The organism is Streptomyces sp. CLV115 (assembly GCF_038448545.1).
Classification (GTDB): domain Bacteria; phylum Actinomycetota; class Actinomycetes; order Streptomycetales; family Streptomycetaceae; genus Streptomyces; species Streptomyces sanglieri.
Window position 1 is genome coordinate 1 of sequence record NZ_JBCEWQ010000017.1, and the last position, 57671, is coordinate 57671.

48 protein-coding genes are annotated in these 57671 nt (G+C 72.2%); 33 read left to right on the forward strand and 15 right to left on the reverse strand.

Translation table 11 applies throughout. The features are described 5' to 3' along the window. The first annotated feature begins 58 nt into the window (after positions 1-58). Genes AADR41_RS09270 through AADR41_RS09280 form a run of 3 tightly spaced genes read left to right on the forward strand, consistent with a single transcriptional unit; the run spans position 59 to position 4057 of the window. Complete coding sequence (locus AADR41_RS09270) at positions 59-2188, forward strand: hydantoinase/oxoprolinase family protein (RefSeq protein ID WP_342280831.1); 2130 nt, start codon at positions 59-61, stop codon at positions 2186-2188. After that, positions 2185-2769 carry a hypothetical protein gene (locus AADR41_RS09275; RefSeq protein WP_342280832.1) on the forward strand — a complete coding sequence of 195 codons (585 nt, stop codon included), beginning with the start codon at positions 2185-2187 and terminating at the stop codon, positions 2767-2769. Before AADR41_RS09270 ends, AADR41_RS09275 begins: the two co-directional genes overlap by 4 nt. 4 nt (positions 2770-2773) lie before the next feature. After that, the gene (locus tag AADR41_RS09280; protein WP_342280833.1) at positions 2774-4057 is read left to right on the forward strand and encodes a transporter; all 1284 of its coding nucleotides are present in this window, start codon (positions 2774-2776) and stop codon (positions 4055-4057) included. Positions 4058-4111: 54 nt separating this feature from the next. On the opposite strand, the gene AADR41_RS09285 is transcribed toward AADR41_RS09280, so the two are convergent. Continuing rightward, a complete protein-coding gene (locus AADR41_RS09285) occupies positions 4112-5275 on the reverse strand; it encodes an ABC transporter ATP-binding protein (protein WP_342280834.1) in 1164 nt (387 codons plus the stop codon). A gap of 106 nt (positions 5276-5381) precedes the next feature. Between AADR41_RS09285 and AADR41_RS09290 the strand changes: the two genes are divergently transcribed. Next, positions 5382-6677 (forward strand): alpha/beta fold hydrolase, encoded by a 1296-nt coding sequence (locus tag AADR41_RS09290; protein ID WP_342280835.1) that lies wholly within the window; start codon positions 5382-5384, stop codon positions 6675-6677. Positions 6678-6755: 78 nt separating this feature from the next. Here the strand turns inward: AADR41_RS09290 and AADR41_RS09295 are convergent, their stop codons facing one another. Next, positions 6756-7328, reverse strand: coding sequence for a rhodanese-like domain-containing protein (locus tag AADR41_RS09295; RefSeq protein WP_342280836.1), 573 nt, complete (start codon positions 7326-7328; stop codon positions 6756-6758). 99 nt (positions 7329-7427) lie between these two features. Between AADR41_RS09295 and AADR41_RS09300 the strand changes: the two genes are divergently transcribed. Next, complete coding sequence (locus AADR41_RS09300) at positions 7428-7706, forward strand: metal-sensitive transcriptional regulator (RefSeq protein WP_266727223.1); 279 nt, start codon at positions 7428-7430, stop codon at positions 7704-7706. Positions 7707-7730: 24 nt separating this feature from the next. Here AADR41_RS09300 and AADR41_RS09305 read toward each other — a convergent pair whose 3' ends face one another. Both AADR41_RS09305 and AADR41_RS09310 read right to left on the reverse strand, forming a co-directional pair. Further along, positions 7731-8492 carry a sulfite exporter TauE/SafE family protein gene (locus AADR41_RS09305; protein ID WP_342280837.1) on the reverse strand — a complete coding sequence of 254 codons (762 nt, stop codon included), beginning with the start codon at positions 8490-8492 and terminating at the stop codon, positions 7731-7733. Further along, positions 8489-9871, reverse strand: a complete 1383-nt coding sequence (locus AADR41_RS09310; protein WP_342280838.1) for an MBL fold metallo-hydrolase — start codon at positions 9869-9871, stop codon at positions 8489-8491. The genes AADR41_RS09305 and AADR41_RS09310 overlap by 4 nt, the downstream gene beginning before the upstream one ends. A gap of 163 nt (positions 9872-10034) precedes the next feature. Between AADR41_RS09310 and AADR41_RS09315 the strand changes: the two genes are divergently transcribed. The 13 genes from AADR41_RS09315 to AADR41_RS09375 all read left to right on the forward strand — a co-directional run bounded on the left by AADR41_RS09315 (position 10035) and on the right by AADR41_RS09375 (position 25040). Further along, positions 10035-10766 (forward strand): PIG-L deacetylase family protein, encoded by a 732-nt coding sequence (locus tag AADR41_RS09315; protein WP_342280839.1) that lies wholly within the window; start codon positions 10035-10037, stop codon positions 10764-10766. Positions 10767-10961: 195 nt separating this feature from the next. Continuing rightward, entirely contained in the window at positions 10962-13646 is a 2685-nt protein-coding gene (locus tag AADR41_RS09320; RefSeq protein WP_342280840.1) for a beta-N-acetylglucosaminidase domain-containing protein, read from the forward strand. A 173-nt stretch (positions 13647-13819) separates the two neighbouring features. Continuing rightward, a complete protein-coding gene (locus AADR41_RS09325) occupies positions 13820-14788 on the forward strand; it encodes an NADPH:quinone oxidoreductase family protein (RefSeq protein WP_342280841.1) in 969 nt (322 codons plus the stop codon). Beyond that, positions 14785-15972: an acyl-CoA dehydrogenase family protein gene (locus AADR41_RS09330; RefSeq protein WP_342280842.1), complete on the forward strand. Its 1188-nt coding sequence runs from the start codon at positions 14785-14787 to the stop codon at positions 15970-15972. The genes AADR41_RS09325 and AADR41_RS09330 overlap by 4 nt, the downstream gene beginning before the upstream one ends. Further along, the gene (locus AADR41_RS09335) at positions 15969-17108 is read left to right on the forward strand and encodes an acyl-CoA dehydrogenase family protein (RefSeq protein WP_342280843.1); all 1140 of its coding nucleotides are present in this window, start codon (positions 15969-15971) and stop codon (positions 17106-17108) included. The genes AADR41_RS09330 and AADR41_RS09335 overlap by 4 nt, the downstream gene beginning before the upstream one ends. A 157-nt stretch (positions 17109-17265) precedes the next feature. Continuing rightward, positions 17266-18870 (forward strand): ABC transporter substrate-binding protein, encoded by a 1605-nt coding sequence (locus AADR41_RS09340; RefSeq protein ID WP_342280844.1) that lies wholly within the window; start codon positions 17266-17268, stop codon positions 18868-18870. Positions 18871-18893: 23 nt separating this feature from the next. Next, positions 18894-19859, forward strand: coding sequence for an ABC transporter permease (locus tag AADR41_RS09345; protein ID WP_342280891.1), 966 nt, complete (start codon positions 18894-18896; stop codon positions 19857-19859). Then, complete coding sequence (locus AADR41_RS09350; RefSeq protein WP_342280845.1) at positions 19852-20709, forward strand: ABC transporter permease; 858 nt, start codon at positions 19852-19854, stop codon at positions 20707-20709. Before AADR41_RS09345 ends, AADR41_RS09350 begins: the two co-directional genes overlap by 8 nt. Positions 20710-20861: 152 nt before the next feature. Then, a complete protein-coding gene (locus AADR41_RS09355) occupies positions 20862-21779 on the forward strand; it encodes an ABC transporter ATP-binding protein (protein WP_342280892.1) in 918 nt (305 codons plus the stop codon). After that, positions 21772-22467: an ABC transporter ATP-binding protein gene (locus AADR41_RS09360; protein WP_342280846.1), complete on the forward strand. Its 696-nt coding sequence runs from the start codon at positions 21772-21774 to the stop codon at positions 22465-22467. Before AADR41_RS09355 ends, AADR41_RS09360 begins: the two co-directional genes overlap by 8 nt. 90 nt (positions 22468-22557) lie before the next feature. Then, on the forward strand, positions 22558-23673 hold the full coding sequence (locus tag AADR41_RS09365) for a ricin-type beta-trefoil lectin domain protein (RefSeq protein WP_342280847.1): 1116 nt from the start codon (positions 22558-22560) through the stop codon (positions 23671-23673). A gap of 134 nt (positions 23674-23807) precedes the next feature. Further along, positions 23808-24680 carry a phosphatidylinositol-specific phospholipase C/glycerophosphodiester phosphodiesterase family protein gene (locus AADR41_RS09370; protein WP_342280848.1) on the forward strand — a complete coding sequence of 291 codons (873 nt, stop codon included), beginning with the start codon at positions 23808-23810 and terminating at the stop codon, positions 24678-24680. Between the two features lie 165 nt (positions 24681-24845). Next, a complete protein-coding gene (locus AADR41_RS09375; protein WP_124720290.1) occupies positions 24846-25040 on the forward strand; it encodes a hypothetical protein in 195 nt (64 codons plus the stop codon). A 283-nt stretch (positions 25041-25323) separates the two neighbouring features. Here AADR41_RS09375 and AADR41_RS09380 read toward each other — a convergent pair whose 3' ends face one another. Both AADR41_RS09380 and AADR41_RS09385 read right to left on the reverse strand, forming a co-directional pair. Further along, positions 25324-25647, reverse strand: a complete 324-nt coding sequence (locus tag AADR41_RS09380; protein WP_342280849.1) for a DMT family transporter — start codon at positions 25645-25647, stop codon at positions 25324-25326. Beyond that, positions 25644-26294: an FMN-dependent NADH-azoreductase gene (locus AADR41_RS09385; RefSeq protein ID WP_342280850.1), complete on the reverse strand. Its 651-nt coding sequence runs from the start codon at positions 26292-26294 to the stop codon at positions 25644-25646. Before AADR41_RS09385 ends, AADR41_RS09380 begins: the two co-directional genes overlap by 4 nt. A 96-nt stretch (positions 26295-26390) precedes the next feature. On the opposite strand from AADR41_RS09385, the gene AADR41_RS09390 reads away from it, so the two are divergent. After that, the gene (locus tag AADR41_RS09390; protein ID WP_342280851.1) at positions 26391-26945 is read left to right on the forward strand and encodes a TetR/AcrR family transcriptional regulator; all 555 of its coding nucleotides are present in this window, start codon (positions 26391-26393) and stop codon (positions 26943-26945) included. Positions 26946-26990: 45 nt separating this feature from the next. On the opposite strand, the gene AADR41_RS09395 is transcribed toward AADR41_RS09390, so the two are convergent. Both AADR41_RS09395 and AADR41_RS09400 read right to left on the reverse strand, forming a co-directional pair. After that, positions 26991-27689 carry a response regulator gene (locus AADR41_RS09395; RefSeq protein WP_124720286.1) on the reverse strand — a complete coding sequence of 233 codons (699 nt, stop codon included), beginning with the start codon at positions 27687-27689 and terminating at the stop codon, positions 26991-26993. Then, positions 27686-29284, reverse strand: coding sequence for a sensor histidine kinase (locus AADR41_RS09400; RefSeq protein ID WP_342280852.1), 1599 nt, complete (start codon positions 29282-29284; stop codon positions 27686-27688). Before AADR41_RS09400 ends, AADR41_RS09395 begins: the two co-directional genes overlap by 4 nt. 219 nt (positions 29285-29503) lie before the next feature. On the opposite strand from AADR41_RS09400, the gene AADR41_RS09405 reads away from it, so the two are divergent. Genes AADR41_RS09405 through AADR41_RS09415 form a run of 3 tightly spaced genes read left to right on the forward strand, consistent with a single transcriptional unit; the run spans position 29504 to position 32259 of the window. After that, positions 29504-30319: an ABC transporter ATP-binding protein gene (locus AADR41_RS09405; protein ID WP_342280853.1), complete on the forward strand. Its 816-nt coding sequence runs from the start codon at positions 29504-29506 to the stop codon at positions 30317-30319. After that, the gene (locus AADR41_RS09410; RefSeq protein ID WP_342280854.1) at positions 30309-31172 is read left to right on the forward strand and encodes an ABC transporter permease; all 864 of its coding nucleotides are present in this window, start codon (positions 30309-30311) and stop codon (positions 31170-31172) included. The genes AADR41_RS09405 and AADR41_RS09410 overlap by 11 nt, the downstream gene beginning before the upstream one ends. 52 nt (positions 31173-31224) lie before the next feature. Next, positions 31225-32259 (forward strand): ABC transporter substrate-binding protein, encoded by a 1035-nt coding sequence (locus AADR41_RS09415; RefSeq protein WP_342280855.1) that lies wholly within the window; start codon positions 31225-31227, stop codon positions 32257-32259. A 62-nt stretch (positions 32260-32321) separates the two neighbouring features. Here AADR41_RS09415 and AADR41_RS09420 read toward each other — a convergent pair whose 3' ends face one another. Beyond that, positions 32322-33623, reverse strand: a complete 1302-nt coding sequence (locus AADR41_RS09420) for a hypothetical protein (RefSeq protein WP_342280856.1) — start codon at positions 33621-33623, stop codon at positions 32322-32324. Beyond that, on the reverse strand, positions 33620-35653 hold the full coding sequence (locus AADR41_RS09425) for a transglycosylase domain-containing protein (RefSeq protein ID WP_342280857.1): 2034 nt from the start codon (positions 35651-35653) through the stop codon (positions 33620-33622). Before AADR41_RS09425 ends, AADR41_RS09420 begins: the two co-directional genes overlap by 4 nt. A 460-nt stretch (positions 35654-36113) precedes the next feature. Here AADR41_RS09425 and AADR41_RS09430 point away from each other — a divergent pair, with 460 nt between their 5' ends. Genes AADR41_RS09430 through AADR41_RS09460 form a run of 7 tightly spaced genes read left to right on the forward strand, consistent with a single transcriptional unit; the run spans position 36114 to position 47644 of the window. After that, complete coding sequence (locus AADR41_RS09430; RefSeq protein ID WP_342280858.1) at positions 36114-37148, forward strand: pyridoxal-phosphate dependent enzyme; 1035 nt, start codon at positions 36114-36116, stop codon at positions 37146-37148. Positions 37149-37150: 2 nt separating this feature from the next. Further along, the gene (locus tag AADR41_RS09435; RefSeq protein ID WP_342280859.1) at positions 37151-38377 is read left to right on the forward strand and encodes an MFS transporter; all 1227 of its coding nucleotides are present in this window, start codon (positions 37151-37153) and stop codon (positions 38375-38377) included. Between the two features lie 56 nt (positions 38378-38433). Then, the gene (locus AADR41_RS09440; RefSeq protein ID WP_342280860.1) at positions 38434-39507 is read left to right on the forward strand and encodes an ornithine cyclodeaminase family protein; all 1074 of its coding nucleotides are present in this window, start codon (positions 38434-38436) and stop codon (positions 39505-39507) included. A 10-nt stretch (positions 39508-39517) separates the two neighbouring features. Then, complete coding sequence (locus tag AADR41_RS09445; RefSeq protein WP_342280861.1) at positions 39518-40333, forward strand: class I SAM-dependent methyltransferase; 816 nt, start codon at positions 39518-39520, stop codon at positions 40331-40333. Next, complete coding sequence (locus AADR41_RS09450) at positions 40330-43629, forward strand: amino acid adenylation domain-containing protein (protein WP_342280862.1); 3300 nt, start codon at positions 40330-40332, stop codon at positions 43627-43629. The genes AADR41_RS09445 and AADR41_RS09450 overlap by 4 nt, the downstream gene beginning before the upstream one ends. Beyond that, positions 43626-45380 (forward strand): non-ribosomal peptide synthetase, encoded by a 1755-nt coding sequence (locus tag AADR41_RS09455; protein WP_342280863.1) that lies wholly within the window; start codon positions 43626-43628, stop codon positions 45378-45380. The genes AADR41_RS09450 and AADR41_RS09455 overlap by 4 nt, the downstream gene beginning before the upstream one ends. Next, positions 45377-47644, forward strand: a complete 2268-nt coding sequence (locus tag AADR41_RS09460) for a M20/M25/M40 family metallo-hydrolase (RefSeq protein WP_342280864.1) — start codon at positions 45377-45379, stop codon at positions 47642-47644. Before AADR41_RS09455 ends, AADR41_RS09460 begins: the two co-directional genes overlap by 4 nt. A gap of 52 nt (positions 47645-47696) precedes the next feature. On the opposite strand, the gene glpK is transcribed toward AADR41_RS09460, so the two are convergent. The 3 genes from glpK to AADR41_RS09475 all read right to left on the reverse strand — a co-directional run bounded on the left by glpK (position 47697) and on the right by AADR41_RS09475 (position 50717). Then, a complete protein-coding gene (gene glpK / locus AADR41_RS09465) occupies positions 47697-49214 on the reverse strand; it encodes a glycerol kinase GlpK (protein WP_342280865.1) in 1518 nt (505 codons plus the stop codon). 46 nt (positions 49215-49260) lie between these two features. Then, on the reverse strand, positions 49261-50106 hold the full coding sequence (locus AADR41_RS09470; protein ID WP_342280893.1) for an MIP/aquaporin family protein: 846 nt from the start codon (positions 50104-50106) through the stop codon (positions 49261-49263). Positions 50107-50243: 137 nt separating this feature from the next. Next, a complete protein-coding gene (locus AADR41_RS09475) occupies positions 50244-50717 on the reverse strand; it encodes a MarR family winged helix-turn-helix transcriptional regulator (protein ID WP_342280866.1) in 474 nt (157 codons plus the stop codon). Between the two features lie 57 nt (positions 50718-50774). Between AADR41_RS09475 and AADR41_RS09480 the strand changes: the two genes are divergently transcribed. Beyond that, entirely contained in the window at positions 50775-51599 is an 825-nt protein-coding gene (locus tag AADR41_RS09480) for an alpha/beta fold hydrolase (RefSeq protein ID WP_342280867.1), read from the forward strand. 13 nt (positions 51600-51612) lie between these two features. On the opposite strand, the gene AADR41_RS09485 is transcribed toward AADR41_RS09480, so the two are convergent. Further along, a complete protein-coding gene (locus AADR41_RS09485) occupies positions 51613-52017 on the reverse strand; it encodes an ArsR/SmtB family transcription factor (protein ID WP_342280868.1) in 405 nt (134 codons plus the stop codon). A 101-nt stretch (positions 52018-52118) separates the two neighbouring features. Here AADR41_RS09485 and AADR41_RS09490 point away from each other — a divergent pair, with 101 nt between their 5' ends. The 3 genes from AADR41_RS09490 (at position 52119) to AADR41_RS09500 (ending at position 55492) form a co-directional block, all read left to right on the forward strand. Then, positions 52119-54095 (forward strand): heavy metal translocating P-type ATPase, encoded by a 1977-nt coding sequence (locus tag AADR41_RS09490; RefSeq protein WP_342280869.1) that lies wholly within the window; start codon positions 52119-52121, stop codon positions 54093-54095. A gap of 207 nt (positions 54096-54302) precedes the next feature. Next, positions 54303-54722 carry a hypothetical protein gene (locus AADR41_RS09495; protein ID WP_342280870.1) on the forward strand — a complete coding sequence of 140 codons (420 nt, stop codon included), beginning with the start codon at positions 54303-54305 and terminating at the stop codon, positions 54720-54722. 101 nt (positions 54723-54823) lie between these two features. Beyond that, positions 54824-55492, forward strand: a complete 669-nt coding sequence (locus tag AADR41_RS09500; RefSeq protein WP_342280871.1) for a DUF305 domain-containing protein — start codon at positions 54824-54826, stop codon at positions 55490-55492. 128 nt (positions 55493-55620) lie between these two features. On the opposite strand, the gene AADR41_RS09505 is transcribed toward AADR41_RS09500, so the two are convergent. Further along, positions 55621-57285, reverse strand: a complete 1665-nt coding sequence (locus AADR41_RS09505) for an ABC-F family ATP-binding cassette domain-containing protein (RefSeq protein WP_342280872.1) — start codon at positions 57283-57285, stop codon at positions 55621-55623. Positions 57286-57671 lie beyond the last annotated feature (386 nt).

The window sequence follows — 57671 nt, forward strand, 5'->3', positions numbered from 1 at the left end:
CCCCCCCCCCCCCCCCCCGCCCGCGCATCAACCCACCCGCACAAGGAGGTGCCCAGCCATGACCACCCACCGCATCCGCGTCGGTATCGACGTGGGCGGAACCTTCACCGACGCCGTGGCCGTCGACGCCACGACCCTCGAACTGCTGGGGCAGGTGAAGGTTCCCACCAGCCACCACCACGAGGACGGCGTCGCCCACGGCATCGTCGAGGCACTCGACCGGCTGCTGGAACAGACCGGCCGCGCCGCCGAGGACGTCGCCTTCCTGGCCCACGGCACGACACAGGCTACCAACGCCCTGCTGGAGGGCGATGTCGCCACCGTCGGGCTGATCGGCATCGGCACGGGCCCCGGCGCCGTGCTCACCCGTCGGCTCGCCTCGCTCGGCAGGCTCGAACTCGCCCCGGGCAAGCGGCTTCCGCTCGCCTACGCCCATGTGGCCGACCCCGAGGACGCGGACGAGGTGCGCACCGCCGTCGACACCGTCACCCGGGAAGGCGCCCAAGTCCTCGTCGCCACCGAACCGTTCGGCGTCGACCGGCCGGAGGGCGAACAGGCGGTCCTCGAAGCTGCCCGCCCGCGCGGACTGCCGATGACGGCCGCACACGGGATCACCTCGCTCTACGGACTCGCCAAGCGGACCCGAACCGCCGTGGTCAACGCCGCGATCCTGCCGCGCATGCTGGCCACCGCAGACCTCGTGGACGCCTCCATCACGAAGGCCGGGGTGAACGCGCCGCTGATGGTGATGCGGTGCGACGGCGGAGTGATGTCGCTCGACGAGATGCGCCGGCGTCCGCTGCTCACCGTGCTCTCCGGCCCCGCCGCAGGGGTCGCGGGCGCGCTGATGCAGGAACGGATCAGCGAGGGCCTGTTCCTGGAGACCGGCGGCACCTCCACCGACATCAGCGTCGTGCGCCGGGGCAAGGTCGCCGTCCGCCACGCCACCGTCCTCGGCAAGGCGTCCTACCTCTCCGCGCTCGACGTACGGACCGTCGGCGTCGGCGGCGGGTCCATGGTCCGGATCGACGGCGGCCGGGTCGTCGGCGTCGGGCCCCGCAGCGCGCACATCGCCGGACTGCCGTACGCCTGCTTCGCCACGTCCGACGAACTGCGCGACGCGCGGATCACCACCCTCCGGCCGATGGCCGGCGACCCCGACGACTACGCCGTGATCGACGCGGCCGGCGGGCGGTTCGCGATCACGATGACCTGCGCGGCCAACGCGCTGGGCCGGGTGCCCGAGGGCGACTTCGCCCGCTGCGACCAGGACGTGGCCCGCGCCGCCCTCGCCCCGCTGGCCGCAGCCCTGTCCACCGATGTCGCCACCGCGGCGGCCCGGCTCCTCGACGCCGGCACCGCACAGGTCAGGGCCGTCACCGACGCCATGATCCGTGACTACCGGCTGGAGAAGGACACCGCGGTCCTGGTCGGGGGCGGCGGGGGCGCCGCGTCCGTGACCCCGCACCTCGCCTCCGTCACCGGCCAGGAGGGCCGGATCGCCCGGCACAGCGAGGTCATCAGCCCCATCGGGGTCGCCCTCGCACTGGTCCGCGAGCAGATCGAACGGATCATCCCGGGCGCCGGCCAGGAACAGATCCTCGCCGTCCGCGCCGAGGCCGAGGCGGCCGTCGTCGCCCAGGGCGCCGCCGCCGACGGCGTGGAGGTGGAGGTGACGGTGGACCCGCAGACCAGCACCGTGCGGGCGGTGGCCACCGGCGCCACCGAACTGCGCACCCAGGACCGCGCCCACCGCGCCGACGGGAACGAACGGCTGCGTGCCGCCGCGGCCAGCCTCAAGGCCGACCCGGCGGACGTGAGCATCCTCGCCACCACCCCCGCCCACACGGTCTACGGCACCGAGGTCCGGCGCCGCTTCCGCGCCACCCGGCATCCCGTCCGGGTCGTCGACGCCGACGGTGTCGTCCGGCTGCACGCCCCCGACGCCCTGGTCGAGACGACCACCGTCGCCGCCGCCCCCGAGACAATCGCCCGGCTCGTCGGCGAGGCCACCTCGTACGGCGACGGCGGGGTCCGCGCCCCCGCCCTGCGGCTGCTCCTCGGCTCCCGCATCGCCGACCTCTCCGGCGTACTGGACCCGCAGCCCCTGCTCGCCCTGGCCCGCAGCGAACTCGGCACCCGCGCGGCGGACGAGCCCGTGGTCGCGGTCGTGGAGGCGAGGGCATGACCACCACCTTCGGCCTCGCCACCACCGACGACATCGAGTTCGGCGCACGGCTCCTGGCGGCCACCCCCACGCACGAAGGACGCGACCGCGCACTGCTGCGCCACTGGGCCACCGTGGCGACGGAGTTCGGCGCCCGGCTCGCCCCCGCCCCGTCCCGCGCCCGGATCGTCGAACGCGACGGCGGGCTGGAACACGGCCTCCTCGCCCGCTACACCTCACGCCCCGCGACCGTCGAGCTGTACACCGACACCCTCGCCCGCGCCGAGGCACTGGTCGACGAGAACGGCTGGCGCCACTGGTACCCGGCGGGCTCGGTGCGCGCCGCGGCCCTCGCGCACGAGGCCGTCCACGAACAGCTCCACCACGGCCCCGCGAAAGCGGCACTGAAACAGGCACTCGGCCATGTCGTACTGCGGATGGGACGACGGCGCCTGTACGGCCATGTCGCCGGGGCCGAGGAGATAGCCGCCCACGCCCACGCCCGCACCGCCTGCGGACTCGGCCGCAGCCCACTGCTGCTGACCGCCGCACTCGCCGCGCACCACACCACTGCCCCGCACGCGCACGGAAGAGAGAAGTAACGCCATGGGCGTCGTCATCCTCCTCGTCATGGCGGCCGGTGTCGCCGCGATGCTCACCCGGAAACTCCCCACGGCCTTCGCGCTCGTCGTCCTGGCCGTCGTCATCGCCCTCGTCGCGGGCGCCCCGCTCACCGGCAGGAACAGCGTCCTGGACACCGTCCTCCAGGAAGGCGCACCCGCCCTCGCCGCCACCATGATCGCCATCCTGCTCGGCTCCTGGCTCGGCAAGCTCCTGGACGAGACCGGCATCGCGGGCACCCTCGTCCGCAAGATCGTCGAATTCGGCGGCGACCGCCCGGTCGTGGTGGCCCTCGGCGTCCTCGCCGTCTCCACCCTCGTCGGTACGGTGACGGGGTCCGCGCCCGCGGCGATGCTCGCCGGAATCATCGGCATCCCCGCGATGATCGCCGTCGGCATCCCCAAGGTCACCGCGGCCGGCACCATCCTCATGGGCATCGCGGCGGGCATGCCGTTCGAACTCCCCGTCTGGCAGTTCTTCTCGACCGCCCTCGAACTGCCCGTCCCCACCGTGCGCGGCTTCATGATCAAACTGTTCCCGTTCGCACTGGCAGCCGCGGTCCTCTTCGTTCTCGTCGAGTCCCGCCGACGGGGCGTCGAGCACACCTGGTCCGCCAAGTCCCTCACCCCGAAACCGCGTTCCGGCCGGCGCGCCCGGCTCGGCGACGCCCCCTGGTACGCGCTGCTCACCCCGGTCGTACCGCTGGTGCTGGCCCTCGGGCTCGACGTGGCCATCATTCCCTCGCTGCTCGCCGGCGTGCTGTACTGCCTGGTCACCACCACCCGGCCGCGCGAGATGAACAAGCGGCTGCTGCGCACCCTGTACGGCGGCTTCGAGGTGGCCGCCGCACCGATCACCCTGTTCATCGCCATCGGCATCCTGCTCGCGGCCGTGAAACTGCCCGGGGCGATCGACGCGCTGGAACCCCTGGTCAAGGCGGTCAGCCCGCAGAACGCGGTCCTCTTCGTGCTCGTCTTCACCGTCCTGGTGCCGCTCTGCCTCTACCGGGGACCGCTCAACGTCTTCGGTCTCGGCGCGGGCATCGCCGGTGTCCTGATCGCCGCCGGGATCTACCCCGCCACCGCGGTGCTGGGCCTGGCCACCTCGTACAACCAGGTGTTCGGCGTCGCCGATCCCACGAGCACCCAGACCGTGTGGAGCGCGCAGTACGCGGGCGTCACCCCGCAGCAGGTGATGATCCGCACCCTGCCCTACGTGTGGGCCGTGGCCCTCGGCGGCTTCTGCGTGACCGCCGTCACCTGTCTCTGACACGTTCACCCGGGCTCTCGCCCGCGTGGGGGGCGGGAGCCCGCGTCCCGCCCCCTACGCGTCCGCGACCGAGTCGAAGGGCACCTCGTCCCGGGCCACGCCCCGTGCGTCCGCGTCGACGGAGCGGCGCAGGGCCTCGTGGAGCTTGGCCGGGGTCAGCACGCCGAGGAACCGGGAGCCGTCCAGTACCGCCACCCACCCCGCGTCGTGCTGGAGCATCTCGCTGAACGCCTGCTTCAGCGGGGCGCCGACCGGAACCCAGGCGTCCATCCTGCGGGCCAGTTCGCCGACCGTGCCGTGTCCGCCGGCGATCCGCAGCGCGTCCGCCGCCACCCAGCCGTGCAGGTCGCCCTCGCCGTTCAGCACCACCGCCCAGCGCGCACCCGCCCCGCCCAGCCGGGCCGCCGCCGTGCCGGCCGGTTCGTCCAGCCGGGCGACCGGCGGCTCCTGGAGGTCCTCCGGCTCGATCGTGGTGACCGAGAGCCGCTTCAGGCCCCGGTCGGCGCCGACGAACCGCGCCACGTACGGGGTCGCGGGTGCCCCGAGCACGGCGCCCGGAGTGTCGAACTGCTCGATGCGCCCTGCCCCGTACACCGCGATCCGGTCGCCCATCCGGACCGCCTCCTCGATGTCATGGGTGACCATCAGGACCGTCTTGCGGACCGTCGCCTGGAGGCTCAGGAACTCGTTCTGCAGCCGCTCGCGCACCACCGGGTCGACCGCACCGAACGGCTCGTCCATCAGCAGCACCGGCGGATCCGCGGCCAACGCCCTTGCCACCCCCACCCGTTGGCGCTGGCCGCCGGAGAGCTGCGCGGGGTAGCGGGAACCGTACGTCTTCGGGTCCAGGCCCACCAGATCCAGCAGCTCGGCCGCCCGCTCCCGGGCCCTCGCCCGCTTCCAGCCGACCAGCGCGGGAACGGTCGCGGTGTTGTCGAGGACCGTGCGGTGCGGGAAGAGACCGACCTGCTGGATGACGTAGCCGATCCGGCGGCGCAGCTTCACCGGATCGACCCCGGAGATGTCCTCGCCGTCGACGAGGATCCGGCCCGACGACGGTTCGATCAGCCGGTTGACCATCATCATGGTGGTCGTCTTGCCGCAGCCGGACGGCCCGACGAGGGTGACCAGCTCGCCCTCGGCGACCTCGAAGGACAGCTCGTCGACCGCGGTCGTACCGTCCGGATACACCTTGCCGACCTGCTCGAACCGGATCATGCCTGCACGGTAGGAGGTGCCCGGGCGGCCCGCACACGGGCCGCGACCGTCCGTGTCGGTGCCGTGTGCTGAACTGTCCGTGGCACATCTGATTCAGGAGCACCTTGTGAGCAGCTACCGGCACCCCGGCATCGTCTTCACCGACCGCTATTTCACGGTCCCGCTCGACCACAGCGATCCAAGCGGTGAGCAGATCGAAGTCTTCGGCAGGGAGGCCGTGGCGAGCGGCCGGACCGGCGAGGAGCTGCCGTGGCTGGTCTATCTGGAGGGCGGCCCCGGCTTCGGCGCCCGGCGGTTCGTCGGCACGGAGGCCTGGCTGGGACGGGCCGCGCAGGAGTTCCGGGTGCTGCTGCTCGACCAGCGCGGCACCGGCCTCTCCACCCCCGCCAACCGGCAGACCCTGCCGCTGCGCGGCGGCCCGCGCGAGCAGGCCGACTACCTCACCCGCTTCCGGTCCGACAGCATCGTGCGCGACTGCGAGCTGATCCGCCCGCAGCTGACCGGCGGCGAACCGTGGACGGTCCTCGGCCAGTCCTTCGGCGGCTTCTGCGCGGTCCGCTATCTGTCGGCCGCGCCCGAAGGGCTCAAGGCCGTCCTGATCACCGGCGGGCTGCCCGCGCTCGACGCGCACGCCGACGACGTGTACCGGGCCGCCTACCCCCGCATCGAGCGCAAGGTCGCCGCGCACTACGCCCGCTACCCGCAGGACGTCGAGCGCGCCCGCGAGATCACCGCCCATCTCCTCGAACACCCCACCGACAGCGCGGGACACCGTCTGACCGCCGAGGGGTTCCAGTCCCTCGGCATCATGCTGGGCGGCGGCAGCGGCAGCCACCAGCTGCACTACCTGCTGGAGAACGCCTTCGTCCGCACCCCGCACGGCACCGAGCTCTCCGACACCTTCCAGGAGGCGGTGCGCACGGCCTCCTCGTTCGCCGGACACCCGCTGTACGCGCTGCTCCACGAGGCGATCTACGGCCAGGACCAGCGGCCCACCGACTGGTCCGCCGAGCGGGTCCGGGCCGAATTCCCGCAGTTCGACGCGGCCACGGCGCTCAAGGGCGACTCGCCGGTGCTCTTCACCGGGGAGAGCATCCACCCCTGGCACTTCGAGGTGGACCCGGCGCTGCGCCCGCTGCGCGAGACCGCCGGGCTGCTGGCCGCCCGCACCGACTGGGCGCCGCTGTACGACACCGAGCGCCTGGCGGCCAATCAGGTGCCGGTCGCGGCGGCCGTGTACCACGACGACATGTACGTCGACACGGAACACGCGCTGCGCACGGCCGCGTCGATCCGGGGCCTGCGCACCTGGGTGACCAACGAGTACGAGCACGACGGGCTGCGCGCGGGCGGACCGCGGGTGCTGGACCGGCTGCTCGCCCTGGTCCGGGACGACGCCTGACCTTCTTCGTGAGCGGTCCGACCCTGTTCGTGAGCGGGTGGAGCCGGCCGGCTCCTCCCGCTCACGGCATCACAGGTGTCAGCCCCGCAGAGCGTGCAGCGTGTCGTCCGGACCGGCGGCCGCGCGCGGGGCCCGGTTGTACGGCAGCTTCGACAGGGCCGCCGCCATGCCGCACGTATTGCTCACGGCGGAGAACACCAGGCCGGAGCCGATCCCGGCGGATATCCAGCGCGCCGCGGGGAACCGCACCCCGGCGAGCAGTCCGGCCACCACGAGCGAACCGGCGGCGAGCCGCACCTGACGCTCCATCGGCCAGGTCGCACGGGCGCCGGCGGGGTGGTGGAGATCGCGGCCCTCGCCCGCCCAGGCCGAGGTGCCGCCGGAGAGCGTCGCGGCGTCGATGCCGGCGGCGGCGAGAATGTCGCAGGCCCGGGTGGAGCGGACCCCGGACGCGCACACCATCAGCAGCGGCCCGCGGGCCGCTGCGGACTTCAGCGCGGGAACGGCCTCGGAGAGGCGGTCCAGCGGGATGTTCAGCGCACCGGGAACGTGCCCGGAGGCGTATTCGCCGGGGGCCCGCACATCTATGACGGTGAACTCCGCGATACGGGCCGCGGCCTGGGCGGGGGAGAGGGAGAGGGGGCTGGTCACGGGCTGCGTTTCCTTTCGTTCACCGGGGTTCGGGAGGAACGCGGTCCGCCCTTCCCCGGTCGGGCTAGAATACCCCTTGGGGTATCAGGAGGAGGATGTGTGGAACTCGACATGGCGGCCGACGAACTGAAGTCGGTCCTCAACCGCCTTCGCCGTGCGCAGGGCCAGCTCGCCGGAGTGATCCGGATGATCGAGGAGGGCCGGGACTGCGAGGACGTGATCACGCAGATGGCGGCGGTGTCCCGGGCGCTGGACCGGGCCGGCTTCGCGATCATCGCGACAGGTCTCCAGCACTGCATGGCCGACGGCGGCAGCGAGCCGGAGGACCGGGACCGGATGCGGTCGCGGCTGGAGAAGCTCTTCCTCTCGCTGGCCTGAGCCGGCCGGGGGCGGCGCCGTGGCTCATGCCACGGCGTCGATGAGCATGAACACGGCCACGGCCAGCAGCGCCGCGCCGAAGATCCGTTGCAGGGTGGCCGTGGACACCTTCGCGGCGAGCCGCCGCCCGTCCCAGGCACCGAGCACCGCGGTCGCCGTGAACGGGGCGATCACCGACCAGTCCAGCGCGGTGGGCGTGGCGAGACGGGTGACCAGCGCGGCCAAGGAGTTCACCGTGATGACCAGCAGGCTGGTCCCGACCGCCGCGGTCATCGGGAGGGCGACCACGGTGACCAGCGCGGGGACCACCAGGAACCCGCCGCCCACACCGAGGAACCCGGTCACCGCACCGAGCCCGGCACCCGTCCGCGCGACCCGTCCGGCGGACGCGCCGCCCGCATCGGGTCCGGCCTGCGGCCCCCTACCGCTCCGGGGCCGCAGCATCCGCACCGCGGCGACCGCGGCGAGCACCGCGAACCCCGCGGTCAGCGCCCCGGCCGGGACGCGTACCGACAGCGCCCCGGCGACCGCGGCCGGAACGATCCCGGCCGCCGCGAAGAGCCCTCCGGTACGCCAGCGGACCCCGCCCTCCCTGGCATGGGCGACCAGCCCGGTGAGGGACGTCGCGATGACGATGAGCAGCCCGGCGGTGGTCGCCGCGGCCGGGGTGAAGCTGAGCGGATAGATCAGCGCGGGGACGGCGAGCACGCTCCCGCCGCCCCCGAGCCCGCCGAGCGCCAGGCCGACCACCGCACCGGCGACCAGCGCCACGATCAGTGCGGTCATGCCGCGGAGGGCGAGGTCACGGCGGCGACACTCAGGCCGGCCTCTGTCGCCGCACCGAATCCGTCGTCGACGGCCACCACCTCGCGTCCCGCCGCATCCAGCATCGACGCGGCGATCGCCGCCCGTGCCCCGCCCGCGCAGTGCACCCACACCACGCCGGGCGGCACCTCGCCCAGCCGCCGGGGCAGCTCGTGCAGCGGAATGTGCACCGCCCCCGCGATCGCACCACCGAGGTGCTCGGTGTTCCTGCGCACATCGAGCACCACCGGGTGCTCGCCCCGCTCCCGGGCGGCCGCCAGGCCCGCGAAGTCGGACCTGGGCAACGACCGCAGCGCCGTCGCCGGGCCCGGCCAGGCCGCGGGAGGGCCGGGGGCCGCGCCCACCGGACGTCCCATCCCGACCCGGGACAGCTCCCGCTGCGCGTGTGCGATGTCGGCGGCGGTACTGGCCAGCAGGGTCACCGGCCGGCCCCACGGGATCAGCCAGGCCAGATACGTCGCGAGCGGGCCGTCGCCCTCGAAGTTGAACGATCCGGCGACATGTCCCTCGGCGAACGCGACCCGGCTGCGCAGGTCCACCACCCACTCGCCCGCGGCCAGCCGCCGGGATATCTCCTCGGCGTCGGCCGGACGGGGCGGGGTCAGGTCGAGCGGGGCCGGCCCGGCGGCATTGGCCGGGCCCATGTGCGCGTAGTAGGCGGGGACGTCGTCCAGACCGGCGAGCAGCTCGGCGACGAAGGTGTCCACGTCCTTGACCAGGGCGTCGTTCCGGCGGCGCTCGTCGCCGATCGTCGTGGCCGAGCCCTCCGCCTGCGAGGACGAACAGAAGCTGCCGAAACCGTGCGTGGGCAGCACGGGCACCTCGTCCGCGAGCTCATGGGCGAGCCGGTGCGCGGAGGCGTGCTGGGCGCGGGCCAGCTCGGCCGTGAGCCGGGGTTCCATCAGGTCGGGCCGGCCCACGCTGCCGATCAGCAGTGAACCACCGGTGAAGGCGGCCACGTCGCGGCCGTCCTCCGCCAGCACGTACGAGGTGTGGTGCGGGGTGTGCCCGGGGGTGGCGAGGGCGCGCAGCGTGAGGCCCTCGTCGACCGGGGCGATGTCACCGTCCGCGACCGCGACCCGGTCGAAGGAGACCTGCGCCGCGGCGGGCACCAGATAGCGGGCCCCGGTGACGCGCGCCAGCTCCAGACCGCCCGTCACGTAGTCGTTGTGCAGATGCGTCTCCACCACCAGGGCGATCCGAACGCCGCGCCGGGCAGCGGCGGCAATGATCCGGTCGATGTCGCGCGGCGGATCCACGACCGCGGCGGCCTGCTGCCCGCCGGCCAGATAGCTGCGGTTTCCGAGGCCCGCGGTCTCGATGGTGTCGACGAAGAACACGACATGGCTCCTTCCGTGATGGTTTACCCCGGGGGGTATCTCTGCATCAGGCTGACACCAATACCCCAGAGGGTATTTCTGCATGGAGTGAGACGTGCGCGACGCCGGCGGGGGCGCATCCGGAACGGGGGCGGGCGTGATCGGCGGCGGCTAGCCTGCCGGCATGACGGAGCAGCTGGAAGCCATGCCCACCGACTGGCGGCGCGCCCTGGCCGTGGTCGCGCACCCCGATGACCTGGAGTACGGCTGCGCGGCGGCGATCGCGGGCTGGACCGACGGGGGCCGCGAGGTCGTCTACCTCCTCGCCACCCGTGGCGAGGCCGGCATCGACACACTGGAACCGGAGGAGTGCGCACCGCTGCGCGAGCGCGAGCAGCGGGCGGGCGCCGCCGTCGTCGGTGTCTCGGGAGTGGAGTTCCTGGATCACCGGGACGGCGTGATCGAGTACGGCCTCCCGTTGCGCCGGGACATCGCCGCCGCCATCCGCAGGCACCGCCCCGAGCTGGTCATCACGCTCAATCACCGGGACACCTGGGGCGGCGTCGTCTGGAACACCCCCGACCACCGCGCGGTCGGCCGTGCCACCCTGGACGCCGCCGCCGACGCGGGCAATCGTTGGATCTTTCCGGAACTCGCGGAGGCGGGGATCCAGCCGTGGAACGGGGTGCGATGGGTCGCGGTCGCCGGGTCGGACGCGCCCACCCACGCCGTCGATGCGACGGCCGGTCTTGAGCGCTCGGTGAAGTCGCTGCTGGCGCACCGCACGTACATCGAGGCGCTGACGGACGACGACCCCGAGGCCTACTGCCGCACCTTTCTGACCGGTCAGGCGCGCGCCGAGGGAGAGCGTTTCGGCGGCCGTCCTGCCGTCGCGTTCGAACTGTTCACCCGCTGACCCGGGTCCGGGATCCATCCGGAATCACGGTTGCCCGTGTTCGGCGTAGGGCATGCGCGGGTACGGCTTCTGGGGAAAAACCGCAGGTCCACGTGTCGATGTTGTCCAGACCATTGACATGTCAGCGCCACGATGTTGAATTCGGTCATGTTCCGTTGCGCGACTCTGATGACTTGAGTGATCAATGGAGGACCTGTGACGCCTCGCCCACCCCGTCTCACCGCGCTCGGCGCGGCGGCGGCCCTGCTCGTCGGCGGTCTGCTGACCGCCGTCCCGGCCGCCCAGGCCGCCGGCGACGCCCCCGCCGCGACCCCCGCCGAGGCCGCGGCCGGCCGCACGGCCCCCGCCGTCACGCCGACCCCGCAGTCCGTGAAGCCCCGCACCGACCGGATCACCATCAGCCCGACCGTCACCCTGGTGGCGGGCAACACCTCCGACGAGTCCGCCCTTCAGGTCGTGGAGAGCGCGCTGCGCCGGGCCGGCGCACAGCGGGTCGTACGCGCCGACAGACCCGCCCGGAGCGGTCTCACCGTCCATGTCGGTGACTCGGCCGCACTCGCCGCGCAGCGGATCGAGGGCCCGGACGCGCTGCCCGCCGACGGCTATGTGCTCGGCATCGGCGCCGGTCGCGTCGTCCTCGCGGGCAAGGACACCACGGGCACGTACTACGCCGCGCAGACGCTGCGTCAGATCCTCCCGGAATCCGGGCACCCGGGAGCCGGTGTCGCCGGGCTCGCGGTGCGCGACTGGCCCGGCACCGCACTGCGCGGCGTCATCGAGGGTTTCTACGGCACCCCGTGGTCGCACGAGGCCCGCCTCGACCAGCTCGACTACTACGGCGAGCACAAGATGAACATCTACGTGTACTCGCCCAAGGACGACGACTACCTCCGCGCGAAGTGGCGCGACACCTATCCGGCCGACCGGCTGGCCCAGATCGAGGAGCTCGCCGACCGGGCCGCGCAGCGGCACGTGGAGTTCACCTACGCGCTCTCGCCCGGCCTCTCCATCTGCTACAGCTCGGACGCCGACGCCAAGGCGCTGGTGGACAAGTTCCAGACCATCTGGGACATCGGCGTACGCACCTTCGCGGTGCCGCTCGACGACATCAGCTACACCGACTGGAACTGCGCCGAGGACAAGGCGAAGTGGGGGACCGGCGGCGGTGCGGCGGGCGCGGCGCAGGCGTATCTGCTCAACCGGGTCAACAAGGAGTTCATCGCCACCCACCCGGGTGCCCAGCCGCTCCAGATGGTCCCGACCGAGTACTACAACGTCTCCGCCTCGCCGTACAAGAAGGCGCTCTCCGAACAGCTCGACCCCGATGTCCTGGTCGAGTGGACGGGCGTCGGCGTCGTCGCTCCGACCATGACCGTCGCCCAGGCCGAGGCCGCCCGCACGGTCTTCAACCACCCGATCCTGACCTGGGACAACTACCCGGTCAACGACTACGCGACGAACCGGCTGCTGCTCGGCCCGTTCAGCGGCCGCGAGAAGGGCCTGCCCGGCAGGCTGGCCGGGATCACGGCGAACCCGATGATCCAGCCCTACGCCTCGAAGATCGCGCTGTACACCGTTGCCGACTACGCGTGGAACGACGCCGCGTACGACCCCCGCGCCTCGTGGGGCGAGGGGCTGAAGGAGTACGCGGGCGGCGACCCGCGCACGCAGAAGGCGCTGCGGGCGTTCGCCGACGTGAACTACAGCTCGGCGCTCAACAAGGACCAGGCCCCCGAACTGGCGGCGGAGTTCGCCCGCTACTGGAAGTCCGGCGACGCCTCCCGGCTCGCCCTGGTGCTCGGCGAGCTCGGCGCGGCTCCCGGCCGGCTGCGCGACGGCCTCCCGGACCGCGGCTTCATCGCCGACTCGGGCCCCTGGCTGGACGCCACCGGGTCCTGGGCCACCGCGGCCCGCACCGCTCTGCGCATGGTCGAGGCGGCCCGTGCCGGAAAGGGCGCGCAGGCCTGGGAACTGCGGCAGCAGCTGCCCGCGCAGGTCACCGAGGCGAAGTCCTTCACCTACACCGGGCTCGACGGGCGCAAGGTGCCGGTCCTGGTCGGCGACGGCGTCCTCGACCGGTTCATCGACGCGGCGAACGCCGAGCACGACCGGATCCTCGGTGTGAGCGGCCGGCCCACGGCCTCGACCGGCCTGGGTACCTACCAGAGCAATTCCGTCGCCCGGATGCTGGACGGCGACGACTCCACCTACTTCTGGAGCGACGGGGCGCCCGCCGCGGGTGACGCGATCACCGTGGACCTCGGCCGGGTCCGGGACATCGGCTCCGTCGCCCTCGCCATGGGCAAGCCCGGCAGTGCCGAGGACTACCTCCACCAGGGGGTGCTGGAGTACTCGGCCGACGGGCAGAGCTGGCAGCAGCTCACCGCCTTCTCCGGCGAGCCGGACGTCACCGCGACCGCTCCCGCCGGAACGAAGGCGCGTTACGTGCGGGCACGGGCGACCGCCGGCCAGGACAGCTGGCTCGTCGTACGGGAGTTCAGCGTCCCGACCGAGGAGGGCGCGGTGACCGGGGGGCCGCCGGCCGAGGCCGGATCCGCGCTGCGCGCGGCCTTTGACGGAGACCCGGGCACCGTCTACCGGGCGGCCCGTGCACCGGAGGCCGGGGAGACGCTGGAGGTGGGGCTCGTGACGGCGCGCGCCGTGCCCGCCGTCACCGTCCTCCAGCCGGCCGGATCCGCGGCCCGCGCCGACATCCAGCTGCGCGGCACCGACGGAACCTGGCGGACCGTCGGCACGCTCGACGGACCGTACAGCCGGGTGGACACGGCGGGCCGCACGGCCGACGCGGTGCGGCTCGCCTGGCGCGCCGGGTCGCAGGCACCGCGGATCGCCGACATCGTGGTGGCCGGCCAGGGCTGACCTCCGCCGCTTCCCCGCGCCCGGCCCGGACCGGGACTCCTCGGTCCGGGCCGGGCGCACCCATGTCCGGGTCCGGTGCGAACCGGCGCCGGCAGGTTGTTCCCAGAGTGGCAAGCGACCGCTTAGTATGCGCCGGAGCAGTGGTAATGCCGACAGTGTTGTGGAGGCCCCTCATGCAGGCATGGCGAGTGCACCGGAACGGCGAGCCGAGCGAGGTGATGCGGCTGGAGGAGACGGACCGGCCCACGCCCGGCGACGGGCAGGTGCTCATCGAGGTGCTCGCGGCGAACATCAACTTCCCCGACGCGCTGCTCTGCCGCGGCCAGTACCAGGTGCGGCCGCCGCTGCCGTTCACCCCCGGAGTGGAGATCTGCGGCCGGACGGCCGACGGACGGCGGGTGCTCGCCACGCCCGCCCTGCCGGACGGCGGGTTCGCCGAGTACGTCGTCGCGGACGAGGCGGCACTGCTGCCCGCCCCGGACGCCCTGGACGACGCCGAGGCCGCCGCCCTGCACATCGGCTACCAGACGGGATGGTTCGGCCTGCACCGCAGGGCGCACCTCCGGGCGGGCGAGACCCTCCTGGTCCACGCCGCGGCCGGCGGGGTCGGCAGCGCGGCCGTACAGCTCGGCAAGGCCGCCGGAGCCACCGTCATCGGTGTGGTCGGCGGCCCCGAGAAGGCGAAGACCGCCACCGGACTCGGCTGCGACCTGGTCATCGACCGGCACGCCGAGGACATCGTCGCCGCGGTCAAGGAAGCCACCGGCGGACGTGGCGCCGACGTGGTGTACGACCCGGTCGGCGGCGACGCCTACGCCAAGTCCGTGAAGTGCATCGCCTTCGAGGGCCGGGTGATCGTCGTCGGCTTCGCGAGCGGCGTCGTCCCCGCTCCGGCGCTGAACCACGCACTCGTCAAGAACTACTCGATCACGGGACTCCACTGGGGCCTGTACAACACCAAGGACCCGGCCGCCGTCCGCGCCTGCCACGACGAACTCACCGGGCTCGCCGCCCGGGGCGTCATCAAGCCGCTGATCAGTGAACGCGTCGGGCTGGCCGGGGCCGCGTCCGCCGTCCAGCGGGTCGCCGACGGCAGCAGCACCGGCCGGATCGTCGTCCTGCCGTCAGGAGCCGCCCGATGACCACGCCCGACGCGGCCGGACTCCGCCGCCGCACCCAGGAACTGCTCGCCGCACACCCCCCGGCCACCACCGGCCGCACCGAATTCCTCAAGGCCCGCTTCGACGCCGGACTGGCCTGGGTGCACTACCCGGCCGGTCTCGGCGGACTCGACGCACCACGCTCCCTGCAACCCGTCGTCGACGCCGAACTCGCCGCGGCGGGCGCCCCCGACAACGACCCGCGCCGGATCGGCATCGGCCTCGGCATGGTGGCCCCCACCGTCCTCGGCTACGGCACCGACGAGCAGAAGCGGCGCTTCCTGCGACCGCTGTGGGTCGGCGAGGAGGTCTGGTGCCAGCTGTTCAGCGAACCGGGCGCCGGCTCCGACCTCGCGGCCCTCGGCACCCGCGCCGTCCGCGACGGCGAGGACTGGGTGGTCGACGGCCAGAAGGTCTGGACCTCCAGCGCCCATCTGGCCCGCTGGGCGATCCTCATCGCCCGCACCGACCCGGACCTGCCCAAGCACCGCGGAATCAGCTACTTCATCTGCGACATGACCGACCCCGGTGTCGAGGTCCGGCCGCTGCGCCAGATCACCGGCGAGGCGGAGTTCAACGAGGTCTTCCTGACCGGCGTGCGCATCCCCGACAGCAGGCGCCTCGGCCCGGTCGGCGAGGGCTGGAAGGTCGCACAGACCACGCTGATGAACGAGCGGGTCTCCATCGGCGGGGCACGCCTCCCGCGCGAGGGCGGCATGATCGGCCCGGTCGCCCGCACCTGGCGCGAACGCCCCGAACTGCGCACCCACGACCTCCACCAGCGGCTGCTCACCCTCTGGGTCGAGGCCGAGGTGGCCAGGCTCACCGGCACCCGGCTGCGCCAGCAGCTCGTCGCCGGACAGCCCGGCCCCGAGGGCTCCGGAATGAAGCTCGCCTTCGCCCGGCTCAACCAGGAGATCAGCGGCCTGGAAGTCGAACTCCTCGGTGATGAAGGGCTGTTGTACAGCGACTGGACCATGCGCCGGCCGGAGCTCGTCGACTTCACCGGCCGGGACGCCGGCTACCGCTACCTCCGCTCCAAGGGCAACTCCATCGAGGGCGGCACCAGCGAGGTGCTGCTCAACATCGTCGCCGAGCGCGTACTCGGCCTGCCCGCCGAGCCGCGCAACGACAAGGACGTCCCCTGGAAGGACCTGGCCCGATGACCGCACCGACCGAAGAGACCCACGCCCCCGATCTGCTGTACTCGCAGGCCGAGGACGATCTGCGGGCAGCGGTCCGCTCGCTGCTCGCCGACCGGAGCGACGCGCCGGCGCTGCTCGCCCGCGTCGAGTCCGGCACACCGTACGACCCGCGGCTCTGGAAGGCTCTCGCGGCCGACATCGGCGCCGCCGGGCTGCTGGTGCCGGAAGAGCTCGGCGGGCAGGGCGCGAGCCATCGCGAGGCCGCGGTGGTGCTGGAGGAACTGGGCCGCGGTGTCACTCCCGCGCCATATCTGACCGGCGCGGTCGTCGCCACGCAGACCCTGCTCGCACTGACGCCGCGGGAGGGGCCGGTCGCCGGACTCCTCGGTGAACTCGCCGCCGGCCGCAGGGTCGCGGTGCTCGCCGTGCCGTTCGCCGCCGCTCGGCCCGGCGCTGCACAGCCGGTCGGCGTGGTGGCCGACACGCTGGAGGGCACGGTGACCGGCGTCGCCGACGCGGCCGCCGCCGATGTGCTGCTGGTGCCCACGACCGACGGCCTGTACGCGGTCGAGGCGGGCGCCGAGGGCGTCGCCGTCGAGCCGCTCGTACCGCTCGACCTGACCCGGCCGCTCGCCACCGTCACGCTTCGCCGGGCGGCCGGGACCAGGCTGGCCGACGGCGCGTCCGCGGTCGCCGCCGTGCGCCGGGGCCTGCTGGCGGGCGCCGGACTGCTCGCCTCGGAGCAGCTCGGACTCGCCGAGTGGTGCCTGACCGAGACGGTCCGGTACACCCGGGAACGGCACCAGTTCAACCGTCCGGTCGGCTCGTTCCAGGCGCTCAAGCACCGCATGGCACAGCTCTGGCTGGAGGTCGTGTCGGCCCGCGCCGCCGCGCGCAACGCCGCGGACGCCCTCGCGACCGGCAGCCCCGACACGCCGTTGGCGGTGGCCGTCGCGCAGGCGTACTGCTCCGGGGTCGCCGTGCACGCCGCCGAGGAGTGCGTCCAGTTGCACGGCGGCATCGGCATGACCTGGGAGCACCCGGCACACCTGTACCTGAAGCGGGCCAAGGCCGACTCGATCGCCTTCGGCACGGCGGGACACCACCGCGAGACCATCGCCGGTCTCGTGGAACTCCCGGCACCGCAGGGACGGTAACGACCGGAGGACATCCGGGACTTGGAGCGGAGGCGCGTGCGGGCGCGCCTCCGCTTCGCCGTCTTCGCGTACGGCGGGGTACCGGGCACCCCTTTACCTGTTGTTTAATTGCGATCGTTTTGCAATAACATTCGATCTTCAACAAGGGGTGCAGAGTATGACGGCCCGACCGATAAGGGGAGCGGCCGCCGCGACGCTGGCGACCGTGCTGCTGTCGACCGCGACGGCCTGTTCGCAACCGGGAGGCCCGGACGGCGGCGGCTCCGGATCGGGCGCGGCCGACTCGGCGGTGGTCGGCATCGCCTATGAGCCCGACAGCCTCAGCCCGCTGCTCGGCTACGGCAAGGACGGCAACTCCAAGATCTTCGACGGACTGCTCGCCCTCGACGACGGCATGAAGCTGCGGCCCGCGCTCGCCACCGCCCTGCCCGAGGTGAGCGACGACGGGCTGACGTACACGTACCGGCTCCGCAAGGGCGTGAAGTTCAGCGACGGCGAGCCGTTCGGCGCGAAGGACGTGGTCTTCACCTACCGGACCATCCTCGACGAGAAGACCAACAACGCCTCCCGCACCGAACTCGACGCGGTGAAGAGCGTCGAGGCGGCCGGCGACGACACCGTCGTCTTCACGCTCAAGTACCCCTACGCGCCCTTCGCCCAGCGCACCGTCCTGCCCATCGCCCCCGAACACGTCGCGGGCGGGCAGGACGTCAACACCGGCGCATTCACCACCCACCCCATAGGCACCGGACCGTATCTGCTCACCAAGTGGTCCAAGGGCGAGAAGATCGCCTTCAGGGCCAACCCCGGCTACTGGGGCGGCGCGCCGAAGGTGAAGAAGTTCACCATGGCGATCATCAAGGACGACGACGTGCGCGCCACCCGGCTGCGCTCCGGCGAACTCGACGGCGCGATCCTGCCGCCCAACCTGGCCGAGGGCTTCGCCCGCGGCAGCGGCACCCGGACCTACGCCGCCACCACGTACGACTACCGCAACGTGACCCTGCCGACCCACAACAAGGTCACGGGCGACATCGCCGTCCGCCGCGCGCTCGACGTCGCCGTCGACCGCAAGGCCATGGTCGACTCCCTGCTCAACGGCGAGGGCAGGCCCGCCTACGGACCCGTCCCCACCGACAGCGCATGGTTCGCCAAGGGCACCGAACGCCCCCACGACCTCGCCGCAGCGAAGAAGATCCTCGACGACGCCGGGTGGAAGCCCGGCAAGGACGGCATCCGCACCAGGGACGGGGTGCGCGCCGCCTTCCCGCTCTGGTACCTCACCGGCGACAAGCTGCGCCAGGACCACGCGCTCGCCTACGCCTCCGACGCCAAGAAGGCCGGCATCGACATCACCACCGAGGCCGGGACGTGGGAGGTCATCGAGCCGCGGATGAAGCAGGACGCGGTCCTCGCGGGCGGCGGATCGCCCGCCGACCCCGACTTCGACCAGTACACCCTGCTCAAGTCCTCACTCGCCGGTGACGGCTTCAACAACATGGCGTGGTACGACAACAAGGCCGTGGACCGGGCCCTCGAATCGGGCCGCAGAAGCGGTGACGGCGCCGAACGCAAGGCCGCCTACGACACCGTCCAGCGCGAACTGGTGAAGAACCCCGGGTACACCTTCCTCACCCACATCGACCACCTCTACGTCGTGAAGGACCGATTCGGCCCGCTCACCACCCAGGTCGAACCGCACGACCACGGACTGGCGTCCGGCCCGTGGTGGAACGTCGAGGACTGGACACCGAAGAAGTGAACCACCGCCTCCCCTGGGGGCCGATGGGCAGGATGGCGGGACGGCGGGCGCTGCTCGCCGTCCCCGTCCTGGCCGCCGTGACGTTCGGTGTCTTCGCCGTCGCCGCCGCCTCCCCCTTCGACCCGGTCAAGGCGTACGCGGGCACCGCCGGCCTCACCGCCTCGCAGGAGAACCTCGACCAGCTGCGTGCCAACCTCGGCGTCGACCAGCCGCTCGTCGCCCGCTGGTGGAACTGGCTGACCGCCGCGCTCGGCGGCGATTTCGGCGACTCCGCCGTGATGCGCCAGCCGGTCGCCGACGTCATCGGCGAACGCCTGGGCTGGTCCGTACTCCTCGCCGCGACCGCCTTCGCCGTCGCGGTCGTCCTCGGCACGGGCCTCGGCGTGCTCGCGGCCCGCAGGCCCGGCCGCCTGCTCGACCGGTGCGTCGGCTCCGCCGCGTACACCCTCGAAGCCGCCCCGGCCTTCTGGCTCGGACTCCTCGCCATCTGGCTCTTCGCCCTGGAACTCGACGTGCTCCCGGCCGGCGGCCTCACCGACGCGGCCAGCGACACCGTCACCCCCGGTCAGGTCGCCACCCATCTGGTGCTCCCCGCGGCCGTGCTCGGGATCTCCCAGCTGCCGTGGTTCTTCCTCTACGTACGCCAGGGCGTCGCGGACGCGCTCGACGAGGACCCGGTGCGCGGCGCCCGCGCCCGCGGACTGCGCGAACGCACCGTACTGCTCGGCCACGCACTGCGCTCCGGAATGCTGCCCATGCTCACCCTCATCGGCTCCCGTGTCCCCGAACTCATCACCGGCGCCCTGCTCGTCGAGACGGTCTTCAGCTGGCCCGGCATCGCCGCCGCCACCGTGCAGGCCGCCACCTCCGTCGACTTCCCGCTGCTCGCCGCGCTCACGGTGCTCGCCACCGCGGCCGTCGTGCTCGGCAACCTGCTCTCCGACCTCCTCTACGCGATCGCCGACCCGAGAGTGGGCTTCGATGGCTGACACCGCTGCGGCATCCGCACGCCGGACCACCCGCCGCGTCCGGGTGGCCGCCTCCGCCGGGATCGTCGGCGCGGTCCTGCTCGCGGTCCTCCTCGTGCCGCCCCTGGTCCAGCTCGACCAACAGGCCGTCGACCTCGCCGCCAAGCTCCGGCCGCCGTCCTTGGAGCACCCGTTCGGCACCGACGACGTCGGGCGCGATCTGCTGCTGCGCTGCGTCTACGGGCTCCGCGTCTCGCTGCTCGTCGGCATCGTCGCCGGGCTCACCGCGACCGTCATCGGGACCGCGGTGGGCGCCCTGGCCGCGGCGTCCGGCGGCTGGACCGACCGCGTCGTCATGCGGCTCGTGGACACCTTCTCGTCCGTGCCGCATCTGCTGCTCGGCATCTTCGTCGTCGCGATGTTCCGGCCCGGCGTCGGCCCGGTGATCGTGTCCGTCGCCCTCACCCACTGGCTGTCGACCGCGAGGATCGTCCGCGCCGAGGTGCTGTCGCTGCGCTCCCGCCCGTTCATCGACGCGGCGGTCTCCGGCGGCGCCTCGCGCGGCCGGGTCGTCGTGCGGCACCTGCTGCCCGCCGTGCTCCCGCAGGCCGGCCTCGCCGCGGTACTCATGGTGCCGCACGCCATGTGGCACGAGTCCGCGCTCTCCTTCCTCGGGCTCGGACTCCCCACCCATCAGGCGAGCCTGGGCAACCTCGTGCAGTCGGCCCGGGGCTCGCTGCTCGCGGGCGACTGGTGGCCGACGCTCTTCCCCGGCCTGTTCCTGATCGTCCCGACCCTCGCGCTGGCCGGCCTCGCCGGGGCCTGGCGGGAACGGATCAACCCGCGCCGCCGATCGGAGCTGATGCTGTGAGTACCGCCCCCGGCCCGAAGCCGCCGGTGAGTTCCGCTCCCGACCCCGAGTCTCCGGTGGGTTCCGCTTCCCACCCCGAGTCTCCGGTGGGTGCCGGCACCGGCCCGAAGACTCCGGTGCTCTCCGTACGCGGACTCTCCGTGCGCTTCCGGATGCGCGGCGGGCGCGACATCGCCGCCGTCAGCGACGCGCACTTCGACCTCGCCGCGGGGGAGTGCCTGGCCCTGGTCGGCGAGAGCGGCTGCGGCAAATCCGTACTGGCCTCGGCGCTGCTGGGACTGCTCCCCGGCAATGCGCGGACCTCCGGCTCGGCGTTCCTCGCCGACGGCACCGAACTGCTCACCGCCGGTGAACGGACCCTCGCCCGCACGGTACGGGGCCGCCGCATCGGACTCGTACCGCAGAGCCCCGCCGCGCACCTCACCCCGGTCCGCACCGTCCGCGCCCAGCTGGAGGAGACCCTGCGCGAACTGACCGGCGCCCGAGGGTCCGCCGTGCGCCCGGCCGCCGAACGGGCCGCCGCACGCGCCTCGTTCCCGGCCGGGCACCTCGACCGGTACCCGCACGAACTCTCCGGCGGCCTCGCCCAGCGGGCCGCGACCGCGCTCGCCCTGATCGGCGACGCGCCCCTGCTCCTGGCCGACGAGCCCACCACCGGACTCGACCGCGACCTCGTCGAGCGGACCGTCGACGAACTGCGCCGCCACACCGACGGGGACCGGGCGCTCCTGCTCATCACCCACGACCTCGCGGCGGCCGAGCGGATCGCCGACCGGGTCGCCGTGATGTACGCGGGCCGGATCGTCGAACTTGCCGACGCCGAGCGGTTCTTCGGACACCCCGGACCGCGCCATCCGTACGCGCACGGCCTCCTGGACGCCCTGCCGGAGCGCGCATTCGTCCCGATCCCCGGCATGCCGCCGGAGCTCGGGGCGCTCCCCGAGGGCTGCGCGTTCGCGGCCCGCTGCGGCCGCGCCGACGACCGGTGTGCCGTACTGCCCCCGTTCGACGGCCGTCTCGCCTGCCACCACGAGGTGCGGGCGGACGGGGAGGAGCCCGTCCGTGCTTGAACTCACCCGCGTCACCGCCGGATACGACCCCCGCGATCCCGTCGTACGCGGAGCCTCGCTGAGCATCGCGCCGGGGGAGTCGGTCGGACTGCTGGGCCCCAGCGGCTGCGGCAAGTCCACCCTGGCCAGGGTCGCCGCGCTGCTGCACCGTCCGTACGCCGGCGCGGTCGTACTCGACGGCGAACCGGTGCGCGGCTGGCGGCACGCCGCCCCGCGGGCGCAGCGCACCGCCGTCGGCGTCGTCTTCCAGCAGCCCCGGCTCGCCGCCGACCCCCGGCTCACCCTGCGCGAACTCATCGCCCAGCCACTGCGGTCCACGGGCCGCCGCGCGGAGGTGCCGGACCGGGTGGCCGCACTGGCACCCGCCGTCGGGCTCACGGCCGAACTGCTCGGGCGGCGCCCGCACGAGGTCAGCGACGGCCAGTTGCAGCGCGCCTGTCTGGCGAGAGCGCTGGTCCTGCGGCCGCGGTGGCTGATCTGCGACGAGATGACCGCGATGCTCGACGCGTCGACGACCGCCGCGCTGGTCGAGGTGGTGGAGGCCTACCGGCGGGAGTCCGGGGCCGGACTGCTGGCCGTCGGACACGACCGGGTGCTCCTGGAGCGCTGGTGCGACCGCACGGCCGGCTGGCCGGCGGTGTGCGGGGCGGACGGCACGGCGCAGGAGTCCATGAGCCCGACCCGGTAAGTCCATGCCCCGGCACCTGACTCCCCGTCACTCTTGTGGACGAGTCCATGACAAAGGAGTGGACCACTCGTCCGGTGAAGGAGCAGGGACATGCAACGAGCACGCGCCACCGTCATGGTGGTGATTCTCGCGGTCGCCGTCTGCCTCGGCCCGGCCGGTCCTGCCGGTGCGACCGGCAGGACCCCGGGTTCGTACAGCAACTACACCTTCCCGTCCGGGACGGCCCCGCTCGACGAGGTCACCTTCGGCACCACCGTCCAGTCCGACCCGGGCCGGGCGAACGTCTTCTGGTCCCACCAGTTCGGCTTCACCAACGGAGTCGGCGGCTACATCGGCATGCAGCGCAACCGTTCCGGCGGCGGCCTGTTCCTCTTCTCGCTCTGGGACTCCACCGGGGGCCGGGCAGGCGACTTCGGCACGTACTGCCAGACCTTCGCCGAGGGCGGCACCGGCTACACCTGCCGGCTCGCCGAGCGCTTCACGGCCGGGCACCACTACCGCTTCCGCATCGCTCCCGACACCGAGGCGGGCTGGTACCGGGCCACCGTCACCGATGCCACGGCAGGCACGTCCTTCGTCCTCGGCAGCCTGCGGACCGGCACCGGCGCGAAGATCGCCACCGGCGGAATGGTCGACTGGGTCGAGTACTTCGACTGGAACAACAACGCCGCCACCTGCGCCGACTCGCCGTACTCCAAGGCCCTCTTCGACCTGCCCGCCGGCACGGCGGGCGGTGCCGCCGTCACCGCGACCCTCGGCGCCACCAGCGTGAGCGGCACGTGCTCCGACGACGCAGCGGTCGAGGGCCGGAGCGGCGGCAGTGTGCACGAGGACGGCATCGGCAACTCCTCTTCCGGGTCCGTCGTCGGAGCCGCGGGCGCCTGCGTCGACATCCCCGGCGGCACCACGGACACGCAGCTGAACCTCTGGAGCTGCACCGGCGGCAACAACCAGAACTGGGTACGGGCCGCCGACGGCACCCTGCGCGCGCAGTTCCGGTGCATGAGCGTGAGCGGGACCACCGTACGGACCGCGGCCTGCGACGGCTCGGCCGCCCAGCAGTGGCGGACCGACGGAGCGGCCCTGGTCAACCCCGCCACCGGCAAGTGCCTCGACGCCTACGGCGGCGGCAGCGCCAATGGCACCCCGCTCGGCATCTACACCTGCACCGGTGCCGCCAACCAGCGCTGGACACTCCCGGCCTGATCGGGGAAACGGCAGCCGACGGGCGGACGACGGCCGGGGCAACTCTTGTACGGGCCCTGCCCGTAGAGGTGATCACCGTCGCATACTCGGTCGCGTCCGCCCGTCCGGTCCACCACTCTCTCCCGGGAGAATCCATGGCGTTCCCGACCCGCCGAACCGTCGTCACCACCGCACTCGCCACCGCGGCCGCAGGCGCGTTCCTGCCCTCCCGGGCCGCCGCCGCAGCCGGGCCCCCGGCCGCGCGCCACCGGCGCACCCGCGCCCTGCGCAGGGCCCACGCGCACAACGACTACCTGCACCCGCGCCCCCTGCACGACGCGCTCGCGCACGGCTTCACCAGCGTCGAGGCCGACATCTTCCTGGTGGACGGGGAACTGCTCGTCGCCCACGAGGCCACCGACCTCGACCCCTCCCGCACCCTCGCGTCGCTCTACCTCGACCCACTGCTCGCCAGGGTCCGGGCCAACCACGGCACCGTCCACCCCGGCTACCGCGACCCGGTGCAACTGCTGATCGACATCAAGACGGACGGGGCCGCCGCCTACCTCGAACTCGACCGGCAACTCCGGCACTACCGACGGATGCTGACGTCGTACCACCACGGCCGGGTACGGCCGGGCGCGATCACCCCGGTGATCTCCGGCGACCGTGCCGCCCGCGCCCCGATGGAGGCGCAGAGCACCCGATACGCCTTCTACGACGGCCGGCCCGAAGACCTCGGCACCGCGGCCGACGCCTCGTTCGCCCCGCTCATCAGCAGCAGCTGGACCGACGAATTCAGCTGGCTCGGCACGGGCCCCTTCCCCGCCGCCGAGCGGGACAAACTGCGCGCGCTCGTCGCCGCGGCCCACCGCGGCGGCCGGCGGATCCGCTTCTGGGCCACCCCCGACACTCCGGGACCGGAGCGGGAAGCGCTCTGGACGGAGCTGCTGGCCGCCGGGGTCGACCACCTCAACACCGACGATCTGGCGGGACTTGAGCGCTTCCTGCGCACCCACGACCGGTAGGGCCGGACCGGGACCGTCCGCCCTGCGGCCGGCCGCACGTGACGCCCCGAGCGTGACAGCCAGTCAACACCCGGATGGCGGACACGCCGGTCGTCCGGATGGCTTCTCCGCTGCGCCACACTGGCGGCCGAATGCCGCATTCCGGCGCGGCGGAGGAGGTTGGCCATGGCCATTTCGATCTCACTGGTGCTGCTTCTGCTGATCCTCGCGGTGATCTTTCTCCGCAACGGGGGGCTGAAGATCTCGCATGCGCTGGTCTGCGCCATGCTCGGGTTCTTCCTCGCGGGTACGAGCATGGCACCGACCATCCAGGACGGCCTGGCGGCCACGGCCGACGTCGTCAGCAGCCTCAAGCCCTGAAGCCACCGCACACCGTGTGACGCGCCGCCGCTCCGGCCACCGGACCGGCGGCGCGGCCGTACTTGGCCGCACCACGAGCCGCGTGGGCACCAGCGTGGTGCCGCGCCCCGTCCCGTTCCGGCGGACTGCCGCAGGACACCCTCCAGGCAGCAGCGCCCCGCCCCGGCGAAGTCCCGGTGGACGTGGTCGGCGCCGTCGCCGGAGGGCCACGGACCCGACCGGGACCGGCCGAGCCCGGCGCCCGCCCTCCCCGATGCCGCCGGGGAGGGCGGGCGGCCACCGGTCACGCGGCCGGTGTCGTCATCCGCGCCAGCGCCACACCGCCAACGATCAGGGCGAGCGCGGCCAGCCGCCCCGGACTCACCGGATCGTGATGGACGAGGACGCCCAGGGCGATGGCCCCGATCGCGCCGATGCCGGTGAAGACCGCGTACGCCGTGCCCACCGGCAGCCCCTCCATGGCCCGGGCGAGCAGATACACCGCGCCGATCATGAGCGCGGCGCACACCACCGTCGGCAGCGGCCGGGTGAAACCCCGCGTCGGCTCGATGCTCTGGGACCAGGCGATCTCGACCAGCCCGGCGCCGATCAGCAGCAGCCAGCTCATCGGATGCCTCCGCCCAGTTCCCGCGCGGCAGCCAGGGCGGCCGCCCGCGACTCGTCGTGCTCTGCGCGGCGGGCGACGAGCGAGGGATCGGTCCGGGAGTTCACGAGTTCGGTCGACAGGAGGACCGGGTCGTCGACCGCGAAGTGACCCGCGAGGAAGTCCCGCAGGTAGCGCTCCTGGTGGTCGTACGGCTCGCGGGGGGTGCCGGGACCGTAGGCCCCGCCCCGGGCGGACGCGATCACGAAGCGGCGCCCCGCCAGCGACATCCTGGGGAACGTCACCTGATCGATCCACGCCTTCAGGGAGGCGGGGACGGTGAAGTTGTACATCGGTGTCGTGATCAACACGACATCGGCGGCGACCAGTTCGGCCAGCAGCGGCCGCAGCACCTCCCAGGCCCGTGCCTGGTCCGGGGTGCGCACCGCCTCCTCGTACCGGGCGATGTCGGTGATGCCGTGCCGCAGGACGTGGTCGCAGAGCTCGGTCCAGGCCTCGTCGATCTGCGGTACCGGGTCGGTGCGCAGGTCGCGGAGCACATACGTGCCGGACGGATTCGCGCTCCGCCAGGCGGCGGCGAAGGCGTCGCCCAGTTCCCGGCTGAAGGATTCGCGCCGCGCGCTCGCGGCGATGTGCAGCAGTACGGACATGGGTACCCCCTGGAGTCGTTAAGTGGACATCGTGTCCGCTTAGCTCGACCAGGGTAACCGGACATGCTGTCCACTTATTCCTGTACGGTGGGATCCATGGAACGCGCGGACGCGGCAAGGAACCGGGCCAAGGTGCTCGCCGCGGCGAACCGGCTCTTCACCGCCGGGGATCCGCGCAGCGTGACGATGGAGGCCGTCGCCCGCGAGGCCGGCGTGGGACGGGGCACGCTCTACCGCCGGTACCCCGACATCCCGTCCATCGCCACGGCGCTCCTGGACGAACACGAACGCGCGCTGCAGGAGAAACTGCTCGGCGGGGAGCCGCCGCTGGGGCCCGGCGCGCCGCCCGCGCGACGGCTGGCCGCCTTCTACGCCGCGATGACGGACCTGCTGGAGCAGCACATCCACCTCACCCTGGGCGCCGAGTCCGGCTCCGCGCGGTTCGCCACCGGGGCGTACGGCTTCTGGCGCGCGCATGTCCGCATGCTCGTCAAGGAGGCGGGCGTCCCGGGTCCGGACGCCCTCAGTGACATCCTGCTGGCCCCGCTGGAGCCCGAACTCTTCGCCTACCAGCGAGGACGGGGTCGCGGCGTCGAGGAGATCAAGTCGGCCCTGGACACGCTCGCGGAACGGACGCTGGCCGCCGGCTGAGACGCGCCGTGACCGGCGCCCGGCCGGCTCCGGCCGGAACGCCCCTCAGCTCGCCCTCGCCCACGCGTAGCGGTGCTCGGGGCGGCCCGTGTCGCCGTACTTGAGGCTCAGGCTGATGCGGCCGGCGCCCTCCAGATACTTGAGGTAGCGCTGGGCGGTGGAGCGGCTGAGACCGGCCCGGGCGGCGACCTCGTGCGCGGACAGCGGCCCCTCGGCGGCCGACAGGACATGGCGGATGACATCCGCGGTGGGCGCCGAGTGCCCCTTGGGCAGCCCGGCCGCGGAGCCGGACTCCGTGGTGCGCAGGGCGCCGAAGATCTGGTCGACCTGCTCCTGCCCGGCCTCGCCCCGGCCGCCGCCCACCCCTTCCAGGGTCCGGCGCAGGGCGGCGTAACTCTCCAGCTTGGACCGCAGACCGCTGAAGCTGAACGGCTTGACCAGGTACTGGAGCGCGCCGTACCGCATGGCGGTGCGCACGGTCGCGACGTCACGGGCCGCGGTCACCATGATCACATCGGCCGGGTGGCCGAGCTGGCGCAGCCGCCGCACCAGCGTCAGCCCCGTCTCGTCCGGCAGATAGTGGTCGAGCAGCACCAGATCGACATGGTCGCGCTCCAGGAACGACAGCGCCTGAGCGGCGGTGTGCGCACGGGAGATGACCCGGAAGCCGGGGATCCTGGCCACGTACGCGGCATTGATCTCGGCAACCCGGAAATCGTCGTCCACCACCAGGACATCGATCATCGCGACTCTCCCACTTCTGTCAGCGGCCGGACGGTGAGTGCCTCGGGCAGGACCACGGTGAAGACCGCGCCGCCGCCGGCCCGGGCCGTGACGCGGGCCGCGCCACCGTAGCGCTCGGCCAGCCGGCGCACCAGCGCCAGGCCCAGCCCGCGTCCGCGGTGGGCGGGGGGCTCCTTGGTGGACCAGCCCTCGGTGAAGATCTGCTCACGCATTCCGGGAGGCACCCCCGGACCGTTGTCGCTGACCCGCAGCACCGCCGTACTGCCCTCGGCCAGCAGTTCGACCTCGACGAGTGTGGCGACGTCCAGCGCGTTGTCGATCAGATTGCCCAGTACGGTCACCAGATCGCGCGGGTCCACCACCACGTCCGGCAGCCGGGTGCCCGGCGAGACGCGCAGGGACGCGCCCCGCTCCGCCGCGATGGCCGACTTGCCCACCAGCAGGGCGGACAGCAGGGGGTCGTTGACGCGCTCCGCGACCTGTTCCGCCGAGGCCCGGTGACCGCTGGTCACCTCTTCGACGAACTCCACCGCGGCATCGTGTCTGCCCAGCTCCAGCAGCCCCAGCAGGGTGTGCAGCCGGTTGGCGTGCTCGTGGTCCTGGGCGCGCAGCGCATCCAACAGGCCGTGCGTGGAGTCCAGTTCACGGCCGAGCAGCTCCAGCTCGGTACGGTCGCGCAGGGTGACCACCGCCCCGCCGTCGCCGGTGGGCATGCGGTTGGCGATCAGTACCCGGCCCCGGCAGACGGTGATCAGGTTCGCGCCGTCGACCCGTCCCGTCAGCACCTGTGCCGTACGGCCCGGCGGCAGCACCTCGCCCAGCGCGCGTCCGACCGCGTCCTGGTCCAGATCGAGCAGCCGCTGCGCCTCGTCGTTGAGCAGCCGGATCCGGCCCCGGGCGTCCAGTGCGAGCACCGCCTCGCGGATGCTGTGCAGCATGGCCTCGCGCTCGTCCAGCAACGCGGAGATGTCGGCGAAGGCGAGCCCGTGCGTGCCGCGCTGGAGCCGCCGCGACACGGCCAGGGCGGCCAGCACCCCGACGGCGAGCGCCGCTCCGGAGTACAGCAGCAGACCGGGGATCGCGCCCAGCAGCCGGTCGTGGACGCTGTCGTAGGCGATACCCACCGACACGGCGCCCACGATGTCCTGCCGCCGGTCGCGGAGCGGGACCTTGGCCCGTGCCGACCGGCCCAGGGTTCCGTCGTCGATCTGCATGATCTCCCGGCCGCCCAGCGCCGTGCTGGGGTCGGTCGAGACATGCCTGCCGATCTGCGCGATGTCGGTGTGCGACCAGCGCACCCCGCGGGTGTCCATCACCACGATGTACAACGCCCCGGTGGCCCGCCGGATCCGCTCCGCCTCGGCCTGCACCGGTCCGCCGGGGCTGGGGTCGGTGCTCCTCAGATCCCGGACCAGACCGGGTTCGGCGGCGGTGGTCTGGGCGATGGACAGGGCCTGGTGCATCGCCTGGTTGTCGAGCTGATGGCTGAGCGGGGCGAGGAAGAGCCCCGTGACGAGCATGATCACGCCGGTGGTGATGACCACCTGGGTGAGGAGGACCTGGGCGAAGACACGGCGCGGCCAGTGAATGCGCATGTACTCGCCCTCTGCCTTCCGCCGGCCAGGAACATGATGCTCCGTTTCGTCCTCGTGTGAACGCAACGTAAACGTCGCGCTCGCCGATGACCAGTCCTCGTGGCGCATTCGTTGCCGGGGCCGTGAGCAGAACGAGCAGAACCCCGGGATATGAGCAGAACCCCGAGTTGTGGGCGCAAGGGTGCCCGCGTCCTCGGGGCGCCTCTAGCGTCCCGCTCCATGAAAAGCGAAACGAGCCCCGCCATCGAACTGCGGGGGGTGAGCAAAGCGTTCCGGACTCCGTCGGGGGCGCTCCACACCGCCGTACGGGACCTGGACCTCACCATCGGGCGTGGCGAGTTCGTCGCCGTGGTGGGCCCCACCGGATGCGGCAAGTCGACCACGCTGACCCTGGTCAGCGGACTGGAGGAGCCCACCGAGGGCGAGGTGCTGGTGGCCGGCGAGCCGGTGCGCGGCATCGGCGACAAGGTCGGCTTCGTCTTCCAGCAGGATGCCGTCTTCCCCTGGCGGACCGTGCTGTCCAATGTGATGGCGGGCCCCCGCTTCCGCGGTGTGCCCAAGCCCGAGGCGAGGGAGCGGGCCCGGGAGTGGCTCGCCAGGGTCGGTCTCTCCTCCTTCGAGGACCGCTACCCCCATCAGCTGTCGGGCGGTCAGCGCAAGCGCGTCGCGCTCGCGGCCACCTTCGTCAACGACCCCGAGATCCTGCTCATGGACGAGCCGTTCTCCGCGCTCGACGTGCAGACCAGAGCCCTGATGTCGGACGAGCTGCTGGAGCTGTGGGCCGGCACCGGCGCCTCCGTCGTCTTCGTCACCCACGACCTGGAGGAGTCCATCGCGCTGGCCGACAAGGTGGTGGTCATGACCGCGGGACCGGCCACGGTCAAGGAGGTCTTCGAGATCGGCCTGCCCCGCCCCCGCAAGGTCGAGCAGGTACGGCTGGAGCCCCGGTTCGTGGAGATCTACCGGGAGATCTGGTCCTCGCTCGGCGAAGAGGTCCGCATCACCCGTGAGCGAGGTGCCCTCGATGTCGCCTGACACCATCACCGCGAGCGCCGCCGTGACGAAGACCGAACGGACCCGGGCCCGCGCCAGGGCCGCCAGGAACCGCAAGTACCTGGTGGCCGCGAGCCGGGTCGCGGTGCTCCTCGCGGTCGTCGGGCTGTGGGAATGGCTGGCCCGTACCGCAGTCATCGACCCGTTCAACTTCTCCATGCCGTCCCGGATCTGGGACCAGATCCGTACCTGGGTCGTGGACGGCACCGCCCAGGGTTCCCTCTGGGAGCAGATCTGGTACACGCTCTACGAAGCGCTGCTCGGCTGGGTCATCGGTGTGTTCGCCGGTGTGCTGCTCGGGATCGCGCTGGGCCGTGTCCGGTTCGCCGCCGATGTGCTGGGCCCGTACATCAAGGTGCTCAACGCGCTGCCCCGGATCGTGCTCGCCCCGATCTTCCTCATCTGGTTCGGACTCGGCCCGGCGTCGAAGGTCGCCTCCGCGGTCGTTCTTGTCTTCTTCCCGGTCTTCTTCAACGCGTTCCAGGGCGCACGGGAGGTCGACCGCGATCTCGTCGCCAACTCCCGCATCCTGGGCGCCAGTAACCGCCAGGTCACCCTTCAGGTGGTGATCCCCTCCGCCACCTCGTGGATCTTCACCAGTCTCCATGTGAGCTTCGGTTTCGCACTCATCGGCGCGATCGTCGGCGAGTACATCGGGGCCACCAAGGGGCTCGGCCTGCTGGTCGCCGCGTCCCAGGGCACGTTCAACGCCGCCGGTGTCTACGCCGCGATGGTCATTCTCGCGATCGTCGCGCTGCTGGCCGAAGGCCTGCTGACCTTCCTGGAGAAGCGGCTCTTCCGCTGGAAGCCGGCCGACGCCGGTGCCGATCGCTGACAGTCCGTCACCATCCCTGCCCAGATTGTTTCTTCACAAGGACGTGAATCAGATGCGTGCATCCACCCGGATCCCGGCCGTCGCCGTCGCCGGTGTACTTGCCCTGACCAGCCTGACCGCCTGCGGTGGCGGCGATCCGGCCTCCGGCGGCAAGGGCGACAAGGTGAAGATCATGGTCGGTGGTCTCGACAAGGTGATCTACCTGCCGGCGATGCTGACCGAGCGGCTCGGCTACTTCGAGGAAGAAGGAGTGTCGGTCCAGCTGCTCACCGAACCCGCGGGCGTGCAGGCCGAGACGGCGCTGGTCTCCGGCGACGTCCAGGGCACGGTCGGCTTCTACGACCACACCCTCGACCTCCAGGTGAAGGGCAAGCAGGTCGAGTCGGTCGTCCAGTTCTCCCAGGCCCCCGGCGAGGTCGAGATCGTCTCCGACAAGGCGGCGGGGGAGGTCCGTTCGGCCAAGGACTTCAAGGGCAAGAAGCTCGGGGTCACGGGCATCGGCTCCTCGACCGACTTCCTGACGAAGTACCTGGCCGTGAGCAACGGCGTGAAGACGAGTGAATTCACCCCCGTGGCCGTGGGCGCGGGACAGACGTTCATCTCCGCCCTCCAACAGGGCTCCATCGAGGGCGGCATGACCACCGATCCCACGGTCGCCACCATCCTGGACAAGAAGCTCGGCAGGATCCTCATCGACATGCGGACCCCCGAGGGCTCCAAGCAGGCGCTCGGCGGGCTCTACCCGTCGTCCAGCCTCTACATGCAGACCGAATGGGTCGACAGCCACAAGGAGACCGTCCAGAAGCTGGCCAACGCCTTCGTCAGAACGCTGAAGTGGATGTCCACGCACAGTGCCGACGAGATCGCCGCGAAGATGCCCGCCGACTACGCCCAGGGCGGCGGAAAGGCCCTCTACGCGCAGGCGATCAAGAGCACACTGCCCATGTTCACCAAGGACGGTGTCATGCCCCCCGACGGACCCGCCACCGTCGAGCGGGTCCTGAAGGCCTTCAACCCGAACCTGAAGAACGCCGAGGTGGACCTCGCCAAGACGTACACCACGGAGTTCGTCGAGAAGGCGAACTGACCGCGGACGTCACGGCGCCCGGGATGCGCGGCTCCCGCAGCCGCGCATCCCGGGCGTGCCGCCTACTGCTTCCAGCTGGGCGGCTGGGCGGGGTCGAGGGTCCGCCACTGCGCGAGGACCTTGGGATCCTGCGCGTCGAGCCAGTCGGTCAGTTCGCGGAAGGACACACAGCGGACCTCCTTGCGGGGGCAGACCTCCCGCATGGTGTCCTCGGCGGCGTCCATGTATATCCCGCCGTTCCAGTCCTCGAAGTGGTTCCCGATGAACAGCGGTGCGCGGCTGCCGTGGAACACCCGGTCGAAGCCCGCGACGTAGGCGTCCCGTGCCTCCTTGCGCCACGTCTCGTACTTCGCGGGGTCGCCCTCGGTGCTGCCCCCGGACTGGTTGTAGAGGAAGTTGAAGTCCATGGACAGCACCTGGAAGTCCTTGCCGGGGAACGGCAGCATCTGCAGCGGCAGGTCCCAGATGCCGTTCTTCTTGGACGGCCAGACCTGGAAGTCGCCCGGGGAGCTCGCGTCGTAGCGCCAGCCGAACGGCTTGGACGCCGGGAGCAGGGCCTTCTGGCCCTCCAGGCAGGGGGCCCGACCGCCGACGACCTCACGGGTGGGGTCGAAGGGGAGCGGGTCGAGGTCCTTGTAGCCGGTGTTCGTCTTCCAGTTCTGCACGAAGGAGTAGAACTGCCCGATCTCGCTGATCCACTCGTCCTTGCTCCAGTCCCCACCGCCCTTCTTCTCGCAGAAGTGGCCGTTGAAGTGCGACCCGATCTCGTTGCCCTCACGCCAGGCGCCGCCGAGCTGCTCCAGCGTCATCCGGATGTGCTCGCGCGTGGGGTACGAGATGGCGGCGGAGCCGGCCTTGTGCTGCGGCGGGTGGTAGAGGTCCCGCTTCTCCTTCGGGAGGAGATAGATGCCGGTGAGGAAGAACGTCATGTGCGCGTTGCTCTCCTTCGCCGCCCGGCGGAAGCGCGAGAACATGTGGTCGTCGCCCTCCAGCGCGCCGTCCCACGAGAACACCACGAACTGCGGCGGCCGCTCGCCCGGCTTGAGCCGCTCGGCCTTGAGCTGGGAGGGCTGCGGACCGGTGTACGACGTGGAGCCGTCGCCCAGGATCTTGACCTTTCCGTCCCACTCCTTCTCCTTGGTGCCCCCGCCGCTCCCGTGATGCTCCCTGGCGGTCGGCGTCGGTGCGGCGACGGTGCTGGTGCCCTGCTCCGGGGTGCGGGTGCCCGACGTCTCGTCGGACAGCAGCGGCACCAGAGCCGCGGAACCCGACACCACAAGACACACGGCGAGCCCCAGGACGATGCGGGGGGTGAGGCGGGCCCGTATCCGGCGTGCGGTCGACTTCACTCTGGTCTCTGTCACTTCGTCATGGCTTCCGTGTATGTGTTCCAGATCAGGGCCGGCAGCTTCCCGTCGTCCGCAGGGCCGCCCGCCAGGCCCTTGAGCGGCAGCGGGGCGAGGCTCTTCGCCAGGTCCATGCGGTAGACGACGACGGCGGTGGAGGCGGTCGGGCCGTACCCGACGTGCCAGCGTGCGGTGTCGTCCTCGGTGGTTCCGGCCTTGACGGCGACCGGGCCGGCGGGCGCGACTTTGCGTGTGGAGGGCCGGGTGAGCGATCCGGTGATCTCGTCGGCGACGTCGGACCGGACGGCGCGTCGGGGCTTGGGCAGGTCGAGCCGGACCGGTTCGCCGTTGCGGGTGACCTTGCCGACCGAGTACGGATCCGTGTGCATCCCGCGGGCCGCGAAGGTGCCGTACGCGTCCGCCATCCGGATGGCGCTGGGGGTGGAGTTGCCCATCGCGAACGCCGGGACGGGCGGGCCGAAGCTGGAGGGGAGCAGCCCCGACGCCTCGGCCGTGCTGCGGACCAGCTTCAGCCCCGCGTCCATGCCGAGCTGGAGGAAGGGGGAGTTCACCGACTTCGCCATGGCGTCGTGCAGGCTGATCCGGCCGAAGGACTTGTCACCGTCGTTGTCGCCCTTGACCATTTTCCCGCTGCGGTCCCAGTAGGGGCCCTCGGGTGTCATGACGGGTATGTCGTCGTCGCCGTCGTACTCGGTCGCCGGTGTGACGGTGGAGCGCGGGCCGTTGCGTTCGTGCGTCACACCGTGCTGGAGGCCGGCGGCGTAGACGAAGGGGGTGAACGCCGAACCGGCCGGGACGGTGCCCGCGTTGGATTCGTTGAAGGCCTGCTTCTCGAAGTCCGGTCCGCCGTACACCGCGAGGATCCGGCCGTCCGGGGCGACGGTCGACGCGCCGAAGCGGACGGAGCGGTCGGCCTTGCGCCGCCGGGGATCGAGGGCCTTGCGCGCGTCGCGGACGGACCGGGTGAGGGCGGTCATCCGCGGCTTCTCGAACGTGGTGTAGATCTGGTAGCCGCCGAGGTCGAAGCGTGCGTCGGAGATGTGGCCGGCCCGCTTGGCGTAGGACTCGGCGAGCTGCACGAGATAGCCGTCCTGCCCGCCCGCGCTGTTGGGCCGGTGCGGGGGCCTGGGCTCGGGGAAGGTGGTGTACGTGGCCCGTTCGGCCGGGCTCAGCCTGCCGATCGTCACCATGCGGTCCAGCGTCCACCGCCAGCGCTCGACGGCCCGCTCACGGTTGGCGGGGTTGACCGCCGGGTCGTACAGCGAGGCGCCCTTGAGCAGCGAGGCGAGGAAGGCGCCCTCGCTGGCGTTGAGTTGGGTGACCTCCTTGCCGTAGTAGGCCTGCGAGGCGCGCTGGAGACCGTAGGTGCCCCGGCCGAACCAGCTGGTGTTCAGGTACTCCTGGAGGATCTTGTCCTTGCTCAGGCGGCGGTCCAGCTTGACCGCCAGCAGCATCTCGGTGAACTTCCGTGAGAAGGACTGGTCCTGCGACAGATAGACGTTCTTCACGTACTGCTGGGTGATGGTCGACCCGCCCTGGGTGTCCCCGTCGCCGACCGTGCGCCACAGCGCGCGGGTGATCCCTTGCATCGATATGCCGTGGTCGGAGTAGAAGTCGGCGTTCTCCGCGGCCAGTACGGCCCACCGCACGTGCTCGGGGATCTTCGAGAGCGGCATCTCCTGGCGGCTCACCCAGCCGGTCCGTGCCATCGGCGTGCCGTCGGCCCAGTAGTAGACGGTGTCCTGCTGGGTGGCGAAGGCGTTGAGGTCCTCGGGTACGTCCGTACGGGCGTAGGCGATTCCCACCACGGTCGCCAGTGTCGCGGTGAACATCAGCACCGAGCCCAGGGCCAGTCGCCACGAGGGCACCCATCTTCGCCAGCCGTGCCGGCCCGCGCGAGGGTAGTCCGGTCTGCGCGGCCTGCGGGCGAGCGGGCGCTTCTTCGCCTGCTTCCGGCGCCCGGTCCCCGGGACCAGCACCGCTCGTGCGGTCAGCGCCGCCCTGCTGAATCTGTTGTGCTGTGTCATTCCGTCCAGCCCTGACAGGCCGGGCCGGCCGCAGACCGCGACCGCGCCCGTGCAGTGGTCATTGAACGTCCGCCGCCACACGCCGGCACATCGACGCCAACAGATCAAAGGCCAAAGCATGACCGAGAGTTCTGTCGCGAAGTCACGTAAAGATAACAGGCCCTCGGGAGAGGTCGTGCCGGTCGCGTCCCCCGGGTTCGCGGACCGGCGACGAACCGGCCATTTCGACTGCGTGTGTGCGCCCCGGGCCCGCCGCGGCACCGGACCGTTCCTCGGCGTTCGCGGGCCCGCGGACGGAACCGACGGGGCGTCAAGCGCTGTTCTGGCCAACGGCGACACGCGCGCGCCGCAGTGCCCGTGGTGACACCGGGGGCCGCCCGCCTAAGGTCTGAGAGCGCGCGCCGGGACGGCCGGTCGCTCCACCGCCTTGGTCGCACGACGCATCGCACAGGGAGAAGCCGTGTCGCGTGTCAATCCCGTCCTGGCACGGGCCCTCCGCTCAACTCCTCTGCTCCGCCTGGACGTCACCCACCGGGGCCGGGTCCGGCGGCTGGGACTGAAACTGGAGGACCACGGTCCCACCGGATCGGTGAAGGACCGCAGCGCCGTCGGTCTGTTGCGGTCGCTGCACGACGAACAGCCCCTCGTCCCCGGCACGGTGGTGGTGGAATCCACATCGGGCAACCTGGGCCTCGCCCTGGCCCGGCTGCTGCCGGCCCTCGGTTGTGACTTCCTCGCCGTGGTCGACCTCAAGACCCCGCACTCCACCCGCCGCAGTCTCACCGACAGCGGAGCGCGGGTCATCGTCGTCGACCGGCCCGACGGACTGGGCGGCTATCTGCTGAGCCGGCTGAGCCGGGTACGCGAACTGTGCGCGGACAACCCCGGATACCGCTGGCCCGACCAGTACGGGAACTGGGCCGCGCCCGCCATCCACCGGCGCACCACCGGACCCGAGCTCACCGAGCAGGCGGGACCGGAACTCGGCTCCGTGTACGTACCGGTCTCCACCGGCGGCACCCTCGCGGGCATCAGCGCCCACCTGCGCGAGCACCGGCCCGACGTGACCGCGATAGCAGTGGACGTACGCGGCTCACTGGCCGTCTCGGGCAGTGCCGGACGGCGCCTGGTCCCGGGCATCGGGGCCAGCCGTCCGTCCGTCTTCCTGAGGACACCGCACAGCTACGACCGCGCGGTGCACGTCGACGACATCGAGGCGATCGCCGTCTGCCGGATCATCGCCGAGGACATCGGGATCGCACTCGGCGGCTCCAGCGGCTGCGCGGTCCGCGCGATGCTCACCGACCAGGAGGCGGCCGGGACCGACGGCCGGCTCGCGGTCTGCCTGGCCGCGGACGGCGGCGCCAAGTACCGCGACACCCTCTACTCCGACAACTGGGCGAACGAACAGGGTGTCGCCAAGGAGATCACCTCCGCCGTGGAACAACTGCGCAGCGAAGGACTCTTCTTCGACCGGAAGCACCAGGAGCACTGAACATGGGCACGAGCGCCACCCTCGACCAGCAGCGGACGCGCCCCGGCCACCGGCAGTTCCTGCCGCTGGTGCAGGCCGCCACGCTGATCGAGTGGACCGGAACGGGACTCTTCCTCGCCGTCTCGACCATCTACTTCGTGAAGGTCGCCCACCTCGGCACCGCGACCGTCGGCACCGGCCTGACCATCGGCGGCGCAGTGGCCCTCGCCGCCGCCGTACCCATCGCCCGGCTGGCCGCACGCCACGGACCGAAGCCGGTGCTGATCGGTGTGATGCTGCTGCGCGCCCTGGCCACCGTCGGCTACCTGTGGGTCGACGGCTGGTGGAGCTTCCTCCTCGTGGTCTCCGTCATCGCCGTCACCGAACAGTCCTCGCCCCCACTGGTCCAGTCGTACGTCGGCGCGCGCGCCCCCGAGAGCCTGCGCGCGAAGGTCATGGCCGTGCAGCGCACCGTCGTCAACCTCGGCATCAGCCTGGGCGGGCTGATCGCCGGGGTCGCCCTGGGCTCCGGATCGCCCGGAGCCTTCCGGCCACTGCTGATCGGCGGCGCGCTCGCCTACGTCGCGGTGGCCGCGGTGTACGCCACCGCGCGTCGCGAGGAAGCCACGACCGCGGCCGGCGGCGCCCGGGTGGCGGAGCTGCTGAAGGACCGCCGGCTGTTCGGCTTCACCGCGTACAACGCACTGGTGTCGCTGTGGATGCCGGTCCTCAACGTGGCCTTCCCGCTCTGGCTCGTCACCGAGACCGACGTGCCGGAGCGCTACGTCGGCGTCCTGTACGCCGTCAACACCGTGCTGTGCATCGCCCTCCAGTACCCGCTCAACCGCTGCTACAGCACCACCCGCCGGGCCTGGTTCTCCTACGCGGCCGCGGCGCTGCTGCTCAGCGGCGGCGCCCTCGCCTTCGCCGCCGCTCCCGGCTTCGGGGCACGCCGGGCGCTGCTGGTGCTGGGCGCGGCCGTCGTCCTGCTGACCTTCGCCGAACTGCTCCAGGTCGGTGCCTCGTGGACCCTCTCCTTCGACCTGGCACCGGAGGGGGCGCGCAGCGCCTACCTGGTGCTGTTCAACACCAGCCGCACCGTGGCCAACCGGGTCGCCGGCCCGGTGCTGATGACCGGCGTCGTCCTCGCCCTCGGCACCGCGGGCTGGATCCTGCTCGCCGGTGTACTGCTGCTCGGAGCGCTCGTCCCCTTCGTGATGCTCCGCACGGCACCCGCCACCGGCGGCTGAGCCCGCCCCGTACCGCCTCACCGCAACCACCACCTCGCCAAGGAGCCCCGCCCGCCATGGACTTCGAGCAATACCCCGACAGCCACTTCCGCCATCTGACCCGCGCGGACGTCATCGAGGCCGCGCGCGACGTGGACATCGTGGCGGCGGTGGCCGAGGCGCTCAGGCTGCACTCCGCCGGACACTCCGTCCTGCCCGAGGAGGCCTACCTCGGCTGGACCACCCCGCAGGGCGACGCCGCCAGACTGCTGGCCATGCCCGGTGCGCTCACCGAGGAGGGGCGGGCGCCGGTCATCGGGATGAAGACCATCAACGCCTCGATCGGCAACCCGGCGCGCGGCATACCCCGCGCCCAGGGCTTCACCCTGCTCCTCGACCCGGAGACCGCCCGTCCCCGCGCCGTGATGGAGGCCGCCTACATCAGCGCGATGCGCACCGCGGCGGTGACCGCACTCGCCGTGCGCCACCTCGCGGTGGCAGAACCGCGCGGACTGGCACTCCTCGGCTGCGGCGCCCTCGCGCAGGCACACATCGCGCTGCTGCTGCGCACCGTGCCCACCCTGCGCCGCATCACGCTGTACGACGTGGCACCCGACCGGGCGAAGTCCGTCGCCCACCACATCGCCACGCTGCCCGCAGCGCCGGACATCGAGACGGCCGTCGCCGACGGGCCGCGCGAGGCGGTCCGGGACGCCGAAGTCGTCGTGCCCGTCACCACGGTGACCCGGGGATACATCGAGCCGGACTGGCTGCGGCCGGGCGCGCTGGTCTGCCATGTCTCGCTGGACGACCTCACCGAGGCCGCCGTGCTCGCGGCCGGCACGGTGATCGTCGACGACTGGAGCCTGGTCCGGGACGACCCGCGCCGGCTGCTCGGCCGGATGCACCGGGCGGGCACCCTGCTCGGCCCCGACGGCACTCCGCGCCAGGGAGTGACCGCGCGGCCCGGGGCCCGCCCCGTCGACGGCACGCTCGGCGACGTGATCGCCGGACGCCACCCCGGCCGCCGCGACCAGGACGAGATCGTCGTCAGCAACCCGTTCGGGATGTCGATCCTCGACGTCGCCGTGGCCGACCGCATCCACGCCCGCGCCGAAGCCGCCGGAATCGGCACCCGGCTCACGCTCTGAGGGGATCCGCATGACGATCGATCAGAACATCCAGGAGATCAACCGCACCATGTGGTCGTACGGGGAGTACCGGCACGTCGCCGATCTGCTGCGACCGGGCGCCGTCGAACTGGTCGACCGGCTCGCCCCCGCCCCGGACACTGTCCATCTCGACATCGCCACCGGCAACGGCAACGTCGCCCTGCTGTCCGCGCTGCGCGGCTGCTCCGTCACCGGGCTGGATCTCACGGACGAGTTCTTCCCCGACGCCCGCGAACGGTTCGCACAGGCCGGCGTCAAGGTGGAGCTGCGCCGCGGCGACGCCCAGGAGCTCCCTTTCGCCGACGCCTCGTTCGACCTCGTGACCTCCACCTACGGGATCCAGTTCGCGCCCGATCACGCAGCCTCCGGCGGGGAGATGGCCCGGGTGCTGCGGCCGGGCGGCCGGATCGGCATGTGCAACTGGACGGCACGCAGCTGGACCGCGCACTTCCAGGAGATCCTCTCCGCCTACTTCCCCTCGCCCAACGGCCACCAGGGACAGCCCATGCTGTGGGGATCACCGGACTACCTCGCCGAGCTGCTGGGCCCCGAATTCACGGTCACCTCCGAACGCCGGGAACTCTTCTACCCGTTCACCGCGGCCGAGGACCTGGTGACCTTCTTCGAGAACTGCTTCGGACCCTGCATCGCGGCGAAGAACACCATCTCGCCGCCCTCGCGATGGAAGGAACTGCGCGCGGAAATGGTCGAGATGACCGAGGGATTCCACACCACGGACGCCCGCGGCACGGGCGTGCCCGTCGAGTACCTGCTGGTCACGGCCGAGAAGTGGGCGGTCCGGTGACCGGCCTGCCCGAGCACTACCCGCAGCTCCCGCTGGCCGAGGGGGCGCGGGAGCGCGCCGTCGCCGCGGCACTCACCCGCCGCGAACCCTACGCGCTGGACGAAGGGGTCCACGCCTACGTCGAGCGGTTCGCCGCCGCGCACCCCGACCGGACCGCGATCGAGGACGGCGAGGCATCCATCGGATACGGCCGGCTGGCCGACCTGATGCGCCGCACCGCCGGACGGCTGGCGGCCGCCGGGATCTCGCAGGGGCAGATCGTCGCGGTCGGCGGCCGGCGCGGCGCCGACGTCATCACGGCGTTCCTCGCCCTGGAACTGCTGGGCGCCGTCTATCTGCCGGTCGACGCGGGCTGGCCCGCCGCCCGGGTCGAATCCCTGCTCACCGACAGCGGCGCCGCCCTGCTGCTGACCACCGGCGAACCGGCCGACAGCGGGGAACTGGTCAAGGGCGCCCGCGCAGCCGGCGTACCCACCACCACACCGCGACCGGCGGACCGCCCGTACCCCCGGACCGCACCGCCCGCCCCCGACGAGGTGCGCTACGTCCTCTACACCTCGGGTTCCACCGGCCGCCCCAAGGCCGCGGTCGTCGAGCACCGGGGGATGCTCAACCACCTCTGGGCCAAGGTCGACGACCTCGGGCTGAGCGCCGACGACCGGCTGGCCCAGACCGCACCACTGAGCTTCGACATCTCCGTTTGGCAGATGCTCGCCCCGCTGCTGGTCGGCGGCCGGGTCCAGATCTTCGCCGACGAGCAGGCACAGGACGGCGCCCTGCTGCTGGCGGAGCTGCGCGGACGCGGAACCACGGTGCTGGAGACCGTGCCCACGCTGATCCGCTTCCTGCTGGACGCCCAACAGGGCGCGGGAGCACGGCCCGGCGCGCTGCGCTGGATGGTGGCCACCGGCGAGGCGCTGCCACCCGCCCTGGCCCGGCGGTGGCACGAGACCATGCCGGGCATCCGGCTGCTCAACGCCTACGGACCCACCGAGTGCTCGGACGACGTCACGCACGCCGAACTCGGCCCACCGGCCGCAGGAGTGCGCCATCTGCCGATCGGCTCACCCATCGGCAACGCCGACCTGTACGTACTGCGCGAGGAGAACGGGCAGTGGCACGCCTGCGCGCACGGCGAGACGGGGGAGCTGTTCGTCGGAGGGCTCGTCGTGGGCCGCGGCTACCTCGGAGACCCGGAGCGCACCGCACGCGCCTTCTTCACCGACCCCTTCTCCGCCGACGGCGGCCGCCTCTACCGCACCGGGGACGCGGTCCGCGTACTGCCCGACGGCCAACTGGAGTACCTCGGCCGGGTGGACCGGCAGGTGAAACTCGGCGGCGTACGCATGGAACTCGCCGAGATCGAGGCGGTGCTCGGCGCTCACCCCGGCGTCGCCGCCTGTGCCGTCGTCGTCCACACCCCCGACGACACCGGGGCCCTGGTCGCCCGGGAGAGCGCCCACACCCCGGCGGCCCCCCAGCCGCCCCGGCTCGTCGCCTACGTCACCGCCTCCGGCGACGAACCGGCCGAGGAATCACTGCGCGCCCGGCTGAGCGAACGGCTGCCCGCGCCCATGGTGCCGCACACCTTCGTCGTACTGCCCCGGCTCCCGCTCACCCGCAACGGCAAGACGGACTACAAGGCCCTGCCCGCACCACCCCGCCGCAGCCGCCCCGGCACCCGCCCCTACGTTTCACCGAGCGACGGGGCGGAGACCGTGATCGCGGCCCTCGTCGCCGGACTCCTCGGCACCGGCCGGGTCGGCAGGCACGACAAGTTCCTCGAACTGGGCGGCGACTCGCTGCTCGCCATGCGACTGGTCGCCGCCCTGCGCGAAACGGGCTCGGCGGCAGGCCTGCGCGACGTACTGCGCGACGGCAGCCCCGCCGCACTCGCCGCGCTCGGCCGGGACCGGCGGCACACGAGCGGCGTCCGCACCGTAACGGCACGCGACGACGGGCCGCGCACCCGGCCGCTCACCCCGCAGCAGGCGGGCGTGTACTTCCACTGGCGGCTCGACCCGCTCAGCCCCTACTACAGCTACCAGGGCTCCCTGGAACTCGACGGACCCCTCGACGTGGCACGGCTGGGCCGGGCCTGGCAGCTGCTGCTCGCGGAGAATCCGCTGCTCCTCGCCCGGTTCGCCGAGACCGACGAGGCCGACGGGCGGGAAGTGGTGCACCACTACCCGCACTGGGAGGTCCCGTTACCCGCGAGCGCCCGGGACGTCCACCCCGAGGAGTTCCGCACACTGGCCGCCGAGGAGGCGGCCAGACCCTTCGACCTGCTCGGCGAACCGGCCCTGCGGACGGAGCTGTTCCGGCTGCCCGGCGGACAGCACCGGCTCCTGGTCACCATGCACGAACTGCTCCTCGACGGCTGGGGAGCGACCGTGCTGTTCCAGCGGCTGGCCGAACTCTACGAACAGCGGCCCGACGCACCCGACCCCGAACGCGCCACCCGCTACGACCGCTATCTCGACCACCTGGCCGAGCGGCTGGCCGGCGAGGAGGTCGCCGAGGCGGGGGAGTACTGGCTGCGCCGGCTCGCGGGCGACCTCCCGGCACTCGGGATCGCCCAGAAGCAGCGCCCCGCCACCCCCACCTACCGGGGCGAGATCACCGAGGCCGTCCTGGACGAGCAGCTGTCCCGGCGCCTGCACGCCACCGCGCTCGCCGCATCCGCCACCGCGTTCGTACCTCTGCTGGCCGCCTACGCACTGGCCCTGAGCTACTACGGCGACACCGACGAAGTGGTCGTCGGCGCCCCGATGGCCGGGCGGGAACGGCCGGAGACCGCCGATGTGCCCGCCTTCACCCTCGCCATGCTGCCGCTGCGCCTGGACATCGACCCGGCCGCCACCCTCACCGAATTCACCGCACAGGTACGGGAGACGGTGTACGACGCGTACGCCGCCGCCGAGTATCCCTTCGGCTGGACGCTGCGAAGGCTCCCGGCCGCCTCACGCAGCTCGTCGGCGACCCCGGTCTTCCAGACCATGCTCAACATGCTGCCCTACCCGGCGCGCGCCACCACCGCATCGGACGTCCGGTTCCGCTTCGTCGAACTGGACACCGGCTACACCAAGTACGACTGCGCCCTGTACGTCCAGCCGCACGGCCCCGGCCGGCTGCTGCTCCAGTACGCCTACCAGCAGGAACTCCTCGACGCACCGGCAGCCCGCAACGTCCTGGAGTCCACCCTGATCGCGCTGCGGGCCCTCACCGACCCGCGGCGCGCCGAGCACACCACCGTTCGTTCCCTCGATCTGCTGCCCGGAGACGATCACCGATGACCACGCCGACCCTGCTGGAACGCTTCGCCGAACAGGTGGCGGCCCACCCCCGGGCCACAGCCCTGCGCCACGCCGGCACCGGCGTCAGCTACCGCGAACTCGACGAATGGAGCGGCCGGCTGGCCGCCCGGCTCACCGCCAAGGGCACCGGCCCCGGCTCGCTGGTGGCACTCGCCGCCCAGCGCGGCCCGGCCGCCGTCGCCGGGGTGCTCGCCGTACTGAAGACGGGGGCCGCCTACCTCGGTCTGGACCCCGCGATCCCCGTGCGGCGGCAGCGCCGGATGGTGGAGGAGACCGGACCGCACTGTGTGCTCGCCGAGCCCGGACTCGACCAGTTCCCCACCCTGGACGCACCCCGCGTCACCCTGGCGCCCCTCACCAAGGGACCGCTGCACCAGGCGCCGGAGCAGGAGCCCGACGAGGACGCGCTGTTCCACATCGTCTACACATCGGGGACGACCGGAAACCCCAAGGGCGTACGCATCAGCCACCGTTCGGTCCGCGGCCGGCTCGAATGGATGTGGCGGGACCACCCGTTCCCCGAGAACGCGGTGCTCGCCGTCCAGAAGTCCCTGGCACTGGTCGCCTCGCCCTGGGAACTGCTGGGCGGACTGCTCAGGGGCGTCCCGTCCGTCGTGCTCGCCACCGACGAACTCCTCGACCCGGCGCTCTTCGCCGCCACCGTCCGCGAGGAACGGATCACCCACCTCTTCCTGACCCCGCAGCTGATCGCCGGACTGCTGGAGGAGAGCGCCGGACACCCCGGCGGACACCGGCCGGTCCTGGTCACCAGCGGCGCCGACGTCCTGCCCGTGGACACCGTCCTGCGCTTCCGCGAGCTCTGGCCCGACGCCACCCTGCTCAACCTGTACGGCATGACGGAGACCGCTTCCAACGTCGCCGCCTACGACACCGCCCGACTGCCCGCCGGCGCCGAACGCGTCCCCGTCGGCGGCCCGGTGGCGGGCGCCTCGCTCTCGGTCCGCGACCGGCTCGGCCGGCGGCTGCCGCCCGGTGCGACCGGCGAGGTGTGGGTGTCCGGACCGCCACTGGCCCTCGGCTACGTCGGCGGCGACGGTGAGGACCGCTTCACCACCGACGACGCCGGCGTCCTGCACTACCGCACCGGCGACCGCGGCCGCACGCTCCCGGACTCCGGGCTGGAGATCACCGGCCGCTCCGACAACCAGATCAAGGTGCGCGGCTACCGCGTCGAACTGGAGGAGATCGAGGCCACCCTGCGCAAGGCACCGGATGTCACCGACGCGGGGGCCTACGCCGAGAACGAGGACGGCGAGACACGCATCGTCGCCTGCGTCACCGACGACGAGGAGACCACCCCCGCCGCACTGCGCGCGTATCTGCGCGACCGGCTGCCCGACTACATGCTGCCGGCCCGCATCCAGCGGGTGCCGCGGCTCCCGCTGAGCACCAACGGCAAACTGGACCGCACCGCACTGCGGACGCTCGTGGCGGGCATCGGACAGGAGCGGGCCGCCGGATTCACCCCGTCCGACGCCACCGAGGCCGCCGTCGCCGCACTCTGGCACGAGCTGCTCGGCGCACCGCCCGCATCCGCGGAGCAGAATTTCTTCGACGCCGGGGGCCACTCCCTGCTCGCCGTGCGGCTCGCCGGCCGGCTCGCCGCGACGGCCGGCCGCCGCGTCCCGCTGCGCCGCATCCTCGGCGCACCCACCGTCACCGCGATCGCCGCACTGTGCCGCGAGATCCAGCAGGAGGAGCAGATATGAACGACCCATGGCTGACCGTGCCGGGCGAGCAGCCACCGGGCACCGGCACGCTCGCCGTCTGCTTCGCACCCACCGGCGCCCACGGCTCCACGTTCGCGGGCTGGCGCGGCCGGCTGCCCGAGGACATCACCCTCGCGTTCGTCGCACCACCGGGCCGCGGCACCCGGGTCGACGAGGAGCCCGTCACCGACATGGCCGTCTACGCCGACGCGGCGGCGGCCGGGATCCGTGAACTGCTGGGCGGGAGACGGCTGGTGCTGGTCGGGGTCAGCCTCGGCGCCCTGCTGGCGTACGAGACCTGCCGCCGGCTGCTCGATGCCGGGGTGCCCGTCACGAGGCTCTGCGCCGTGGCCGGACAGTGCCCGGGCGACTTCGACGGCCGGGGCGAGGACGTGACCGTCGAGGACGCCCGTGCCTTCGTCACCGGGACCGGACTGACCGATCCGGAACTCCTCGCGGACCCCGAGTTCGAGGAGGTGCTGCTGCCTCCCGTCATCGCCGATCTGCAACTGGCCGCCCGCTACGACGGCCGCCGCGGGGCTGTTCCGCACGTCGATCTGCGCGCGGTGTGGGCCTCGGACGACCCGCACGTGCCCGAGGTCACCGTGCGCCGCTGGGCCGAGTGGACCCGCGGTGAATGCACCCTGATGTCCGTCGAGGGCGGCCACTTCGCCCATCAGGAGAACCCGGGCGCGGTGGTCTCCGCCTGCCTCGACGGCCTTCCCGGAACCCGGCCGTCCCGCCGCTCGGTGCTCGGCGCCGGGGCGACCGCCGTCGCCTCCACGGTGCTGGGCCTGGGCGCGGTGGCGTCGGCGGCACCCGCGGCGCGGGCCGCCGGGACGACCGCACCCGCCACCGTCTCCTACGACGGAGACCCCACCGACCCGGTCGGCCTGGCTGTCGCCATGATCCGGCAGAACACCAGTAACCCCGGGGACGGCGCGGTCACCCTGCCGCTCGCCCGGATGCTCCAGGGGATCTTCGGCGCCGCCGGGGTCGCCACCGAGATCGTGCCCACCCCGAAGGACGGCAACGTCCACTTCTTCGCCCGGATCCCCGGCCGCGGCCCGGCCACGAAGAAACCCCTGGTCCTGCTCGGCCACTCCGACGTGGTGCCCGCCATCGGCGACCGCTGGGAGACGGACCCCTTCGCCGGAGAGATCAAGGACGGCAAACTGTACGGGCGCGGCTCGCTGGACATGAAGGGCGTCAACGCCGCTTTCGTCGCCGCACTGCTGCGCCATGTCCGTCAGGGGGCGTCCTTCGACCGCGACATCGTCTTCTGGTCCGACTGCGACGAGGAGCAGGGCCCGTACGGCGTGCGCTGGTTCCTCACCGAACACCCCGGTAGGGTGGCGGCGGGCGCGGTCATCACCGAGGGCGGCTGGGTGCTCAACCAGCGCGACGGCTCCACGCCCATGATCGCCTCGCTGACCTGCAACGACAAGCGGTCCCTGCTGCTGCGCCTGGAGACCGCCTCGTACGCCACCCACACCTCCAAGCCGTTCTCCGGCCAGGCGGTGATCCGGCTGGGCGAGGTGCTCGAACAGCTCGGCCAGTGGCGTGCCCACATCCGCCCCAACGCTCTCTCCCGGAGGTACTTCGCCGAGCTGGCCGAGGCCACCACCGACCGGCACTTCGCCCGTGCGCTGCGGGAGATGCTCGACGCCCGCACGGACCGGCAGCGGGACCGGGCGGGGGAGAACGTGGTGCGGCTCAGCGAGACCCCCGAGCTGCACAACGCGATGCTGCGGACCACGCTCGCCTTCACCGCGGCGCAGTCCGGTTACTACCCGAGCATCGTGCCGGGCACGGCGACCGCGGAGTTCCGGGCCGCCTTCCTGCCGGGCGCCGAGGACCCCGGACGCACCGTCGCCGAACTGCGCTCGCTGATCGGCAACCGGGCGACGCTGAGCGTGGTCGGCAACCCCGGTGAGAGCGAGCAGCAGGCGCTGGACCGGCTGCGCGGCTACCTGGCCACCCCCGACTCCGACCACGACACCGATGTGTTCCGCGCCTGGCAGAGCGCCGTACGCCGGACCCATCCCGGAGTACGGGCCACCGCCTGCCAGTTCGAGGCGGTCACCAGTGCGGTGCCGTTCCGGGAACAGAACATTCCCGTGTACGGCATGTACCCGTTCACCGTGAACCGGGACATGCTCAAGCGGATGCACGGCACCGACGAACACATCGGCGTCGAGCCCCTGCGACAGGGCACCGAGACCGTCTACCAGCTGCTGGCCGGACTGCGATCGGAGCACTGAGCACGGGACGGACCGTGCGGGCGGACCCGGCAGGGCACGCCCGCACGGACCGTCATCCCACGCTGACCCAGTCGAGGGTGCGCTCCACCGCCCGCTTCCAGTTCGCGTACCCCTCCGTGCGCTGCTCCTCGTTCCACTGCGGCTCCCAGCGCTTCGACTCCTGCCAGTGCTCCCGCAGTTCGCCCAGATCCCGCCAGAAACCGGTGGCCAGACCGGCGGCGTAGGCGGCACCGAGCGCGGTCGTCTCGGCGACCACCGGACGGCTGACGGGGACACCGAGCACATCGGCCTGGATCTGCATGCACAGGTCGTTGGCCGTGACCCCGCCGTCGACCTTGAGCACATCGAGATGGACACCGGAGTCCTGCTCCATCGCCTCCACCACGTCCCGGCTCTGGTAGCAGATCGCCTCCAGAGTGGCCCGTGCCAGATGGCCGTTGGTGTTGTATCTCGCCAGTCCGACGATGGCGCCCCGGGCGTCCGAGCGCCAGTACGGGGCGAAGAGCCCGGAGAAGGCCGGCACGAAGTACATCCCGCCGTTGTCGGCGACGGACCGGGCCAGCCGCTCGCTCTCCGCCGCATCGGTGATGATCTTCATCTGGTCCCGCAGCCACTGGACCGCCGACCCGGTGACCGCGATCGAACCCTCCAGGGCGTACACCGCCGGACTGTCCCCGAACCGGTAGGCGACCGTGGTGAGCAGCCCGTGCTTGGACCGGATGAGCTTCGTTCCGGTGTTGAGCAGCAGGAAGTTGCCGGTGCCGTACGTGTTCTTCGCCTCGCCCGGCTCGAAGCACACCTGACCCACGGTGGCCGCCTGCTGGTCGCCGAGCACTCCGGTGATCGGGACCGCGGCCCGCAGCGGGCGGGAGGTACGGGTGCGGCCGTACGCCCCGGCGTCGGAGGAGGGGTTGATCGCCGGGAGCATCGCCCGGGGGATACCGAAGATGTCCAGCAGCTCGTCGTCCCAGTCGAGCGTCTCCAGATTCATCAGCATCGTCCGGCCGGCGTTGGTCACATCGGTGGCGTGGGTGCCGCCGTCGGGGCCGCCGGTGAGATTCCACAACACCCAGCAGTCCGTGTTCCCGAACACCGCGTGCCCCCGTTCGGCGGCCTCGCGCACCCCCTCGACGTTCTCCAGGATCCACTTGATCTTCCCGCCGGAGAAGTAGGTGGCCGGCGGGAGGCCCGACTTGCGCCGGATGACCTCGCCGTGCCCGTCGCTCTCCAGGGCCTTGGCGATCGAGTCGGTGCGAGTGTCCTGCCACACGATGGCGTTGCAGTACGGGCGGCCGGTGCGGGGATCCCACACGACGGTCGTCTCGCGCTGGTTGGTGATCCCGATGGCGTCGAGATCCGTGCCGCTGAGACCGCCGGTGCGCAGGGCGTTCTGCATCACCGAGTTGGTGCGCTCCCAGATCTCCACCGGATCGTGCTCCACCCAGCCGGGGCGGGGCAGGATCTGCTCGTGCTCCAACTGGTGTCTGGCCACCTCGTTGCCACCGTGATCGAAGATCATGAAGCGGCTGCTGGTGGTGCCTTGGTCCACTGCGCCGACGAAGTCCGCCATGGCACGCTGCCTCTCATGAGTCCGGGCCCGGTGATGGAACCGGGCGTCATTTCTCCGGCGGTACGGGGATGCTCCCCTCCGGCTCGGCCTCCGCCGAGGGCAGGAAATGGCTGATGAAGACCTTGTAGAAGAAGGCCCCCAGCGGACCGCCGACCAGCGGGCCGACGATCGGCACCCAGAAGTAGAAGTTCCCGTACTGATCCCGCCACGCCCCGCCGTAGCCGGTGAGGAAGCTCGCGAGCCGGGGGCCGAGGTCACGGGCCGGGTTGATGGCGTATCCGGCGTTGGTGCCGAACGCCATGCCGATGGCCACCACGATGAGACCCACGATGAACGGTCCGAGATTGGCACCCGGCGGGGTGTTGAGGAGGTCGGTGACCGCGAAGATCAGCAGCACCAGGATCGCGGTGCCGATGACCTGGTCCCGCAGCGCGCCCCATTCGTGCACCGGGAGCGCGGGGTTGCCGTTGGCGGGCAGGGTGGAGAACACCGTCTGTGTCTTGATGGTGTGCCCCGGGTCCACCTTCGCCAGCGCCTCGGTGTAGTTCCACCGCACCAGCAGCGCCGCGACGAACGCCCCCATGACCTGGGCCAGCGAGTACGGCGCCACCTTCTTCCAGGGGAAATCCTTGAACGCGGCGAGGGAGAGGGTGACGGCGGGGTTGAGATGGGCTCCGCTGAGCCGGCCCGCCACATAGACACCCAGGGTGACTCCGAGACCCCATGCCCAGGCGATGCTGTCGTGATTCCCGAGGCCGCCCGGCGGATCGGTGAGCGCACCGCCCGCCGCGACCTGGGCCACCACCCCGCAGCCGAAGAGGATGAGAATCATCGTGCCGAGGAACTCCGCGGAGAGTTCCCCGACGAGTCCCGACCGCTTGAGCCGCTCCATGGGGATCTCGCTTCCTGTCGACACACGACCTCTGCGGCACAGATCCACATCCGAGCGTAGACGGGGGCAGTTGGATCCGCATGCGGTGGCGGACCCGCCGGTTCCCGCCCCTTCCCGGGCGGGAACCGTGCCCGGTCTCAGTCGACGTCGACGTGGTCGAAGGCCGCCAGCATCCGGCCGAGCACCCGTACACAGGCCGTCACATCGGCGTCGGTGAGCTCCCCGTCCACCTGGCGCAGCAGCGACTCCTCGCGGGCCAGGGCCGCGAGGATCGCCGCCCGTCCGCTCCCGGTCAGCCGGACCAGCGAGGACCGCTGGTGCGCGGGGTTCGGGGTGATCTCGACCAGACGCGCCGCGGCGGCGTCGTTGACCATGCGCTGCACGAACTGCCGGCTCAGCGCCTGTGCCCGGCCCATCTGTGGGACCGTCATGGGTCCGTTCTCACGCAGCAGATCCAGTACGGCCCGCACCCCGACGGAGAGGCCCTCGATCGGGGCGGCCTGCTCCACCTTGCGCTGCACCCGCCGGTAGAGCGGGCCGACCAGGGCGAAGACCTCCGTCAGCCGGTGGGCCAGTTCCTCGGGTGCCAGGGGCGGATCGATGTCGGTCATCCGGCAATGATGACACCTCGGTTGTCAATGTGGCCAGAGAATGGCACCTTGGTTGTCATGAATGCTGCTTCCGAGCTGAACTACATCGAGACCGGGGACGGGCGCCTCGCTTACCGGGACATCGGCGAGGGCCCGCCGCTGGTGCTGCTGCACGGTGGCTTCGTCGACCACAGGATGTGGGACGACCAGGTGCCGGAGCTCGCCCGCCGCCACCGCGTGATCGTGCCGGACGCGCGCGGACACGGCGCGTCGGCCAACGGGACCAGGCCCTTCCGCCACACCGACGACGTGGCCGCACTGCTGCGCCGCCTCGGTGCCGGGCCCGCGGTCCTGGCCGGGCTGTCGATGGGCGCCGCGACCGCGGTCGACACCGCCCTCGAACATCCGGATCTGGTGCGTGCGCTGGTCGTCAGCGGGGCGGGGACCAGCGAGCCGGAGTTCGTCGACCCCTGGTGCAGGCGGGTCCTGGCCGCGCAGGCCCGGGCGCTGGGCGGGGGTGACGTCGAGGGGTGGATCGACGCCTTCATGCTCTTCGCGGCGGGCCCGCACCGCACGCTCGACGACGTCGACGGCACCGTCGTGCGACGGCTTCGGGAGATGGTGGCGCTGACGCTGTCCAAGCACCGCGGCGACGAGCCCGACCTGCGGGTGCCCGTCCCCGGCACCTGGACGCGGGCGGCCGGGATCGAGGTACCGGTCCTGGCGGTCAACGGCGGCATCGACGGCGCGGACCAGCTCGCCATGGCCCGGCGCCTGGTGCGGACGGTCGCCGACGGGCGGGAGGTGGTCGTCGAGGGCACCGCCCACTACCCCAACATGGAGAAGCCGGACGCCTTCGGCGAGATTCTCGGCGACTTCCTGGCGGGCCTGCGCACCCGGTAGGGCGGTGCCGGGGTCAGCGGGCGGCGGCGGCCACCGCGCCGTCCGCCTCCGCTGCGGCCCGCGCCGGGGCGTCGTGCAGTCCCAGGCGCAGGTGCTCGACGTGGAAGAGCGCCTGGTCGAGGAGTTCGGCCACGTGGTTGTCGTACAGCGCGTAGATCACCGAGCGGCCCCGTCGCTCACCGGTGACCAGGCCGAGGTTGCGCAGCAGTCGCAGCTGGTGGGAGCAGGCGGACTGCTCCATGCCGACCGCGTCGGCGAGCTCCGTCGCGGGGCAGGGGCCCTCCTGGAGGCGGGCCAGGATGCGGAGCCGGGACGGGGTGGCCAGGGCCTGGAGAGTGGACGCCACATCGCCGGCCCCCACCGCGTCGAGGCGCTCGCGCGCGGTGGCAGCGGTCTTCGCGTCAACTCCGTGGCCCATGCCCTCATCCTACGGAGATACATACATGAATGAGTGTTCATGTGATCCTGTATGGTGCGGGGGTCGGACCAATCCGCCCTCTCGCGTGAAGGATCGCGCCCATGTCTTCCACCCTCACCCGCCCGGCCGCGCCCGCCGGACCGGTCGGAGCGAGGGGCGCTGGGCGGCGCACCCGGATCCTGGCCCTTCCGGAGGCCCGCTGGGCCGCGGCGGCGCTGCTGTTCTTCCTGGCCGCGCTGCCCCTGCACCTGCTCGGCGCCCCGTGGTGGGCGTGGGGCCCGCTGTACGCGCTGACGTACATCGCCGGCGGCTGGGAGCCCGGCCTGGAGGGGCTGAAGGCGCTCAGGGAGAAGACCCTCGACGTCGACCTGCTGATGGTCGTCGCGGCGCTCGGCGCGGCGGCGATCGGCCAGGCACTGGACGGCGCCCTGCTGATCGTCATCTTCGCCACCTCGGGAGCCCTGGAGGCGTTCGCCACCGCGCGGACGGCGGACTCGGTGCGCGGACTGCTCGACCTCGCTCCCGCCAGGGCCACCCGGCTCGGCGCCGGGGGATCCGAAGAGGCTGTACCCACCGAGGAATTGAGGGTCGGGGACGTGATCCTGGTACGTCCCGGAGAACGTGTCGGGGCCGACGGCCGGGTCCTCGGCGGGGCGAGCGAGGTGGACCAGGCGACCATCACGGGCGAACCGCTGCCCGTGACCAAGGAGCCCGGCGACGAGGTCTTCGCGGGAACCCTGAACGGCACCGGGGCGCTGCGGGTGACCGTGGAGCGCGACCCGTCCGATTCGGTGATCGCCCGGATCGTGGCCATGGTCGAGGAGGCCTCCGGGACGAAGGCCCCCACCCAACTGTTCATCGAGAAGGTCGAACAGCGGTACTCGATCGGCATGGTGGCCGCCACCGTCGCCCTGTTCGCCGTGCCCCTGGCCTTCGGCGCGGCACTGCAGCCCACGCTGCTCCGGGCGATGACCTTCATGATCGTGGCATCGCCGTGCGCCGTGGTGCTGGCCACGATGCCGCCGCTGCTGTCCGCGATCGCCAACGCCGGACGGCACGGGGTCCTCATCAAGTCCGCCGTGGTGATGGAGCGCCTCGGGCGCATCGACGCCGTCGCGCTCGACAAGACCGGCACCCTGACCGAAGGCACCCCGCGGGTCACCGACATCCGTCCCCTCCCGTCCTCGGGCCTGACCGAGGACGCCCTGCTCACCCTGGCTGCGGCGGCCGAGCACCCCAGCGAACACCCCCTAGCCCGTGCCGTCACCGAGGCCGCTCGCACCCGGGGGCTCGTCCTGCCCCCCGCGGCGGACTTCACCTCCGCCCCGGGCACCGGCGTCACCGCCACCGTGGACGGCCGCACGGTCGCCGTCGGAAGCCCGGCGCGCCTGCTGGACGTCCGTCCCGGTGCCGCCGGACCGGCCGCCGAACTCGCCGCGCGTCTGGAGGAGGACGGCCGCACCGCCGCACTGGTCGTACTCGACGGCACGCCCGTCGGCGTCCTGGGCATCGCGGACCGGCTGCGCGCCGACGCCCGCTCCACCGTGGCCCGCCTCACCGGACTCACCGGCCGGACGCCGGTACTGGTCACCGGGGACAACCCGCGCGCCGCCGCCCGGCTGGGCGCCGAGGTCGGGATCGAGGACGTACGGGCCGGTCTGCTGCCGCAGGAGAAGGTGCACACGGTCAGAGGGATGGAGAGCGTCGGGCACAAGGTGCTCGTGGTCGGCGACGGTGTGAACGACGCCCCCGCACTGGCCGCCGCCCACATCGGCATTGCCATGGGCAGGGCCGGCTCCGACCTCGCCCTGGAGACCGCCGACGCCGTAGTGGTCCGCGACGAACTCGCCACCGTCCCCACCGCCGTGGCGCTCTCGCGGCGGTGCCACCGCCTGGTCGTGCAGAACCTGGTGATCGCGGCGGTCTTCATCACCGGCCTCGTCGTGTGGGATCTGGTCGGCACACTGCCGCTCCCGCTGGGCGTCGCCGGGCACGAGGGTTCCACCGTCATCGTCGGCCTCAACGGTCTGCGTCTGCTCCGCGACGCCGCCTGGACGCGCGCCGACAGCCTCCGCTGAGCCGGGGGCGGGTATCGCCGCGGTCGCCGCCCGCCCGCCGACGCCCGCACGGTCGTCGCCCGCCGCACGCGCACGGTCCGGGGCGCGGTGACCGGCAAGGCGTCCGGCAGGGGCGGGGCGTCGACGGACGGGAAACCCGGTGGGGGTATCGTCGGACGCACACCGAAGGACCCGACGACCCGTACGACCGACCAATTCGAGGCAGCCGTGGATCGCGGACGGACACACACACCGGGAACGTCCCGGCTGCTGGTGCTCTATGCCGTCCTGCTCGGGCTGTTCCTCATGCACGGGGCACCCGCGAGCGCCGCGGACGGCTGCCACGACGCGATGGCCGTGACGGCCTCCGCACCGGGAGCCGCGCAGATGGGGGCGGGACACGTCGCCGTGCGGGGCGAGCACGGTCCCGCCCGGGCGGCGGACACGATGCCCGCGATGAAGGGCGAGTCGTGCGTATCCACCCAGGCCCGTGACCGGGTGCTGCCGCTGCTGACGGCGCTGGGCCTGGTGCTTCTCGCCGTCCGGGCCCTCACCGGGCGCCGTGCCGCCGTACGCGGTCCGGCCCGGCGGGGACCGCCGTTCGCCGGAAGAGAGCTGCTGCTCCAGGTGTGCGTCGCGCGGATGTGACAGGACGACGCCGGTCCACGGCCCCCGGGGCCGGACCGGCGGGGACGAACCTGCCCGTTTCGCGCCACGGATGTGGCGCAGCCACCTGGAAAGAACCTGTGATGTCCGCTTCCCGTTTCTCCGCCGCCCGTCGCCGCACCCTCGCGGCCGCCGGCGCCGTCGCCGTCCTCGCGCTGGCACTGACCGCCTGCGGTTCCTCCGACGGCTCGAAGTCCGACGGATCGTCCATGCCCGGCATGGACCACGGCTCGGCGGGTGCCTCCGCACCGGCCACCCCCGGCGGCGAGTTCAATGACGCCGACGTGAAGTTCGCGCAGCAGATGATCCCGCACCACCAGCAGGCCATCGAGATGGCGAAGCTGGCCGACGGCCGCGCCGCCGACCCCGAGATCAAGAAGCTGGCCACCGCGATCGAGAAGGCCCAGGACCCCGAGATCAACACGATGAAGGGCTGGCTGACGTCGTGGGGCAAGCCGCTGCCCTCGTCCTCGATGGGTGACATGCCCGGGATGGACCACGGCTCGGACGGTTCGGGGATGCCCGGAATGATGTCCGGCAAGGACATGGACGATCTGGCCGCCGCCCGGGGCAAGGACTTCGACAAGAAGTTCGCCCAGCTCATGATCGGGCACCACCAGGGCGCCGTCACCATGGCCGAGGAGGAGCAGAAGAACGGCGGCAACGCCGAGGCGAAGAAGCTCGCCGCTGCCGTCGTCACGGCCCAGACCGCCGAGATCGAGCAGATGAACAAGATCATCGACAGGCTCTGATCCCGGCAGGGGTGCGGGCCCCGGCCGCCCGGCGGCCCGCACTCCCTTCTTCCGCTTCGCACCCTTCTCCCGCTCCGCCCACCTCCTCGCGGCCCGGCCGCTACGGGAAGCACCTCGCCGCCGACCGCTCAGCCGGCGGCCTCCGGCGCCGTGAGCAGCTCGGCCACCTCCTCCGCGCTCGTCTCCCGCAGCTCCTCGTCGACCAGCAGCCACCTGGTGATGCCGACCGATCCGAGGAAGGCCAGATCGTGACTGGCGATCAGCAGCGCGCCCTCGTAGGAGTCGAGCGCACCGGTCAGCTGACGCACACTGGCGATGTCCAGGTTGTTGGTCGGCTCGTCCATCATCAGCAGCTGCGGGGCCGGTGCGGCGAGCATCGTCGCCGCGAGGGCGGCCCGGAAGCGCTCCCCGCCCGACAGGGTCCCCGCAGGCTGCTCCGCGCGTTTGCCCTGGAACAGGAAGCGGGCGAGCTGGGCGCGGATGTGGTTGTCGGTGACCCCGGGCGCCGTCCGGGCCACGTTCGCCGCGACGCTCAGTTCCTCGTCCAGCACATCGAGCCGCTGCGGAAGGAACCGCACCGGTACGAAGGTCCTGGCCTCGCCGGACAGCGGGGCCAGCTCACCGGTGAGGGTGCGCAGCAGCGTCGTCTTCCCGGCGCCGTTTCGACCGACGAGCGCGATCCGCTCGGGCCCGTTCACCTGGAGGCTGCCCTCGCGCAGCCTGCCGAAGCGGGGACGCAAGCCGTGCAGGCTCAGCACGGTGCGTCCGGTGGGCACCGCCGTGTGCGGGAGGCTCACCCGGATCTCGGCGTCGTCGCGGACCGCGGCGGCGGCCTCCTCCCGGCGTTCGCGTGCCTCACCGAGCCGTTCCTCGTGGACGCCGCGAAGCCTGCCCGCCGACTCCTGCGCCGACCGCTTCCGGCGGCCGGCCAGGATCTTGGGCAGGCCGCCCTCGGTCTCCGCCTTGCGGCCGTTCTTCTGACGCCGGGCCAGTTTCAGGTGGGTCTCCTCCAGTTCGCGCTTCTGGCGGCGCACATCGGCCTCGGCGGCCCGCAACATCCGCCCGGCGGCCTCCTGCCCGGCGGCCACGGCCTCCTCGTACGCCGACCAGCCACCGCCGTACCAGTTCACCGAGCCGGTGCGCAGTTCGGCGATGCGGTCCACACGCTCCAGCAGTTCGCGGTCATGGCTGACCACGACCAGTACCCCCGAGCGCCAGGAGTCGACGGCCTCGTAGAGCCTGCGGCGGGCGAGCACATCGAGGTTGTTGGTGGGCTCGTCCAGGAGCAGGACGTCGGGGCGCTCCAGCAGCAGCGCGGCCAGTCGCAGCAGGACGGTCTCCCCGCCGGACAACTGGCCCACGGCGCGGTCGAGTTCAATGCCGCCGAGGCCGAGCGAGCCCAGTGTCGCCAGGGCCCGTTCCTCGACGTCCCAGTCGTCGCCGATCGTCTCGAAGTGCTTCTCGTCCACGTCCCCGGCCTCGACCGCGCGCAGCGCCTCGCGCCGCTCGGCGATGCCCAGGGCCCGGTCCACCCGCAGTGTCGTGTCGAGGGTGATGTTCTGCGGAAGGTGGGCGAGGCTGCCGCCTACCGTCACCGACCCCTGGGACGGGCGCAGTTGGCCGGCGAGCAGTCGCAGGAGTGTGGACTTGCCCGCGCCGTTGTTGCCGACGAGGCCGACGCGTCCCCGGCCGATGCTGAGCGAGAGCCCGTCGAGGACGGTGGTGCCGTCCGGCCACCGGAAGGTCAGGGCGGAGCAGGTGAGAGAGGCGTGGGGGGTGGTGGGAGTCGCCATGGTGTTCCTCGCATTCGCAAGCGCAGTGAAGGGGGGCTTCGTATGCGAGCACCACGCAGCGACCGGGCCATGGGAAGAGGTGCGGCGGTCCTGAGGATCGGGGGACGGCTCATGCACCGAGGTCGCATCCACGCGGGGTCACGGGCAGCGCGAAGCACTGCTACGGCGTGACGGGCGTACGGGCAGAGCCGTACGGCGCGATGTTCGCGAACCTCAGATGCGCAACGTCCACCTCAATCGGAGACAACAGGACCTCAGAACTGTAAACGACGGGGTGACGGAAGGGCAATGTCATTCGTCCCGGTGCGAATGCCGGAAGGTGCGGGCGAAATGCCCGCATTTGTGAATTCGTGGCGCGAGTCACGTCCGGCCCGCCGGATGCCGCC

What these genes read in the sequence shown, in the direction of transcription:
- AADR41_RS09270 (WP_342280831.1), top strand. Translation starts at nt 59, where the DNA reads ATGACCACCCACCGCATCCGCGTCGGTATCGACGTGGGCGGAACCTTC.
- AADR41_RS09275 (WP_342280832.1), top strand. Translation starts at nt 2,185, where the DNA reads ATGACCACCACCTTCGGCCTCGCCACCACCGACGACATCGAGTTCGGC.
- AADR41_RS09280 (WP_342280833.1), top strand. Translation starts at nt 2,774, where the DNA reads ATGGGCGTCGTCATCCTCCTCGTCATGGCGGCCGGTGTCGCCGCGATG.
- AADR41_RS09285 (WP_342280834.1), bottom strand. Translation starts at nt 5,275, where the DNA reads ATGATCCGGTTCGAGCAGGTCGGCAAGGTGTATCCGGACGGTACGACC.
- AADR41_RS09305 (WP_342280837.1), bottom strand. Translation starts at nt 8,492, where the DNA reads ATGACCGCACTGATCGTGGCGCTGGTCGCCGGTGCGGTGGTCGGCCTG.
- AADR41_RS09315 (WP_342280839.1), top strand. Translation starts at nt 10,035, where the DNA reads ATGACGGAGCAGCTGGAAGCCATGCCCACCGACTGGCGGCGCGCCCTG.
- AADR41_RS09325 (WP_342280841.1), top strand. Translation starts at nt 13,820, where the DNA reads ATGCAGGCATGGCGAGTGCACCGGAACGGCGAGCCGAGCGAGGTGATG.
- AADR41_RS09330 (WP_342280842.1), top strand. Translation starts at nt 14,785, where the DNA reads ATGACCACGCCCGACGCGGCCGGACTCCGCCGCCGCACCCAGGAACTG.
- AADR41_RS09335 (WP_342280843.1), top strand. Translation starts at nt 15,969, where the DNA reads ATGACCGCACCGACCGAAGAGACCCACGCCCCCGATCTGCTGTACTCG.
- AADR41_RS09340 (WP_342280844.1), top strand. Translation starts at nt 17,266, where the DNA reads ATGACGGCCCGACCGATAAGGGGAGCGGCCGCCGCGACGCTGGCGACC.
- AADR41_RS09345 (WP_342280891.1), top strand. Translation starts at nt 18,894, where the DNA reads ATGGGCAGGATGGCGGGACGGCGGGCGCTGCTCGCCGTCCCCGTCCTG.
- AADR41_RS09350 (WP_342280845.1), top strand. Translation starts at nt 19,852, where the DNA reads ATGGCTGACACCGCTGCGGCATCCGCACGCCGGACCACCCGCCGCGTC.
- AADR41_RS09355 (WP_342280892.1), top strand. Translation starts at nt 20,862, where the DNA reads ATGCGCGGCGGGCGCGACATCGCCGCCGTCAGCGACGCGCACTTCGAC.
- AADR41_RS09365 (WP_342280847.1), top strand. Translation starts at nt 22,558, where the DNA reads ATGCAACGAGCACGCGCCACCGTCATGGTGGTGATTCTCGCGGTCGCC.
- AADR41_RS09370 (WP_342280848.1), top strand. Translation starts at nt 23,808, where the DNA reads ATGGCGTTCCCGACCCGCCGAACCGTCGTCACCACCGCACTCGCCACC.
- AADR41_RS09375 (WP_124720290.1), top strand. Translation starts at nt 24,846, where the DNA reads ATGGCCATTTCGATCTCACTGGTGCTGCTTCTGCTGATCCTCGCGGTG.
- AADR41_RS09380 (WP_342280849.1), bottom strand. Translation starts at nt 25,647, where the DNA reads ATGAGCTGGCTGCTGCTGATCGGCGCCGGGCTGGTCGAGATCGCCTGG.
- AADR41_RS09385 (WP_342280850.1), bottom strand. Translation starts at nt 26,294, where the DNA reads ATGTCCGTACTGCTGCACATCGCCGCGAGCGCGCGGCGCGAATCCTTC.
- AADR41_RS09390 (WP_342280851.1), top strand. Translation starts at nt 26,391, where the DNA reads ATGGAACGCGCGGACGCGGCAAGGAACCGGGCCAAGGTGCTCGCCGCG.
- AADR41_RS09395 (WP_124720286.1), bottom strand. Translation starts at nt 27,689, where the DNA reads ATGATCGATGTCCTGGTGGTGGACGACGATTTCCGGGTTGCCGAGATC.
- AADR41_RS09400 (WP_342280852.1), bottom strand. Translation starts at nt 29,284, where the DNA reads ATGCGCATTCACTGGCCGCGCCGTGTCTTCGCCCAGGTCCTCCTCACC.
- AADR41_RS09405 (WP_342280853.1), top strand. Translation starts at nt 29,504, where the DNA reads ATGAAAAGCGAAACGAGCCCCGCCATCGAACTGCGGGGGGTGAGCAAA.
- AADR41_RS09410 (WP_342280854.1), top strand. Translation starts at nt 30,309, where the DNA reads ATGTCGCCTGACACCATCACCGCGAGCGCCGCCGTGACGAAGACCGAA.
- AADR41_RS09415 (WP_342280855.1), top strand. Translation starts at nt 31,225, where the DNA reads ATGCGTGCATCCACCCGGATCCCGGCCGTCGCCGTCGCCGGTGTACTT.
- AADR41_RS09425 (WP_342280857.1), bottom strand. Translation starts at nt 35,653, where the DNA reads ATGACACAGCACAACAGATTCAGCAGGGCGGCGCTGACCGCACGAGCG.
- AADR41_RS09435 (WP_342280859.1), top strand. Translation starts at nt 37,151, where the DNA reads ATGGGCACGAGCGCCACCCTCGACCAGCAGCGGACGCGCCCCGGCCAC.
- AADR41_RS09440 (WP_342280860.1), top strand. Translation starts at nt 38,434, where the DNA reads ATGGACTTCGAGCAATACCCCGACAGCCACTTCCGCCATCTGACCCGC.
- AADR41_RS09445 (WP_342280861.1), top strand. Translation starts at nt 39,518, where the DNA reads ATGACGATCGATCAGAACATCCAGGAGATCAACCGCACCATGTGGTCG.
- AADR41_RS09455 (WP_342280863.1), top strand. Translation starts at nt 43,626, where the DNA reads ATGACCACGCCGACCCTGCTGGAACGCTTCGCCGAACAGGTGGCGGCC.
- AADR41_RS09460 (WP_342280864.1), top strand. Translation starts at nt 45,377, where the DNA reads ATGAACGACCCATGGCTGACCGTGCCGGGCGAGCAGCCACCGGGCACC.
- glpK (WP_342280865.1), bottom strand. Translation starts at nt 49,214, where the DNA reads ATGGCGGACTTCGTCGGCGCAGTGGACCAAGGCACCACCAGCAGCCGC.
- AADR41_RS09470 (WP_342280893.1), bottom strand. Translation starts at nt 50,106, where the DNA reads ATGGAGCGGCTCAAGCGGTCGGGACTCGTCGGGGAACTCTCCGCGGAG.
- AADR41_RS09475 (WP_342280866.1), bottom strand. Translation starts at nt 50,717, where the DNA reads ATGACCGACATCGATCCGCCCCTGGCACCCGAGGAACTGGCCCACCGG.
- AADR41_RS09480 (WP_342280867.1), top strand. Translation starts at nt 50,775, where the DNA reads ATGAATGCTGCTTCCGAGCTGAACTACATCGAGACCGGGGACGGGCGC.
- AADR41_RS09485 (WP_342280868.1), bottom strand. Translation starts at nt 52,017, where the DNA reads ATGGGCCACGGAGTTGACGCGAAGACCGCTGCCACCGCGCGCGAGCGC.
- AADR41_RS09490 (WP_342280869.1), top strand. Translation starts at nt 52,119, where the DNA reads ATGTCTTCCACCCTCACCCGCCCGGCCGCGCCCGCCGGACCGGTCGGA.
- AADR41_RS09500 (WP_342280871.1), top strand. Translation starts at nt 54,824, where the DNA reads ATGTCCGCTTCCCGTTTCTCCGCCGCCCGTCGCCGCACCCTCGCGGCC.
- AADR41_RS09505 (WP_342280872.1), bottom strand. Translation starts at nt 57,285, where the DNA reads ATGGCGACTCCCACCACCCCCCACGCCTCTCTCACCTGCTCCGCCCTG.